The 56155-nt window shown below is 56.1% G+C and carries 64 protein-coding genes and 1 pseudogene (1 of these 65 cut by a window edge); 53 read left to right on the top strand and 12 right to left on the bottom strand.

Going from position 1 to position 56155, the window contains the following annotated elements; translation table 11 throughout:
* From secE to B142_RS0109535, 15 genes are all read left to right on the top strand, one after another.
* Positions 1–59 carry the 3' portion of a preprotein translocase subunit SecE gene (gene secE, locus B142_RS0109610; protein WP_018121336.1) on the top strand. Its footprint begins 274 nt before the window's first position, so the window shows 59 of its 333 coding nt (coding positions 275–333); the start codon falls outside the window, past its left edge; it ends in the stop codon at positions 57–59.
* A 120-nt stretch (positions 60–179) separates the two neighbouring features.
* Complete coding sequence (gene nusG, locus B142_RS0109605) at positions 180–1133, top strand: transcription termination/antitermination protein NusG (RefSeq protein WP_018121335.1); 954 nt, start codon at positions 180–182, stop codon at positions 1131–1133.
* 209 nt (positions 1134–1342) lie between these two features.
* Positions 1343–1792, top strand: coding sequence for a 50S ribosomal protein L11 (gene rplK, locus B142_RS0109600; protein ID WP_018121334.1), 450 nt, complete (start codon positions 1343–1345; stop codon positions 1790–1792).
* Positions 1793–1949: 157 nt separating this feature from the next.
* Entirely contained in the window at positions 1950–2660 is a 711-nt protein-coding gene (rplA, locus tag B142_RS0109595) for a 50S ribosomal protein L1 (protein ID WP_018121333.1), read from the top strand.
* Between the two features lie 164 nt (positions 2661–2824).
* The gene (locus B142_RS0109590; RefSeq protein ID WP_018121332.1) at positions 2825–3274 is read left to right on the top strand and encodes a YbaN family protein; all 450 of its coding nucleotides are present in this window, start codon (positions 2825–2827) and stop codon (positions 3272–3274) included.
* A 44-nt stretch (positions 3275–3318) separates the two neighbouring features.
* A complete protein-coding gene (locus tag B142_RS12490; RefSeq protein ID WP_018121331.1) occupies positions 3319–4860 on the top strand; it encodes a phytoene desaturase family protein in 1542 nt (513 codons plus the stop codon).
* 324 nt (positions 4861–5184) lie between these two features.
* On the top strand, positions 5185–5706 hold the full coding sequence (gene rplJ, locus B142_RS0109580; RefSeq protein WP_018121330.1) for a 50S ribosomal protein L10: 522 nt from the start codon (positions 5185–5187) through the stop codon (positions 5704–5706).
* Between the two features lie 149 nt (positions 5707–5855).
* The gene (gene rplL, locus B142_RS0109575; RefSeq protein ID WP_018121329.1) at positions 5856–6242 is read left to right on the top strand and encodes a 50S ribosomal protein L7/L12; all 387 of its coding nucleotides are present in this window, start codon (positions 5856–5858) and stop codon (positions 6240–6242) included.
* Positions 6243–6671: 429 nt separating this feature from the next.
* Entirely contained in the window at positions 6672–7286 is a 615-nt protein-coding gene (locus B142_RS0109565; RefSeq protein ID WP_236658189.1) for a flavodoxin, read from the top strand.
* A 94-nt stretch (positions 7287–7380) separates the two neighbouring features.
* Complete coding sequence (gene pgfA / locus B142_RS13020; protein WP_018121326.1) at positions 7381–8421, top strand: cell envelope lipid trafficking protein PgfA; 1041 nt, start codon at positions 7381–7383, stop codon at positions 8419–8421.
* 273 nt (positions 8422–8694) lie between these two features.
* Positions 8695–12189, top strand: coding sequence for a DNA-directed RNA polymerase subunit beta (gene rpoB / locus B142_RS0109555; protein ID WP_026168024.1), 3495 nt, complete (start codon positions 8695–8697; stop codon positions 12187–12189).
* Between the two features lie 82 nt (positions 12190–12271).
* Entirely contained in the window at positions 12272–16267 is a 3996-nt protein-coding gene (locus tag B142_RS0109550) for a DNA-directed RNA polymerase subunit beta' (RefSeq protein WP_018121324.1), read from the top strand.
* A gap of 324 nt (positions 16268–16591) precedes the next feature.
* A complete protein-coding gene (locus B142_RS0109545; protein ID WP_018121323.1) occupies positions 16592–17224 on the top strand; it encodes an ECF transporter S component in 633 nt (210 codons plus the stop codon).
* A gap of 40 nt (positions 17225–17264) precedes the next feature.
* Positions 17265–18677: an ABC transporter ATP-binding protein gene (locus B142_RS0109540; protein WP_018121322.1), complete on the top strand. Its 1413-nt coding sequence runs from the start codon at positions 17265–17267 to the stop codon at positions 18675–18677.
* Between the two features lies 1 nt (position 18678).
* Positions 18679–19464 (top strand): energy-coupling factor transporter transmembrane component T family protein, encoded by a 786-nt coding sequence (locus B142_RS0109535; RefSeq protein WP_018121321.1) that lies wholly within the window; start codon positions 18679–18681, stop codon positions 19462–19464.
* 96 nt (positions 19465–19560) lie between these two features.
* On the opposite strand, the gene B142_RS13015 is transcribed toward B142_RS0109535, so the two are convergent.
* Entirely contained in the window at positions 19561–21081 is a 1521-nt protein-coding gene (locus B142_RS13015; protein WP_018121320.1) for a polysaccharide deacetylase family protein, read from the bottom strand.
* A gap of 412 nt (positions 21082–21493) precedes the next feature.
* Between B142_RS13015 and rpsL the strand changes: the two genes are divergently transcribed.
* The 4 genes from rpsL to tuf all read left to right on the top strand — a co-directional run bounded on the left by rpsL (position 21494) and on the right by tuf (position 26346).
* On the top strand, positions 21494–21862 hold the full coding sequence (gene rpsL, locus B142_RS0109525) for a 30S ribosomal protein S12 (RefSeq protein ID WP_018121319.1): 369 nt from the start codon (positions 21494–21496) through the stop codon (positions 21860–21862).
* 6 nt (positions 21863–21868) lie between these two features.
* Entirely contained in the window at positions 21869–22336 is a 468-nt protein-coding gene (gene rpsG / locus B142_RS0109520; protein WP_018121318.1) for a 30S ribosomal protein S7, read from the top strand.
* Between the two features lie 235 nt (positions 22337–22571).
* Entirely contained in the window at positions 22572–24704 is a 2133-nt protein-coding gene (gene fusA / locus B142_RS0109515; RefSeq protein WP_018121317.1) for an elongation factor G, read from the top strand.
* Between the two features lie 451 nt (positions 24705–25155).
* On the top strand, positions 25156–26346 hold the full coding sequence (tuf, locus tag B142_RS0109510; RefSeq protein WP_018121316.1) for an elongation factor Tu: 1191 nt from the start codon (positions 25156–25158) through the stop codon (positions 26344–26346).
* A 373-nt stretch (positions 26347–26719) separates the two neighbouring features.
* Here tuf and B142_RS0109505 read toward each other — a convergent pair whose 3' ends face one another.
* The 6 genes from B142_RS0109505 to B142_RS0109475 all read right to left on the bottom strand — a co-directional run bounded on the left by B142_RS0109505 (position 26720) and on the right by B142_RS0109475 (position 31663).
* Positions 26720–27994, bottom strand: coding sequence for a cation:proton antiporter (locus tag B142_RS0109505; protein WP_018121315.1), 1275 nt, complete (start codon positions 27992–27994; stop codon positions 26720–26722).
* A 108-nt stretch (positions 27995–28102) separates the two neighbouring features.
* Complete coding sequence (amaP, locus tag B142_RS0109500; RefSeq protein WP_018121314.1) at positions 28103–28666, bottom strand: alkaline shock response membrane anchor protein AmaP; 564 nt, start codon at positions 28664–28666, stop codon at positions 28103–28105.
* Complete coding sequence (locus B142_RS0109495; protein ID WP_018121313.1) at positions 28663–29220, bottom strand: DUF6286 domain-containing protein; 558 nt, start codon at positions 29218–29220, stop codon at positions 28663–28665. The genes amaP and B142_RS0109495 overlap by 4 nt, the downstream gene beginning before the upstream one ends.
* A 1413-nt stretch (positions 29221–30633) precedes the next feature.
* Positions 30634–30822, bottom strand: a complete 189-nt coding sequence (locus tag B142_RS0109485) for a hypothetical protein (RefSeq protein WP_018121311.1) — start codon at positions 30820–30822, stop codon at positions 30634–30636.
* 23 nt (positions 30823–30845) lie between these two features.
* Positions 30846–31184, bottom strand: a complete 339-nt coding sequence (locus tag B142_RS0109480) for a hypothetical protein (RefSeq protein WP_018121310.1) — start codon at positions 31182–31184, stop codon at positions 30846–30848.
* 2 nt (positions 31185–31186) lie between these two features.
* Positions 31187–31663: an Asp23/Gls24 family envelope stress response protein gene (locus B142_RS0109475; RefSeq protein ID WP_018121309.1), complete on the bottom strand. Its 477-nt coding sequence runs from the start codon at positions 31661–31663 to the stop codon at positions 31187–31189.
* Positions 31664–32384: 721 nt separating this feature from the next.
* Here B142_RS0109475 and rpsJ point away from each other — a divergent pair.
* The 13 genes from rpsJ to B142_RS14070 all read left to right on the top strand — a co-directional run bounded on the left by rpsJ (position 32385) and on the right by B142_RS14070 (position 38735).
* Positions 32385–32690 carry a 30S ribosomal protein S10 gene (gene rpsJ / locus B142_RS0109470; protein ID WP_018121308.1) on the top strand — a complete coding sequence of 102 codons (306 nt, stop codon included), beginning with the start codon at positions 32385–32387 and terminating at the stop codon, positions 32688–32690.
* A gap of 62 nt (positions 32691–32752) precedes the next feature.
* Positions 32753–33403, top strand: a complete 651-nt coding sequence (gene rplC / locus B142_RS0109465) for a 50S ribosomal protein L3 (RefSeq protein WP_018121307.1) — start codon at positions 32753–32755, stop codon at positions 33401–33403.
* A 2-nt stretch (positions 33404–33405) separates the two neighbouring features.
* Positions 33406–34065 (top strand): 50S ribosomal protein L4, encoded by a 660-nt coding sequence (gene rplD / locus B142_RS0109460; protein ID WP_018121306.1) that lies wholly within the window; start codon positions 33406–33408, stop codon positions 34063–34065.
* Between the two features lies 1 nt (position 34066).
* Complete coding sequence (gene rplW / locus B142_RS0109455; protein WP_018121305.1) at positions 34067–34369, top strand: 50S ribosomal protein L23; 303 nt, start codon at positions 34067–34069, stop codon at positions 34367–34369.
* 24 nt (positions 34370–34393) lie between these two features.
* Entirely contained in the window at positions 34394–35230 is an 837-nt protein-coding gene (gene rplB, locus B142_RS0109450) for a 50S ribosomal protein L2 (RefSeq protein WP_018121304.1), read from the top strand.
* Between the two features lie 16 nt (positions 35231–35246).
* On the top strand, positions 35247–35522 hold the full coding sequence (gene rpsS, locus B142_RS0109445; RefSeq protein WP_018121303.1) for a 30S ribosomal protein S19: 276 nt from the start codon (positions 35247–35249) through the stop codon (positions 35520–35522).
* A 3-nt stretch (positions 35523–35525) separates the two neighbouring features.
* Positions 35526–35888, top strand: coding sequence for a 50S ribosomal protein L22 (gene rplV / locus B142_RS0109440; RefSeq protein WP_018121302.1), 363 nt, complete (start codon positions 35526–35528; stop codon positions 35886–35888).
* Positions 35889–36626, top strand: coding sequence for a 30S ribosomal protein S3 (gene rpsC, locus B142_RS0109435; protein ID WP_018121301.1), 738 nt, complete (start codon positions 35889–35891; stop codon positions 36624–36626).
* Between the two features lie 3 nt (positions 36627–36629).
* Positions 36630–37046, top strand: coding sequence for a 50S ribosomal protein L16 (rplP, locus tag B142_RS0109430; RefSeq protein ID WP_018121300.1), 417 nt, complete (start codon positions 36630–36632; stop codon positions 37044–37046).
* Positions 37046–37276, top strand: coding sequence for a 50S ribosomal protein L29 (gene rpmC / locus B142_RS0109425; protein ID WP_018121299.1), 231 nt, complete (start codon positions 37046–37048; stop codon positions 37274–37276). Before rplP ends, rpmC begins: the two co-directional genes overlap by 1 nt.
* Positions 37277–37278: 2 nt before the next feature.
* Positions 37279–37587 carry a 30S ribosomal protein S17 gene (gene rpsQ, locus B142_RS0109420; protein WP_018121298.1) on the top strand — a complete coding sequence of 103 codons (309 nt, stop codon included), beginning with the start codon at positions 37279–37281 and terminating at the stop codon, positions 37585–37587.
* A gap of 158 nt (positions 37588–37745) precedes the next feature.
* Positions 37746–38180, top strand: a complete 435-nt coding sequence (locus B142_RS14075; RefSeq protein WP_018121297.1) for a TroA family protein — start codon at positions 37746–37748, stop codon at positions 38178–38180.
* A gap of 15 nt (positions 38181–38195) precedes the next feature.
* Positions 38196–38735, top strand: coding sequence for an ABC transporter substrate-binding protein (locus tag B142_RS14070; protein ID WP_018121296.1), 540 nt, complete (start codon positions 38196–38198; stop codon positions 38733–38735).
* 116 nt (positions 38736–38851) lie between these two features.
* Here the strand turns inward: B142_RS14070 and B142_RS0109410 are convergent, their stop codons facing one another.
* From B142_RS0109410 to B142_RS0109400, 3 genes are all read right to left on the bottom strand, one after another.
* On the bottom strand, positions 38852–39658 hold the full coding sequence (locus tag B142_RS0109410) for an ABC transporter ATP-binding protein (protein ID WP_018121295.1): 807 nt from the start codon (positions 39656–39658) through the stop codon (positions 38852–38854).
* Between the two features lie 162 nt (positions 39659–39820).
* Complete coding sequence (locus B142_RS0109405; protein WP_018121294.1) at positions 39821–40939, bottom strand: FecCD family ABC transporter permease; 1119 nt, start codon at positions 40937–40939, stop codon at positions 39821–39823.
* Positions 40936–41958 carry a FecCD family ABC transporter permease gene (locus B142_RS0109400; RefSeq protein ID WP_018121293.1) on the bottom strand — a complete coding sequence of 341 codons (1023 nt, stop codon included), beginning with the start codon at positions 41956–41958 and terminating at the stop codon, positions 40936–40938. The genes B142_RS0109405 and B142_RS0109400 overlap by 4 nt, the downstream gene beginning before the upstream one ends.
* A gap of 339 nt (positions 41959–42297) precedes the next feature.
* Here B142_RS0109400 and B142_RS12470 point away from each other — a divergent pair, with 339 nt between their 5' ends.
* The 4 genes from B142_RS12470 (at position 42298) to rplE (ending at position 44418) form a co-directional block, all read left to right on the top strand.
* Positions 42298–42933, top strand: a complete 636-nt coding sequence (locus B142_RS12470; RefSeq protein WP_018121292.1) for a M20/M25/M40 family metallo-hydrolase — start codon at positions 42298–42300, stop codon at positions 42931–42933.
* A gap of 243 nt (positions 42934–43176) precedes the next feature.
* Entirely contained in the window at positions 43177–43548 is a 372-nt protein-coding gene (gene rplN, locus B142_RS0109390) for a 50S ribosomal protein L14 (RefSeq protein ID WP_018121291.1), read from the top strand.
* Positions 43549–43863 carry a 50S ribosomal protein L24 gene (rplX, locus tag B142_RS0109385; protein WP_018121290.1) on the top strand — a complete coding sequence of 105 codons (315 nt, stop codon included), beginning with the start codon at positions 43549–43551 and terminating at the stop codon, positions 43861–43863.
* A 3-nt stretch (positions 43864–43866) separates the two neighbouring features.
* Positions 43867–44418 carry a 50S ribosomal protein L5 gene (gene rplE / locus B142_RS0109380; protein WP_018121289.1) on the top strand — a complete coding sequence of 184 codons (552 nt, stop codon included), beginning with the start codon at positions 43867–43869 and terminating at the stop codon, positions 44416–44418.
* Positions 44419–44492: 74 nt separating this feature from the next.
* Here rplE and B142_RS0109375 read toward each other — a convergent pair whose 3' ends face one another.
* On the bottom strand, positions 44493–44693 hold the full coding sequence (locus B142_RS0109375; RefSeq protein WP_018121288.1) for a hypothetical protein: 201 nt from the start codon (positions 44691–44693) through the stop codon (positions 44493–44495).
* A gap of 157 nt (positions 44694–44850) precedes the next feature.
* On the opposite strand from B142_RS0109375, the gene B142_RS0109370 reads away from it, so the two are divergent.
* From B142_RS0109370 to B142_RS0109285, 17 genes are all read left to right on the top strand, one after another.
* On the top strand, positions 44851–45360 hold the full coding sequence (locus B142_RS0109370; RefSeq protein ID WP_018121287.1) for a hypothetical protein: 510 nt from the start codon (positions 44851–44853) through the stop codon (positions 45358–45360).
* Positions 45361–45724: 364 nt separating this feature from the next.
* Positions 45725–46120: a 30S ribosomal protein S8 gene (gene rpsH, locus B142_RS0109365; RefSeq protein ID WP_018121286.1), complete on the top strand. Its 396-nt coding sequence runs from the start codon at positions 45725–45727 to the stop codon at positions 46118–46120.
* Positions 46121–46137: 17 nt separating this feature from the next.
* Positions 46138–46674, top strand: a complete 537-nt coding sequence (rplF, locus tag B142_RS0109360) for a 50S ribosomal protein L6 (RefSeq protein ID WP_018121285.1) — start codon at positions 46138–46140, stop codon at positions 46672–46674.
* Between the two features lie 3 nt (positions 46675–46677).
* Complete coding sequence (gene rplR, locus B142_RS0109355; protein ID WP_018121284.1) at positions 46678–47073, top strand: 50S ribosomal protein L18; 396 nt, start codon at positions 46678–46680, stop codon at positions 47071–47073.
* Positions 47074–47113: 40 nt separating this feature from the next.
* Positions 47114–47728: a 30S ribosomal protein S5 gene (gene rpsE, locus B142_RS0109350; protein ID WP_018121283.1), complete on the top strand. Its 615-nt coding sequence runs from the start codon at positions 47114–47116 to the stop codon at positions 47726–47728.
* A 3-nt stretch (positions 47729–47731) separates the two neighbouring features.
* Complete coding sequence (gene rpmD / locus B142_RS0109345; protein ID WP_018121282.1) at positions 47732–47917, top strand: 50S ribosomal protein L30; 186 nt, start codon at positions 47732–47734, stop codon at positions 47915–47917.
* Between the two features lie 7 nt (positions 47918–47924).
* Positions 47925–48374 (top strand): 50S ribosomal protein L15, encoded by a 450-nt coding sequence (gene rplO, locus B142_RS0109340; protein WP_018121281.1) that lies wholly within the window; start codon positions 47925–47927, stop codon positions 48372–48374.
* A 368-nt stretch (positions 48375–48742) separates the two neighbouring features.
* Positions 48743–50068, top strand: coding sequence for a preprotein translocase subunit SecY (secY, locus tag B142_RS0109335; RefSeq protein WP_018121280.1), 1326 nt, complete (start codon positions 48743–48745; stop codon positions 50066–50068).
* Entirely contained in the window at positions 50068–50613 is a 546-nt protein-coding gene (locus B142_RS0109330) for an adenylate kinase (protein ID WP_018121279.1), read from the top strand. Before secY ends, B142_RS0109330 begins: the two co-directional genes overlap by 1 nt.
* Positions 50614–50689: 76 nt before the next feature.
* Entirely contained in the window at positions 50690–51436 is a 747-nt protein-coding gene (locus B142_RS0109325; protein ID WP_018121278.1) for a L,D-transpeptidase, read from the top strand.
* A gap of 348 nt (positions 51437–51784) precedes the next feature.
* Positions 51785–52003, top strand: coding sequence for a translation initiation factor IF-1 (gene infA, locus B142_RS0109320; protein ID WP_018121277.1), 219 nt, complete (start codon positions 51785–51787; stop codon positions 52001–52003).
* A gap of 216 nt (positions 52004–52219) precedes the next feature.
* Positions 52220–52588 (top strand): 30S ribosomal protein S13, encoded by a 369-nt coding sequence (gene rpsM, locus B142_RS0109315; RefSeq protein ID WP_018121276.1) that lies wholly within the window; start codon positions 52220–52222, stop codon positions 52586–52588.
* A 3-nt stretch (positions 52589–52591) separates the two neighbouring features.
* Entirely contained in the window at positions 52592–52993 is a 402-nt protein-coding gene (gene rpsK, locus B142_RS0109310; RefSeq protein ID WP_018121275.1) for a 30S ribosomal protein S11, read from the top strand.
* A gap of 21 nt (positions 52994–53014) precedes the next feature.
* Positions 53015–53620, top strand: coding sequence for a 30S ribosomal protein S4 (rpsD, locus tag B142_RS0109305; protein ID WP_018121274.1), 606 nt, complete (start codon positions 53015–53017; stop codon positions 53618–53620).
* Positions 53621–53701: 81 nt separating this feature from the next.
* Entirely contained in the window at positions 53702–54709 is a 1008-nt protein-coding gene (locus tag B142_RS0109300; protein ID WP_018121273.1) for a DNA-directed RNA polymerase subunit alpha, read from the top strand.
* Positions 54710–54853: 144 nt separating this feature from the next.
* Positions 54854–55354, top strand: a complete 501-nt coding sequence (gene rplQ, locus B142_RS0109295) for a 50S ribosomal protein L17 (protein WP_018121272.1) — start codon at positions 54854–54856, stop codon at positions 55352–55354.
* Between the two features lie 170 nt (positions 55355–55524).
* Positions 55525–55728, top strand: a complete 204-nt coding sequence (locus B142_RS0109285) for a YgaP family membrane protein (RefSeq protein ID WP_018121270.1) — start codon at positions 55525–55527, stop codon at positions 55726–55728.
* A 252-nt stretch (positions 55729–55980) separates the two neighbouring features.
* Here the strand turns inward: B142_RS0109285 and B142_RS14290 are convergent.
* Positions 55981–56155, bottom strand: a pseudogene (locus tag B142_RS14290) (transposase); the annotation flags it as partial.

Genomic DNA, 56155 nt, shown 5'->3' with positions numbered 1-56155 from the left:
TGGTATGGAGCATCGACACGGTTGCTACCATGGGAGTTGAAGCAGTTCTAACTCCTTAGGTATAATCGCTATATATCAGGTTGTGATCCCGCTTGTCCCTTATGGATAAGCGGGATAATTTTTGAGCATAACCAGTCCGAATCACCCGACAACCCTAGGCACAAGGGAGTAGCGCTAACGTGAGCGAAGAAACTCAGAACGACAATAATCACCACGACGATTACCACAACGAGAACGACGTTTTTGAAGAAGTAACTCCTGAGGTCGCAAAGGCCAGCGAAGCAGCAGAGCTGGCAGCCGAGGAAGATCGTGAGTCTCTTGGCGACGACTATGACGCAGATTCTGATGATTTTGCGAAAGACCATGAGGAAGCAGTCAAAGCTACCGAGGCTGCCGCGAAAGCTGCAGAAAGCGACAGCGCTGCCGCATCGAAGTCCACGAACGATTCCGCCGAATCTGCTGCCGCAGCTTCTGCTCAGGACGCCGATGAAGATGTCGCTTACCGAATGCGCTTGCGGGAGTTCACGAGGGAACTCAAGAAACAGCCAGGGCAGTGGTACATCATCCAGTGCTACTCGGGTTACGAAAACAAGGTGAAAACCAACCTGGATATGCGTATCCAGACTCTCGAGGTTGAGGACTCGATCTTCGACGTTGTGGTTCCGATCGAGAACGTCGTGGAGAAAAAGGACGGCAAGAAGAAGATCGTCAAGAAAAAGCTTCTGCCTGGCTATGTTCTGGTGCGCATGGAAATTAACGATCGTGCGTGGTCTGTTGTTCGCGACACCCCGGGTGTGACGTCGTTCGTGGGTAACGAAGGTAACGCCACCGTCGTCAAGACCCGTGAGGTTGCTAAATTCCTGCTGCCGAAGACTACCGAGGCGCGCGACGAGACCCCAGCACATGTAGATGAAGAGCAGGCCGTTGCTCCGCAAAAACCTGCAGCATCCGGCGTCAATCACGACTACCAGGTTGGCGAAGCTGTCACGATCCTGTCCGGCGCGTTGGCCTCCGTTTCGGCGACGATTTCTGAGATCGATCCAGAAACCGGCAAGATGCAGGCATTGGTATCCATCTTTGGCCGTGAGACTCCTGTTGAGCTCACCGCCGATCAGGTCGAACGCATTATGTAGTTTGGGAAGACCCCACACCGTGCAGTAGGCTAGTCCCTCGTGTGCGCCTGATTGGGGTGCCTGCGGTTAGATACCAGACGGCATGCTGAAAACGATTGTGCTGCACATCGGAAAATACACATCCCCGGTTGCCGGCGAAGGCCGGAATCCGGACAGTCCCCGTTATTCATCGTGGCGGGGTGCTGGTACCACGGAATTGAGGTAAAACGATGGCTCCAAAGAAGAAAAAGAAGCAAGCAGGCTTTATTAAGCTGCAGATCCAGGCTGGTCAGGCAAACCCTGCTCCGCCAGTCGGTCCTGCCCTGGGTGCCCACCAGGTCAACATCATGGAATTCTGCAAGGCTTACAACGCTGCTACCGAAGACAAGCGCGGCGAAGTTATCCCTGTAGAAATCACCGTCTACGAGGATCGCTCCTTCGACTTCAAGCTCAAGACCCCACCTGCTGCCAAGCTGCTTTTGAAGGCTGCTGGCGTGCAGAAGGGCTCCGGCGTTCCGCACACCCAGAAGGTCGGCACCGTGACCTGGGAACAGTGCAAGGAAATCGGCAAGACCAAGTTCGAAGACCTGAACGCTCGTGACGAGGAAAACGCTGCCCGCATCATCGCTGGTACCGCTCGCTCCATGGGCCTGAACGTTGACGGACACCCAGACGCTTAAATCTGGCACCAGTCTGGCCCCCGCAAGCGTTAAGGTCTGTCGTACCGCAGCCTTGATGTTTGCCCCACGGCCGCAGTCCGATGCGGCCGCATCCACCGTGGCAGAGCCAGCTTCGGCTCGCTGACCACGACAATCCCACAACAGAAGGAATTGAGAAATGAGCACTAAGTCCAAAGCTTTCAAAGAAGCCGCGACCAAAATCTCCCGCGACCACCTGTACCGCCCACTCGAGGCAGTAAAGCTGGCTAAGGACACTTCTTCGAAGAACTTCGACGCCACCATCGACGTTGCTATGCGTCTGGGCGTTGACCCACGCAAGGCTGACCAGTTGGTTCGTGGCACCGTGTCCCTGCCAAATGGCACCGGTAAAGACGTTCGCGTTGCTGTTTTCACAGCTGGCGAGAAGGCCACCGAAGCTGAGCAGGCTGGCGCCGACATCGTTGGTGTTGATGAGCTGATTTCCCAGGTGACTGAAGGCAAGATCGACTTCGACGTCGCAATTGCTACCCCTGATCAGATGGCCAAGATTGGTCGTATCGCTCGCGTGTTGGGTCCTCGTGGCCTGATGCCGAACCCTAAGACCGGTACCGTCACCAACGACGTCACCAAGGCGATCAAGGAAGTTAAGGGCGGTAAGATCTCTTTCCGCGTCGACAAGGCTTCCAACCTGCACGCCCTGATCGGTAAGGCATCGTTCAGCGAGCAGGCTCTGGCTGAGAACTACGGCGCATTGTTGGACGAAGTTCTGCGTCTGAAGCCATCGGCTGCTAAGGGTGTTTACCTGAAGAAGGTTACCGTTTCTTCCACTACTGGTCCTGGTGTTCCAGTTGATCCATCGGTGCAGAAGAACTACACCGTCGAGGCTTAAACCTCTCCAGGTTTAATCATCTCGAGGTTTCATACTCCAAGCCTTAAGTAGCTCAAGACTTAAGCTCCCGCCCACCTTCACTCCCGTTTATGGGGACAGTGAAGGTGGGTTTTGTCTATTATCTCTATTCACTCTGCTGAACTCGGGGTAATCTTGAAGATGCTATGCGGTATCTCTATCTGGCCCTTGGGCTGCTGTGTGTGGGGCTTGGTGCTTTCGGCGCGCTAGTGCCGTTGGTACCTGCAACTCCGTTTGTGCTGCTGGCGTTTTTCTTTTTCACGCGTAGTTCGCAGCGGCTGGAATATTATATTCTGCACCGTTCACCGCTGCGTAATTATCTCATCGATTTTTACTCTGGTTCCTTAAGCCGCAAGCGTCGGATTTACATCATTGCGACGGCGTGGGCCTCAATGATCTTGTCGACGGTTGTGGTGGGAAAATTGTGGTTCGCGGTCATGATGGCAGGCATCGCGATAATTGCCGCGACCGTGATCTGGCGCCGCGAGCCCAAACCAGAAAAGGTAGCTCGTTTTTGGCGCCGTTATGAAGAATCTGCTCGCCTCCAGGAATGCCGCCAAAAGGAACGCCGCCAACAAGAACGCCTCCAGAAATGACGCCAACATGGTCGCCGTAGAACGCAGACGCTTAGACTTAACCTATGAGTTCTGGTTTTGCTCGGCCTTCCTTTGCCCACCATGGCGCGGCCCGGGTCGCCGTCATTGGTGCCGGGCCGAACGGCCTTACTGCTGCAGCGGTTTTAGCGCAGGCTGGATGCCGGGTAGAAGTTTTTGAAGCCGCCGCCCACATCGGTGGATCCGCGCGCACCCACCCTGCGTTCGGGCCGGGGAGCGCAGTTGATTTCGGTGCGGCGGCTCATCCGTTTGGTGTCGTGAGCCCGGCGTTTCGCCAGTTAGGGCTCGAAAACTACGGGTTGGAGTGGCAGCATCCGCAGTACCCGATGGCGCACCCGCTTGCCGACGCACCCGCGGCTATTGTGCACCGCGACCTTGCAACCACCGCCGCACAGTTTTCCGACCACGACCGTCGCATGTGGAACCGCCTGCATAGACCGCTTGTCGACGGCGTCGGCAAGCTCGTCAACTCGGTGCTTCCGGTCCGCCCACGTCACCCGGTTGCTCTCGCGCGCTTGGGCTTGTGGGGTGTGTGGTCAGCGAGCAGCTTGAGCTCGCGACTGCTTGCCGACGAATCTGCCCGGGCATTACTGGTCGGCTCTGCTGTACACGCGATTCGCCCGCCGACCCAGCCCGGTACCGCAGCGTTTGGATTGTTGTTTAATGCACTCGGGATGTCCACGGGCTGGCCGGTGATTTTTGGCGGCACCGGACAGTTGACCAGGGCTTTAGCACGCGTGATTGAGCATTACGGCGGGACTATTGAAACTGGTGCTGAGATCCGGGATCTTTCTGGTTTTGCAACCTATGACGCTGTGGTAACCACCCAAACCCCGCGGCAGCTACTGGCCTTACAGGGGTTAGAGTTATCTAGGCTGCGTTCGCGGAGTCTACGCCGATGGAAGTACGGGACTGCGGTGTACAAAGTGGACTATCTGATGAATGGTCCGGTGAAGTGGAATGACCCTCGGGTGGCAGAGGCGGGCACGGTACATGTGGGTGGATCCGTGGCTGAGATGCAGTTAGCGGAAAGCCAGGCAGCAGCGGGAACGTTGCCGGAGCACCCATTCGTGATGGTCTGCCAACAACAGGCCGCGGACCCTACGCGCTTTTCCGGCAGTCGGTGGTCGGTGGGGACTGGACGGGCGGCGCAGGCACAACCAGATTCAGGAAAAGTTCTGGAGGGTTCACCGCAACCGCACATCCTCTGGGCCTATGCCCACGTGCCGCATGGTTACCAGGAGAAATTCCCGGGTGAAGTAGCAGGCCTGATAGAAACGCAGATTTCGCGATTTGCTTCCGGGTTTTCTGCGCAAATTATCGAACGCCACCAGGTTTCCCCAGCACAGTTGCAGGAAGCCAACGCGAATGTGATCGGCGGGGATATCGCAGGCGGGGCCATGAATTTGGCGCAGATGCCACGCCAGCGCCAGTACGTCGGCACGCTGACGATGAATCCGGAGGTCCCGGTGCTGCAGGCGAGTGGGGCGAGCCTGCCAGGCGCAGGTGTGCACGGCATGGCAGGGTGGCGAGCAGCGCAACGTGTACTGCGAAGATTGGCCGACTGATCGGTTAATTGAGATTTGGCGCTGCCAACACCCAATGGTAGAGTTCATTGTGAAGTTTGAACGGCTTTGATGCCGCGCTCAAGTTTCACCGAAGACCGTCGGTTATCCGCGTAGCGGATCGAAGGTTACCCCACGAGTTGCTCGTGGTGGCGACGACCCACGCAGGAGACACTTGTGTATCCCAACCAGAAGGTTGTGTGCGCCCTGTGCTCTTGCACGGGGCTTTTTTGTTGCCGGAATGCCAGTCTGAATGGGTGGTATTCCGGGGCAGGGGAGTCTCGTGGTGACACCACTAGGATGTATCGAAAGGAGGCGTGAGTAACCATGGCAAACCCGAAAAACATTGCGGAGCTGGCCAAGCTGAAGAACAAGCTGGCTGAGTCTGACTCGGTTGTTTTGACTGAATACCGTGGTCTGACTGTTCCGCAGATTTCCGAGCTGCGTGATCAGCTGGGTTTCGATGTTGAATACTCCGTCGCCAAGAACACCCTTCTGAAGATTGCCGCTAACGAAGCGGGAATCACTGACCTTGACGAATACTTCCAGGGCCCAACCGCTATCGCCTTCATTAAGGGCGAAGCTGTTGATGCTGCAAAGGTATTCAAGAAGTTCGGTTCTGAAAACGACGCTCTCGTCGTTAAGGCCGGCTACATGGATGGCAACGCACTGAATGCCGACCAAGTCAAGGCTTTGGCTGACCTGGACAGCCGCGAGGTAACCCTCGCGAAGCTGGCTGGCGCTATGAAGGGCAACTTGGCAAAGGCAGCAGCAGTGTTCAACGCACCTGCTACCAAGATGGCTCGCCTCGGCGCTGCTCTCGAAGAGAAGAAGCAGAACGAAGGCTAAAACCACACGGTGCTGGCCCTCGTGGTTGCACGGCCTGGCTGGAATATCCAGCGTGGCCCGCATGCCGACGATGTGCCGGAACCAACGACACATTGTGCACTGTGAAGCGCGAATGCGCAGAACACGCAACTATAGAAAGGAAGCCTGACATGGCTAAGCTCTCCAAGGACGAGCTCATTGAAGCGTTCAAGGAAATGACCCTGATCGAACTTTCCGATTTCGTTAAGGAATTCGAGGAAGTATTCGACGTTGAAGCTGCTGCTCCTGCAGCTGTAGCTGCTGCTCCAGCCGCTGGTGCTGGCGAAGGCGCTGCTGAAGAGAAGGACGAGTTCGACGTTGTCCTGACCGACGCTGGCGCTAAGAAGATCGGCGTTATTAAGGCTGTCCGCGAAATCGTTTCCGGCCTGGGCCTGAAGGAAGCCAAGGAACTCGTAGAGTCCGCTCCAAAGGCTATCATCGAGGGCGCCTCCAAGGACGACGCCGAGGCTGCAAAGACCAAGCTGGAAGAAGCTGGCGCTTCTGTCGAGCTGAAGTAGTCTTTACTACCTCAAGCATTCTTGCTACCGCCGCGAGTCGGTTATAACTCGTAACAATCGCTAACCCGCGGGTTCACCTCTTTAGGTGCCCGCGGGTTTTGTTATGGGGTTTGGCGCACGTTTCCCGTCGTTCAACCCCGAATAACCCTTTAACCCCTTATTGCCCCTTGACCCCTATTAACCCTGGTGCGGCTAGGGGTGTTGCCACAGCGATGTCACTGGAAGAACGAATATCGTGTGCCCATCGTCGCGGAATCGGAGCGCCTTGTCCCCGAGGTAGATAACGACGGTTGCCGCTACGCGTTGACCTAGCTGTGAGCCAATGGTTTTTCAGGTGTTTCCAGGCTAGCGGGCGCAACCACCTTTCACCGTTTACTCATACTTTCGGATGATTTTTCGGCTCCAGAAGGGGTAATCTAGACCCTAGTGATGCCACCACAATTGGCGGCATCGTCGGCATGCTGCCCGCGCAGGATGCCACCATTCGCGAAGAAAGGATTCCCCATGACCAACACCCCGAACACTCTTCTCGTTTTCTTTTCCCGCAGCGGTGAAAACCTCTGGGATGGTGGTCGCCGCACACTAGAAATCGGTAATACCAAGCGTGTCGCCGATATGATCGCCGAACGCATCGAGTGCGACACTTTCGAGATCACCGCCGCTGATCCTTATTCCGACGGCTTCGATTCCGTCGACCAGCGCTCGGCACAAGAACTGCGCGACAACGCCCGTCCGGCCATCGCTGGCGAACTGCCCGACGTCGGCAAGTATGAGCGCATCATCGTCGGCAGCCCGGTGTGGCACGCGGAGCTCCCCATGATTCTTCGTACTTTTTTTGATGAGACCGACGGTTTGGCAGGCAAGGATGTCTATCCGTTTGTGACGTTTACTGGCGGCGCGGGTGCTGCATTGTCGGAGGTGGATGCGGCATGTCCGAAGGCGACCGTGCACCAGGGACTTCCGGTTCGTGGTGAGGATGCAGAAGGTGCCGGGGAAGATGTTGACGCCTGGGTGGCAGTTGAGCTTCACGGTGAGGAGCTTTAAGTAGCCACCCTGTAGCGCGGTCATCTCATATGGTGTGACGGTACGCGGGGATCATCGAAGGTCCTCGGTCCCCGGGTGCGGTAAACTGCCACACATGCTGCCTGCCTCACGCGTTTTGTCTGCCATTGCGATCGGTATTGGCCTTGCCTTGGTGGTCGGCGCCGGCCTGGCTCCGCGCTTTGTGCACATTGACGCGCGATTGCCGCTTGATGTCCAGCACACCACCTTTCGGCTTGTCGACGACGCCACTGGTTACCAGCGTCAGTTGCATTGGGATCTGCTGGAGCCTGCTGATGCAGAATCCGTCGCCGTTCGTGTCGGTTCGACGCTTGTGCGACGCACCACGGATAGCCAAGCAGGCCAGCCCGACGAGCAGGCTGAGAATAGCCACGCGGACGATACCCCAGATGCAACCGAGCTTGTCGACGCCGACGTCTGGGCCTTCGACATGGACCGTCGGACGGGGGAAGCGCTGAGCACCGCGCAACTCAGCCACACGTTGGTGACACCGGCCGCGCACGTCGAGATCGCTGGCCAGTGGTTGAAATTCCCGGTTAACGCGGAAAAGACCAGCTATGACGTGTTTGACGAGACACTTCGTGAATCCCACCCGGCGGCATTTCAGGAGGAAGTCACGGTCGATGGGGTGGAGCTGTATCGCTACCGCCAGGTCATCGACCCGGTCAACGTCGCCTCGAAATACGCGGATGCGCGCAACACTAAGCAGGAGGAGCTTCCGGCTCCTGAAGGAGCTCCAGAAGAAAACGCAGAAGAACTTCCGGAAGAAGCCCTTGAGCAAACTCCGGCTCCCGCAATCGGCCAGCAGCTGTATTTGCATCATTCGGCGACGCGCGATTATTTCGTACATCCGCGCACCGGAATGATCGTCGATCTGCACGTAACTGTCGACGACTATTTTGCAACTTACACGGGAGAGCGCATCGAAAACGACGTCGCATACCAGGCGCAGCTTACCGACGCAGACGTCGACAAGCTTATTACCCAGGCGGAATCATTCCCTGACGATGACACAGTGCGTCTCATCCGCTACATTGTGTTGGGAATTGGTGCGGTCATTACGGTGCTGGCACTGATCGGTGTGTTTGGTGGCTTTCGACGGGCCCGACAGAATTAATCCTGAGCCACGGTTAATCCATTAACCCCATCTGTCACAGTTGCTGATCAGGACTTTACAAAATAAGCAAATTGCAATAAACTGCTACGTTGCGCTGGATCCTGGGGACAGGTGCGTGATTGAGCCTTGTTAATTTTCGTGAAAACGTTCACTTGACAAGGTGATTTTATGCTATCTGATCACGGGAATCCACAGCAATAAAAGATGCTAAAAAATACCAGCGGTTGTGGGGCAGTCACATGCCAGAGTGGCTGACACCCGCTTCCGCGTGAGGTGCTGGAAGGACCCATCTTGGCAGTCTCCCGCCAGACCAGTTCAGTGGCTAATATTCCTGGAGCCCCGCAACGGTACTCGTTCGCGAAGATCGACGAACCTATCGCCGTCCCGGGGCTTTTAGACCTACAACGAGACTCTTATGATTGGCTCATCGGTACGCCGGAATGGCGTGAGCGCGAGCAAGAACGCCGCGGTGCCGATGCGCAGATTACTTCAGGGCTCGAGGATATCCTGAATGAGCTTTCGCCTATTGAGGATTACTCAGGCAACATGTCTCTTTCGTTGTCCGAGCCACGTTTCGAGCCGGTGAAAAACACCGTCGACGAAGCGAAAGAAAAAGACATTAACTACTCCGCGCCACTGTATGTGACCGCGGAATTCATTAACTCCGATACCCAGGAGATTAAGTCCCAGACTGTCTTCATTGGCGATTTCCCAATGATGACTGAAAAAGGCACGTTCATCGTGAACGGTACCGAGCGCGTTATCGTATCGCAGTTGGTGCGTTCCCCGGGTGTTTATTTTGATCGCTCAATCGACAAGTCCACCGAGCGTCCGTTGCATGCCGTGAAGGTTATTCCTTCCCGCGGTGCTTGGCTGGAATTCGACGTCGACAAGCGCGATACCGTTGGCGTCCGTATTGACCGTAAGCGCCGCCAGCCGGTTACCGTCTTGCTGAAGGCCTTGGGCTGGACTGAAGAGAAGATCCGCGAGCGTTTTGGCTTCTCTGAGCTCATGATGTCCACGCTGGAAGCTGATGGCGTGGCTAATACCGATGAGGCTTTGCTGGAGATTTACCGCAAGCAGCGTCCGGGTGAGCAGCCTACCCGCGATCTGGCGCAGTCCTTGCTGGATAACTCCTTCTTTAACCCGAAGCGTTATGACTTGGCACGCGTTGGTCGTTACAAGATCAACCGCAAGTTGGGCTTGGGCGGCGATCACGATGGTTTGAGCACCCTGACTGAAGAAGACATCGCCACCACCCTGGAATACTTGGTGCGCCTGCACACCGGCGAGCGGGAGATGGAATCGCCGGATGGTCAGCACCTGATGTTGGACACCGACGACATCGACCACTTCGGTAACCGTCGTCTGCGTACCGTGGGCGAGTTGATTCAGAATCAAGTTCGCGTCGGCTTGTCCCGTATGGAGCGCGTTGTGCGTGAGCGCATGACCACCCAGGATGCGGAGTCGATCACGCCGACCTCGCTGATTAACGTGCGCCCGGTATCCGCATCGATTCGTGAATTCTTTGGTACCTCCCAGCTGTCCCAGTTCATGGACCAGAACAACTCGCTGTCGGGTCTGACCCACAAGCGCCGTCTGTCCGCGCTGGGCCCAGGTGGTCTGTCGCGTGAGCGCGCCGGCATTGAGGTCCGAGATGTGCACCCTTCGCACTACGGACGTATGTGTCCTATTGAGACACCCGAAGGTCCAAACATTGGTCTGATCGGATCGCTGGCTTCCTATGGCCGCGTGAACTCCTTCGGATTCATTGAGACTCCATACCGTAAGGTTGTGGACGGCAAAGTCACCAACGAGGTGGAATACCTGGCTGCGGATGCGGAAGACCGTTATTCCATTGCGCAGGCTGAGGTTCCAACCGCAGAAGACGGCACCATCCTCAGCGACCGTATCGAGGTCCGTCAGAAAGACGGCGATATTGCGGTGACCACTGCTGATGGTGTGGACTACGTTGACGTCTCCCCACGCCAAATGGTCTCTGTCGCTACCGCGATGATTCCGTTCCTGGAGCACGACGACGCTAACCGTGCACTGATGGGTGCCAACATGCAGCGTCAGGCAGTCCCGCTGGTTCGCTCCGAGGCACCATACGTCGGTACCGGCATGGAGCTGCGCGCCGCTTACGATGCTGGCGACGTCGTCATCACCCCGAAGGCAGGTGTCGTCGAAAACGTTTCGGCGGACCTGATCACCATCATGGATGATGACGGCATCCGTGACACCTACATGCTGCGTAAGTTCGAGCGCACCAACCAGGGAACCAACTACAACCAGACTCCACTGGTCAACATTGGGGACCGTGTCGAGGCAGGCCAGGTGCTTGCCGACGGTCCGGGTACTCACAACGGTGAAATGTCGCTGGGCCGCAACATGCTGGTGGCGTTCATGCCATGGGAAGGCCACAACTACGAGGACGCGATCATCTTGAATCAGTCCATCGTGGAAGATGACTCGTTGACCTCCGTGCACATTGAAGAGCACGAGATTGATGCCCGCGACACCAAGCTGGGTGCCGAAGAAATCACCCGCGAGATTCCGAATGTTTCGGAAGATGTCCTGCGTGATCTCGACGAGCGCGGCATCATCCGCATTGGTGCGGACGTCCGCCCAGGCGACATCCTCGTCGGTAAGGTCACCCCGAAGGGTGAAACGGAGCTGACCCCAGAAGAGCGCTTGCTGCGTGCCATCTTCGGCGAGAAGGCCCGCGAGGTTCGCGATACCTCGATGAAGGTTCCACACGGTGAAACCGGCAAGGTCATCGGTGTGGCTCGATTCTCCCGCGAAGACGATGATGATTTGTCGCCAGGCGTCAATGAGATGATCCGCGTCTACGTCGCCCAGAAGCGCAAGATCCAGGACGGCGATAAGCTTGCCGGACGCCACGGTAACAAGGGTGTCGTCGGCAAGATCCTGCCACCAGAAGATATGCCGTTTATGGAAGACGGAACCCCGGTTGATGTCATCCTGAACACCCACGGTGTTCCGCGTCGTATGAACATTGGTCAAGTCCTGGAGATTCACCTGGGTTGGCTGGCACACGCCGGTTGGAAGGTTGATCCCAACGATCCGCAGAACGAAGAGTTGATCAAGACCCTGCCAAAGGAACTGTATGACGTTCCAGCTAACTCGCTGACCGCAACCCCGGTTTTCGACGGCGCTTCCAACGAAGAAGTCTCTGGTCTGTTGGCTAACTCCCGTCCAAACCGTGACGGCAACGTCATGGTGGACCGCCACGGTAAGGCTCGTTTGTTCGACGGCCGCTCCGGTGAGCCATTCGAGCACCCGATCTCCGTCGGCTACATGTACATCCTGAAGCTGCACCACTTGATCGACGAGAAGATTCACGCTCGTTCCACTGGTCCTTATTCCATGATTACCCAGCAGCCACTGGGTGGTAAGGCACAGTTCGGTGGTCAGCGCTTCGGTGAGATGGAGGTGTGGGCAATGCAGGCATACGGTGCCGCCTACACCCTGCAGGAGCTTCTGACGATCAAGTCCGACGACGTGGTTGGACGTGTGAAGGTCTACGAGGCGATCGTGAAGGGCGACAATATCCCGGATCCGGGTATCCCAGAGTCCTTCAAGGTCTTGCTCAAGGAGCTGCAGTCGCTGTGTCTGAACGTTGAGGTTCTTTCTTCTGACGGAACCCCGATGGAGCTGTCTGGCTCTGACGAGGACGACGAAGCCGGACCATCGCTGGGCATTAACTTGTCCCGCGATGAGGGCGCCGCTGCAGACATCTCCTAAACGGCAACACCAACGCCGAAATACCAAAAGTCCTTAATAGTCATTGCAATCCCTCCTTCATCGGAGGGGAAAGGGCATTTACGTGTTTGACGTAAACCTCTTCGACGAACTCCGCATTGGTCTTGCCACTGCCGACGACATCCGCCGTTGGTCCAAGGGCGAGGTCAAGAAGCCGGAAACCATTAACTACCGCACCCTGAAGCCGGAACGCGACGGCTTGTTCTGTGAGCGCATCTTCGGACCAACCCGCGACTGGGAATGTGCCTGCGGCAAGTACAAGCGTGTCCGCTACAAAGGCATCATTTGTGAGCGCTGTGGCGTTGAGGTGACCAAGTCCAAGGTGCGCCGTGAGCGCATGGGCCACATCGAACTGGCCGCTCCAGTGACCCACATCTGGTACTTCAAGGGTGTTCCCTCCCGTTTGGGCTACCTGCTGGACTTGGCTCCAAAGGACCTGGAGCGCATCATCTACTTCGCGGCGAACATCATCACTTCGGTAGATGAGGAAGCCCGCCACAACGACTTGTCCACCCTGGAAGCAGAAATGCTTCTGGAAAAGAAGGACGTAGAAGACGACACAGAGTCCGAGATCGCCGAGCGCGCCCAAAAGCTGGAGCAGGACCTGGCGGAACTGGAAGAAGCCGGTGCGAAGGCCGACGCACGTCGTAAGGTGCAAAACGCTGCCGAGAAAGAAATGCAGCACATGCGCGAGCGCGGCGAGCGCGAAGTCGATCGCTTGGATGAAATCTGGAACCACTTCGTCAAGCTGGCTCCAAAGCAGATGATCATCGACGAGACCATCTACGAAGAGCTCGTCGATCGTTACGAGGATTATTTCACCGGTGGCATGGGCGCGGAAGCTATCCAGACCCTGATCCGGAACTTCGACCTGGAGGCCGAAGCTGAGGAGCTGCGCGGCATCATCAACGAAGGCAAGGGCCAGAAGAAGATGCGCGCGTTGAAGCGCCTGAAGGTCGTCGCTGCGTTCCTGAACTCCGGCAATGACCCTGCCGGTATGGTCCTGGATTCTATTCCAGTCATCCCGCCGGAGCTGCGTCCGATGGTGCAGCTGGACGGTGGCCGTTTCGCGACCTCAGACTTGAACGACCTTTACCGTCGTGTCATCAACCGCAACAACCGTTTGAAGCGCATGCTGGATCTTGGTGCTCCTGAGATCATTGTGAACAACGAAAAGCGCATGCTGCAAGAGTCGGTGGATGCACTGTTCGACAACGGCCGTCGTGGCCGTCCAGTCGCAGGCCCAGGCAACCGCCCGCTGAAGTCGCTGTCTGACTTGCTGAAGGGTAAGTCGGGTCGTTTCCGTCAGAACCTGCTGGGTAAGCGTGTGGACTACTCCGGCCGTTCGGTTATTATCGTCGGTCCGCAGCTGAAGCTGCACGAGTGTGGTCTGCCGAAGCTGATGGCGTTGGAGCTCTTCAAGCCGTTCGTCATGAAGCGTCTGGTGGAAAATGACTATGCGCAAAACATTAAGTCCGCGAAGCGCATGGTTGAGCGCCAGCGCCCAGAGGTCTGGGACGTGCTGGAAGAAGCAATTTCCGAGCACCCAGTTCTGCTGAACCGTGCACCAACCCTGCACCGTCTGGGTATCCAGGCATTCGAGCCGAAACTCGTCGAAGGTAAAGCTATTCAGCTGCACCCGCTGGCCTGTGAGGCCTTCAACGCCGACTTCGACGGTGACCAGATGGCAGTCCACTTACCACTGTCGGCCGAGGCCCAGGCCGAAGCCCGCGTGCTGATGCTGTCGTCGAACAACATTCTCTCGCCAGCATCCGGTAAGCCATTGGCGATGCCGCGTCTGGACATGGTCACCGGTTTGTACTTCTTGACCATGAACAAGCGTGCCGACGAGCAGGGCGGCGAGGGCCGTTACCAGCCAGGTGACGAAAACGGTCCAGCGCAGGGTGTTTATTCGTCCTACGCGGAAGCCATCATGGCGCGCGACCGCGGCGTCCTTGGTGTGCAGGCACCGATCAAGGTCCGCATCTCCCACTTGCGCCCACCGCGCGAGATTGAAGAAGCGCAGTTCCCAGAAGGTTGGCAGCGCGGCGACACCTGGTTGGCTGATACCACCCTGGGTCGCATCATGTTCAATGAACTCCTGCCTTGGGACTACCCTTATCTCGAGGGCGTCATGGTCCGTAAGGGCGGCGGCGACGAGAAGATCCTGCTTGGCGACGTCATCAATGACTTGGCCGTTAAGTACCCAATGATCTCCGTGGCACAGACTTTGGACAAGATGAAGGATGCCGGCTTCTACTGGGCAACCCGCTCCGGCGTGACCATCACCATGCACGACGTGTTGGTCCTGCCGAACAAGACCGAGATCCTGGAATCCTACGAGGCCGAGGCCGAGCGTATCGAGCGCAAATACTGGGAGCAGGGTGCGCTGACCGAGCGCGAGCGTTACGAGCGTCTCGTGGAACTTTGGAAGGATGCCACCGACAAGGTTGGTTCCTCCGTCGAGGACTTGTACCCAGATGACAACCCAATTCCGATGATCGTGAAGTCGGGTGCGGCCGGTAACATGCGCCAGATCTGGACGCTGGCCGGTATGAAGGGCATGGTCGTGAACTCGAAGGGTGATTACATCACCCGTCCGATCAAGACTTCCTTCCGCGAAGGCCTGTCGGTTCTCGAGTACTTCAACAACTCGCACGGTTCCCGTAAGGGCCTGGCCGATACCGCGCTGCGTACCGCAGACTCCGGTTACTTGACCCGCCGTCTGGTCGACGTCGCTCAGGACGTCATCGTCCGCGAAGAAGACTGTGCAACCCGTCAGGGCGTGCGTGTTCCGATCGGCGAGCAGATCACCGACGACACCTACGCGGTACACGAGCTGTGGGAGACCTCCGCTTCTGGCCGCGTGGTTGCCAGCGACGTCAAGGACGCGAATGGCGAAGTCCTGGTTGCTGGTGGCGACGACCTGACCGAAGAGAACACACAGAAGCTGGTCGACGCTGGCATCACCGAAATCAAGGTTCGTTCGGTTCTGACCTGCCAGACCCCAGCAGGTGTCTGTGCGAAGTGCTACGGCAAGTCCATGGCTTCCGGCAACCTGGTCGACATCGGCGAGGCCGTCGGTATCGTGGCTGCCCAGTCGATTGGTGAGCCTGGTACCCAGCTAACGATGCGTACCTTCCACCAGGGTGGTGTCGGTGGCGACATTACCGGTGGTCTGCCACGTGTGCAGGAGCTGTTTGAGGCCCGCAACCCGAAGAACCGCGCCCCAATCGCCTCCGTCGCCGGCGAGATCTCGCTGTCGGATGAAGGCAACTTCTGGACTCTGACCATCCACCCAGATGATGGTTCGGACAACGTCGTCTACGAGAAGCTGTCGAAGCGCCAGGGCTTGGCCCAGGTGCGTCGCCCAATGGAATCCAACCCGGATGCCATGATCGAGCGCGCTTTGCGCGACGGCGACCACGTCGAGGTCGGCGAGCGTCTGTTGCGCGGTGCGGCCGATCCACACGATGTTCTGGAAGTTCTGGGGCGTCGTGGCGTCGAAAAGCACCTGATCGACGAAGTGCAGGCCGTGTACCGCACCCAGGGTGTGGCTATCCACGACAAGCACATCGAGATCATCATCCGCCAGATGCTGCGTCGCGGTACCGTCATCGATTCCGGTACTACCTCGCTGCTGCCGGGCAACCTGATCGACCTCTCCGAGGCCAAGCAGGTCAATGCGGCACAGGTCGCCGAAGGTGGCCAGCCTGCCGAGATGCGTTCCGAGATCATGGGTATCACCAAGGCTTCCCTGGCTACCGAGTCGTGGCTGTCGGCTGCATCGTTCCAGGAGACCACCCGCGTTCTTACCGACGCCGCCATCAACAAGCGTTCCGACTCGTTGATCGGTCTGAAGGAGAACGTCATCATCGGTAAGCTCATCCCGGCTGGTACCGGCATCAACCGTTACCGCAACATCACCGTCAAGCCGACGGAGGCTGCCCGCAATGCGGCATACTCCATCCCGACCTACGGTGATTCCATTTACGGCGATGATGGTTACAGTGACTTCACTGGCGCTTCCGTCCCATTGGATGAGACCTTCGAGCTGTAAACCTGTAGACCGCGTGCTCTAAACTTTCGGCGGTGCAACCGGCCCTGGTCCGCTGGTTGTTTCTGCCGGAGTAGCACAAGCACTAGCCCTATCCCTTCCTGGGATAGGGCTTTTCGCATTCCCTATCACTTCACGGCCTCGTGCTCGCCCTACCGAAAAGCTTGCAAATGGCCCCACTAGTAACAAGCGAATGCCCGAGAACTTGACATAGATCCTGGCCCTAGCTAGGCGTGATTATCCCCATATTCCTTTGGTAAACCAGCAGGTTGGGTATAGCGTAAAGCAAGCTTAAGAAATCATAGGGATCCTTGAGAAAGGTTTAGGATGACTGAAAACGCGAGAACCGCCTCTGCGAACATGACCACGACCCCGCCGAAGCGAAAGCTCAACTGGCGTCCGGTAGACATCGTGATTATGGCCATTCTTGGTATCGCGACCGGTTTTATCTTCGTCGTCTGGAACAACATTGGCTACGCGTGGTTTACCGCGATGGATAGTCTGACGCCGGGGTTGGGTGGCCTCGCCGTGGGCATTTGGCTACTCGGCGGTGTGCTGGGTGGTTTGATCATTCGTAAACCGGGTGCGGCCATCCTCGTCGAGGTTATTGCGGCCAGTGTCTCGGCTGCACTGGGCTCACAGTGGGGCCCGGAAACACTGTATTCGGGCTTGGCACAAGGCCTCGGTGCAGAGCTCATCTTTTTCCTTTTTGCATATCGCCGCTTCAACCTGTTCGTTGCCACTCTGTCCGGTATTGGCGCTGGTGTAGGTGCGTGGACCCTAGAGCTGTTTTTGTCGCCAAATCTCGCTAAATCCTTAGAATTCAACATCATTTACTTGGTGTGCGTAGTAATTTCTGGTGCGATTTTGGCCGGTATGGTCGGCTTCTACCTGATGAAATCGCTCGCGAAAACCGGTGCTCTTGATCGGTTTTCCGCAGGCCGTGAACAACGCGCCTAATCCTTGTTAAAGCCAACTAGCTAACTTATAAATTTCAGTCATGCCAGCTACCGCCGTCGAGATCTCGAATTACACCTGGACGCACGCCGGACGTGTCCAGCCTGCCGTCGACAAGCTCAATCTGCGCATTCCTGCCGGGGAGCGGGTGCTGATTTGCGGCGATTCTGGATCCGGAAAATCCACCCTGGTGTCTGCCATCGCGGGCGTTCTCGGCGGAGATGAAGAAGGCGACCAAACCGGAAGCCTCAAGCTCAGTGATGATTCCGGAACCCGGGAGGCTGCGGACTCAATGATTCCAGTCGGGCTCGTGCTGCAAGACCCCGACTCGCAGGTGATTGCCTCCCGCGTGGGTGACGATGTGGCGTTCGGCTGTGAAAATTTAGGGCTGGAGCGCACCGAAATTTGGCGGCGTGTGCGCGAGGCATTGCCGTTGGTGGGTCTGGATCTTCCGCTAGACCACCCCACGGCGCAACTATCCGGGGGCCAAAAACAACGCTTGGCACTCGCTGGGGTTATCGCCATGCGCCCGGGAATCATCATCCTCGACGAACCCACGGCGAACCTGGATCCGCAGGGCGCTCATGATGTGGTTGCAGCGGTAGCGAACGTCGTTGAGCACACTGGTGCGACGCTGCTCGTTGTCGAGCATAACTACGAGGTGTGGGAGGATGTGCTGGAACGTGGATTGGAGTTTGCCTCCGGCAGGCTTGTCGACGACGCGCCGGCCCGCGAAATAATCGCCCGACGCCGCATAGCCGGACTACCGCATGCCCAGATAGAGTTGGCTAAGGATTCCGCGGCACTGACGGCGGATTCTGTGACGGCAACAGAACAACCAAAGCATCTGCCAGCGCGTAGCCTGGAATTACCGGCCCATGCTTCGACCGTGATTACCGGTGAAAATGGAGCGGGGAAAACCACGCTATTGATGACACTGGCGGGCCTGCGGCCGCTGGCGTCGGGAAGCATCGAATTTTCTGAGTCGATCCGAGATGGCCTGCGTGGGCCCGTCGCGAAGTGGAAGTCCCGGCAGTTAGCGCAGCGGATTGGTTATGTGTTTCAAAACCCGGAGCACCAGTTTGTTGCCCGAACAGTGCTGGAAGAACTCCACGTGGGCCCCAAGGTGATGGGAATCAAGGTGGGGAGCAAACGCACAGACGAACTATTAGAACGGCTGTCCCTGGCACACCTGGCGCAGGCCAATCCCTTCACTCTTTCTGGCGGGGAGAAACGACGCCTGTCGGTGGCCACCGCGTTGATCGCCGCACCACAGTTGTTGCTTTTCGACGAGCCTACTTTTGGTCAAGACCCACATACTTTCGGCGAATTGGTCTCGATTGTGCGCGGGCTGGTCGACGATGGCGTCACGGTGGTTTCGGTGACCCATGACAAGCACTACCGCGCAGCTCTAGGGGATAACCACGTGGAATTGTTACGTGCAGGGGGTCAGTGACATGTCTGCAGAAGTGAGTCCGTCTGGCATGTCCCGGATTAACCCGCTGACGCGGATCATCATCATGCTGATTATCACCACGCCGTTGCTGTTGAGCCTGGATTGGGTGAGTGCGACGATGTCGCTCAGCATTACTATCCTCGTGGCACTGCTGCTTGGGGTAGGGCCGAAACGGATTTTCGGTGTTTTGTGTCCGCTGCTACTGATCGCCCCGATTTCTGGTGCGTCGATGCTGCTGTATGGAGCCGAGGGTGGCGAGGTTTATTTTGAGTTTTGGTTAATGACCATTTCGGATAACTCGATTGAGCTGTCTATTGCCATCATGATCCGTATTCTGGCAGTGGCCAGCCCGGTGATCTTATTGGCAAGAAATATCGACCCGACCAGGCTGGGAGATGCTCTGGCGCAGATTCTGCACTTCCCGGAACGCTTTGTCATCGGTTCTGTTGCCGGGGTGCGCATGGCTGGCCTGTTCCACGACGATTGGGTGGCGATGCATCGAGCCCGTCGTGCTCGCGGGCTGGCTGACCGCGGCAGGATTGCACATTTTTTCACCATGGCTTTTGGCCTGTTGGTGTTGGCTTTGCGTCGTGGCGGAAAACTCGCCACCGCCATGGAGGCACGTGGTTTTGGTCGTGCCCCGCTGCATGGCGCTAAGCGCACATGGGCACGCCCATCGCGTTTGCACTCGGCCGATTGGCAAGCACTAGGTGCAGCTGCGGTGTGCGCTGCAATCCCGGTGGTAATTGCTGTGCTTGTCGGCAGTTGGCGTTGGTTCGGCCTGTAAACTGGCTCGCTCTGTCAGCTGGTACTGGTTTGGTGTAGGTTTGGGGCTGGTTTCGCGCTCGCTTGGTACTAGTTTGGCGCTGAGCAGACCGGCTGATTAACCGCCGTAGTAGTTCATACCGGGTTGTATGCCGCCGAAAATTTGGTCTGCGGTGACAAATTCATAGCCCTGGCTGCTGAGGGAATCCAGGATGCATGGCACTGCGTCGACGGTAGAGGCGTGTAAATCGTGCATCAAAATCACTGCGCCGTCGTAGGCATTGGTCACCGCGCGGTTACAGACGAGTGAAGAGTCTCGGTGCTCCCAGTCGCGGGTATCTACGGACCACATCATGTTCGCCAAGCCAAATTCAGCTGCGATATTATTGACCGTCTGGTTGGTGGAACCATAGGGCGGACGGAGCAAATTGGGGGTATAACCACCGGTGGCCGCCGCAATGGCTTGATTTCCGCGTTGTAGTTCGCTGCGAATTCCATCTGCGCCGAGTGTGGTCAGGTCCGGGTGATTGTAGGTGTGGTTGCCGACGGCGTGGCCCTCGTTGAGAGCTCGGGCTACCGGTGCCGGGTTGGCGTCGATGCTGGAGCCGACGGTGAAAAATGACGCTTTGGCGTCGTATTGCGCGAGAGTGTCCAGCAGGCGGTTGGTGTTGGCGGCCGGTCCATCGTCAAAGGTTAACGCAACTCGTGGAGCATCAGGATTCCGTGGGGCTTTCGCGAGGTGCCTATGGTTTGCTGTGTTTGCAGGTTCTACACCGGCCGCGTGCTCGTCTGAACTGGTGCGCTTCGCGTCGTCGTCGCCGTTCGTGCCTAATAGCCGCGTTGCCAATGCGGAATCTGGAGTATGAGCTAATTTCTGCGTATCTACCGCGACCGCAATTTTGCCGGTGGAGTATGCGCCTACGGTGCCTGCATCGAAATGGAGAACCAACGTGTGGCCGTCGTCGGCAAGCGTGAATCCGCCGAGGGCATCGGGGGTGAGATTATCTGGGAATACCGCGGCGGCGTCGTAGTTGGCGACTAATTCTTCGCGTGCAAGTGTGGAGAGCTCAGCGATTCCCGGGTGATCGGGAATAATTTCGCCATCTGCGGTGACGGCGCCGTCGTAAAGGTCAGCTACGGAGATGTGAGCGTCATTGGCGGTATCAAAGCTCAGCACCCGGTGGTTGCGTTCGGGGGCCGCGCCCTGGGTATCGAACAGCGTGTTGAGCGCCAACGTCAGCACGCCGTTGCCGCGGTAAAGAACCGTATAGCTTAGCCGTTCGCTGAATTTACCGTCGAACTGTGGCGTGGAAACTCGGGTCACTGAACGGAAATGCTCGCGGAGGTCTTTGATTTCGGCCTGAATAATTTTGTTGATTCCCGGGAAATCAGTCTCCGGGATTTCGACGTAAGATTCCACCGTCGCGGTCTCTTCCTTGCTGACAACGGATTTGATCCCCGCATAATCCGAATTCGCGAAATAAAAATTATCGTCGGTGGGTGCAGGTGACAAGCTTGCCGACGTCGTCGGTGCCTCCGATTCGGTGGTCGCCGCGTTGTTGCCTGCATTTTTCTCAGCGGTGGAGGCCTCGTCGGAAGCTTCAGCGCAGCTGGCAAGTAGCAGCGATAGGGAAGCCACGCTAGCCAGGGTTGCGTAGCGTGCTTTCGTGGCTGTTGACCCAAATATGTTTGAAGCTGTCATATCTTCACGGTAAGTAACGGCGGCGAGAACTGCAGGAAATTCGGTAAAAAGTGAGAAATGCGGCACGCATCGCTGTTGAGCGCTGCTGTTGAACACCCGGTGTGAATAACGGTATTGAGATCCAACTCAAAAACTGTTATACTTCAGTCTGGTTCGTCCCGCCTTTGTTGTGGGATGAAAGTCTGATCATCTTCACGGTGCACAAAATTGCTCATGGAGACGTTCTGGACACGCGGAAGGGCCCCGGAAAAGAGCCCCCATTTTTGCGTGTTTGGGTACGTTTGCCAGCAAGTAGCGTGCTTTACGTAGCAAGGTGTAAGAAAACTCAACCGACAAGAAAGACTGGTTTATGCCAACTATTCAACAGCTGGTCCGCAAGGGCCGCCACGATAAGAAGTCGAAGGTGGCAACCGCAGCGCTGAAGGGTTCCCCACAGCGTCGTGGCGTGTGCACCCGCGTGTACACCACCACCCCAAAGAAGCCGAACTCCGCGTTGCGTAAGCTCGCCCGTGTTCGCCTGACCTCCGGTGTTGAGGTTTCAGCCTATATCCCAGGTGAGGGCCACAACCTGCAGGAGCACTCCATGGTGTTGGTTCGCGGTGGTCGTGTAAAGGACCTTCCAGGTATTCGTTACAAGATCGTCCGTGGTGCTCTTGACACCCAGGGTGTTAAGGACCGTAAGCAGGCTCGTTCCCGTTACGGCGCAAAGAAGGGGTAATAAACAATGCGTAAGAATCAAGCTCCAAAGCGTCCAGTTGTCAAAGATCCGGTGTACCAGTCTGAGCAGGTCACTCAGCTGATCAACAAGGTTCTCCTCGACGGTAAGAAGGCTACCGCTGAGCGTATCGTTTACGGTGCGCTAGACAAGTGCAAGGAAAAGACCGGCACTGACCCATTGGGTACCCTGGAAAAGGCCCTGGGCAACATCCGTCCGGATCTCGAGGTCCGCTCTCGTCGTGTTGGTGGCGCTACCTACCAGGTTCCTATGGAAGTTCGTCCAAGCCGTGCGAACACTTTGGCTTTGCGTTGGTTGGTTACCTTTACTCGTAAGCGTCGCGAGAACACCATGATCGAGCGTCTGGCTAACGAAATCCTGGATGCCTCCAATGGTTTGGGTGCTTCCGTGAAGCGCCGTGAAGACACTCACAAGATGGCAGAAGCCAACCGCGCTTTCGCCCACTACCGCTGGTAATTCGCTGTATAGCCAGGCTGCGAAGCTTAACCATGTGAGGTGCTTCCCAGTGAGGAGCCGTTCGCGGCCTGGATATCACAGATTGACCCGGAATGCACCAGCACAACCTGGAGGCTTGCGGGTCTTTTGTTTAGCAGCGCATAGCTGCCAAATGAAACTTTTCGTGGCATTATCGCAAGTAACGCGAATTGCGCGCGGAAATTTACAGCAACAACTATTTTGATGGGGTAAAACTGTGGCACAAGAAGTGCTTAAGGATCTAAAAAAGGTTCGCAATATCGGCATCATGGCCCACATCGATGCTGGTAAAACCACCACTACCGAGCGTATCTTGTTCTACACCGGTATTAACCGCAAGGTTGGTGAAACCCACGACGGTGGTTCGACTACCGACTGGATGGAGCAAGAAAAAGAACGCGGCATCACCATTACGTCCGCAGCTGTTACCTGTTTCTGGGAAGGTAACCAGGTCAACATCATTGACACTCCAGGCCACGTTGACTTCACCGTTGAGGTGGAGCGTTCCCTGCGTGTTCTGGACGGCGCCGTAGCCGTTTTCGACGGCAAGGAAGGCGTTGAGCCACAGTCCGAGCAGGTGTGGCGTCAGGCTGCGAAGTATGACGTTCCACGTATTTGCTTCGTGAACAAGATGGACAAGCTGGGTGCGGACTTCTACTACACCGTGCAGACCATCATCGACCGCCTCGGTGCCAAGCCACTCGTTATGCAGCTGCCAATTGGTGTTGAAGATGACTTCGACGGCGTTGTCGACTTGCTGCAGATGAAGGCCTACCTGTGGCCTGGCAAAGTTGAGGTCGGTGCAGAACCTCAGCTGGTAGACATCCCTGAGGACATGAAGGACAAGGCTGAAGAATACCGTGAGAAGTTGGTCGAGGCTGTCGCTGAGACCGATGAAGCGCTCATGGAAAAATACTTCGGTGGCGAAGAAATCTCCATCGATGAACTGAAGGCCCAGATCCGTAAACTGGTCGTCAACTCTGAGATTTACCCTGTTTACTGCGGTACCGCTTACCGCAACAAGGGTGTCCAGCCACTGCTCGATGCTGTTATCGACTTCCTGCCGAACCCAATGGACGTCGGCGAAGTTATCGGTCACGAGATGGGCAACGAAGAAGTCGAGATGCGTCGTAAGCCATCGTCGGAAGAGCCATTCTCCGGCCTGGCATTCAAGATTGCTGCGCACCCATTCTTCGGTCAGTTGACCTTCGTTCGCGTGTACTCCGGCCGCGTGGAACCAGGCAACGAAGTCCTGAACTCGACCAAGAACAAGAAGCAGCGCATCGGTAAGATCTTCCAGATGCACGCCAACAAGGAAAACCCTGTTGACGAAGCACTGGCAGGTAATATTTACGCGATCATCGGTCTGAAAGACATCACCACCGGTGACACCATTTGCTCGAAGGAAGATCCAATCATCCTCGAGTCCATGGACTTCCCAGACCCAGTTATCCAGGTTGCCATCGAGCCTAAGACCAAGGCTGACCAGGAGAAGCTGTCCACCGCTATCCAGCGTCTTGCCGACGAAGACCCAACCTTCACCGTCAAGTTGGACGAAGAATCCGGCCAGACCGTTATCGGTGGTATGGGCGAGTTGCACTTGGACGTATTGGTTGACCGCATGAAGCGCGAGTTCAAGGTCGAAGCAAACATCGGTAACCCGCAGGTTGCTTACCGCGAGACCATCCGTAAATCTGTTGCTTCCCTGGATTACACCCACAAGAAGCAGACTGGTGGTTCGGGTCAGTTCGCTAAGGTTATCGTTTCCATCGAGCCTTACGCTCCTGACGAGAGCGAGCTGGAAGAAGGCGAGAGCCCACTGTACAAGTTCGAAAACGCGGTCACCGGTGGCCGTATTCCGAAGGAGTACATCCCTTCCGTCGATGCTGGTATCCAGGACGCAATGCAGTACGGCTACCTGGCCGGCTACCCATTGGTAAACATCAAGGCGACGCTGGAAGACGGCGCTTACCACGATGTTGACTCGTCGGAAATGGCCTTCAAACTGGCTGGTTCCCAGGTTCTGAAGGAAGCAGTCGCCAAGGCTAAACCAGTCCTCCTCGAGCCTCTGATGGCTGTCGAAGTTGTTACCCCTGAAGAATTCATGGGTGACGTCATCGGCGACATCAACGCTCGTCGTGGACAGGTCGAATCGATGGATGACCGTTCGGGCGCCAAGGTTGTCAAGGCTCGCGTTCCACTGTCTTCCATGTTCGGTTACGTCGGTGACTTGCGTTCCCGTACCCAGGGTCGTGCAAACTACACCATGGTCTTCGACTCCTATGGTGAAGTTCCGCAGTCTGTGGCTGAAGAAGTCATCGCTGCACGCACCGGCGGTTCGGCTAACTAGATCGAACACCCAGGGGAGTTAACATCCCCGTCCCGGGTCGCTTTCCGTTCGCGGTAGGATGGTGCTCCATTATCCATTAGCACCATCCCCGTGCGGAGAACTCGGGACCATCGGGTTGCGGCCGGGCTGAATTCATAGCGGATACGCTTCTAATGATTTCCTGACTGGGAATCTATGGCAGCGGGGGCTTCGAATAGCCCACTTGCGTGGATTGAGTCGGCCGTTACCCGAAGGCCCATGATCTTAATGCTATGGTGAGAAGAAAGCCGTTTATTAGTAACAACGGTTTGATATATCTGTGCCATAATTCTAGGATCAGGTAACGGGCATACCTGTAAGACGTTGCCTGCCACAAGCCTGTGGCGAAAACGCAGGTAACTTAGTAGGCAAAAGAGATAAACCCCGTGGCTGCGAAGGTCGTAGCCACCGATAAAGTCCAGGAGGACATACAGTGGCAAAGGAGAAGTTCGAGCGTACGAAGCCGCATGTGAACATCGGCACTATCGGACACGTCGACCACGGCAAGACCACCACCACCGCAGCTATCACCAAGGTTCTGTCGGACAAGTACCCTGATGAAAACCAGGCATTCGCGTTCGACATGATCGACAAGGCTCCTGAGGAGAAGGAGCGCGGTATTACCATCAACATCTCCCACGTGGAGTACTCCACTCCTAAGCGCCACTACGCGCACGTGGACGCCCCAGGTCACGCTGACTACATCAAGAACATGATCACCGGTGCCGCTCAGATGGACGGCGCTATCTTGGTTGTTGCAGCTACCGACGGCCCAATGCCACAGACTCGTGAGCACGTTCTGCTGGCCCGCCAGGTTGGCGTTCCTTACATCCTGGTCGCTCTGAACAAGTGCGACATGGTTGACGATGAGGAAATCCTCGAGCTCGTCGAGATGGAAATCCGTGAGCTCCTGGCTGACCAGGAATTCGACGAAGAAGCACCAATCGTTCACATCTCCGCTGTTGGCGCCTTGGAAGGCGAGGAGAAGTGGGTTCAGGCCATCGTTGACTTGATGGACGCCTGCGACGAGTCGATCCCAGATCCAGACCGCGCAACCGACAAACCATTCCTGATGCCTATCGAGGACATCTTCACCATCACCGGTCGCGGTACCGTTGTTACCGGTCGTGTTGAGCGTGGCTCCCTGAAGGTCAACGAAGAAGTCGAGATCATCGGCATCAAGGACAAGACCCAGAAGACCACCATCACCGGTATCGAGATGTTCCGCAAGATGCTGGACTACACCGAAGCTGGCGACAACGCTGGTCTGCTGCTTCGTGGTACCAAGCGCGAAGACGTCGAGCGTGGTCAGGTCATCGTTGCACCTGGTGCATACACCACCCACAAGAAGTTCGAGGGTTCCGTCTACGTTCTGTCCAAGGACGAAGGTGGCCGCCACACCCCATTCTTCGACAACTACCGTCCTCAGTTCTACTTCCGCACCACCGACGTTACCGGTGTTGTTTCCCTGCCTGAGGGCACCGAGATGGTCATGCCAGGCGACAACGTCGACATGTCCGTCGAACTGATTCAGCCAGTCGCTATGGACGAGGGCCTGCGCTTCGCTATCCGCGAAGGCTCCCGTACCGTTGGCGCCGGTGTCGTCAACAAGATCCTGGACTAATTCCGGATTTTGCTCGGCACAGCTATCTGCATCTACTGCAGTAGCTCGCTGACTCGCAAGCCGCTACCGAATTCTCGGTAGCGGCTTTTTGCTTTTATTTTCCTAGGCGAGGTTTCTACTGGTCCCGGAAACAACAGATCTGCGTGGGGCTAGCTAACTTCTAATTGGAATTTGGGCGTTGCTTGAGCGACGCGGTTTGCGTAACTAGTTCAGGGGCCGAATCCGGGCGCCCTGATGCACGGGATCTTCACGTAACGGGTCCCGGGTCTCGTCTTCATACATCGGTTTGGGTCGAAGGCATCCTGGATTCGATGGGGAAGTTACACGGAAATACCACTATGTCCGACAGCTCTTGCGTGTTACAACGCCTTCCTCATGCTTGGGGCGTGGGGGAGGACTTTTCCACGGTATCTACCTCGCAAGGCTTCTTACCGCCGATTATGCTGGCTAAGAAAGGGAACACGGCGACCGTCAACGCTCCACCAGCGACGAAGATCGAGGCGGTCTGTTGTTGCATGAGTTGGGAGTCTACTGCTAGCCCGGTGACTGCGACGATGATCGGAAGTCCCGTCGCCGAATATAACCCGACTTGCAGTTGCTCACGCGGCTTTATGATGCCTGAGCCGGTGTCGGTGAACACTTCCCGCAGGTATACGGGAAGCCCGCGAGTGACCAGAATCAGTGCAGGAATGCCCAATACTTTGCCCGGGTTATCGGCGATGGTCTGCCAATTAATTGCCATTCCCGACACCACGAAAAACACCGGGATCAACATAGAATAAAAAACCACGTCTAACCGGTGTTCAAGGGGCTTATGAAATTCATCTGGAATGATGCGGTTTAGGATAATTCCGGCGGCGAATGCACCCAATACAATATCGAGTTCGAACACTGCAGTAACGGCCATCAATGTCGCCAAGATTAAGATGATAAACCGCAAAATCGTCTGGTTTGTTGATCCTGCACCAGACACAAATGCGCGCCCCACGCCGGGGATCGCGTGGATAATTGCTGCGGGCGCGATGGCTACCAAAACGGCAACGCCGATAAACGCAACCATGACTAGAAAAGTCGTCCAGGTGTCATGAGTTCCCAGCAGGAGCGCCATCGCTGTAATGGGAGCGAGTTCACCGATTGCCCCGTGTATCAAGACCGAATTACCGACTTTCGTGTCGGTTACGTTGTCTTGCTTGAGCATTGGAGTTAGCGTGCCTAACGCCGTTGATGTGAGAGCCAGCGCAACGACGATCGCACCCGGGAAAGTATCAACTAGGAAGTATGCACCGATGCCGCAGGCGACCGCGCAAACTAGCCACGTTGATAAGCCGATCTTCGCCTGCTTTGAGCGCAGAGACTGCAGATTGATTTCGAAGCCTGCTAGTAAGAATAACGCGCCAACGCCCAGTTCCTTGAGCATGCCGATGCCTTCTTCTTCGGCAGCGAGATCGAGTACGGAAGGACCGATGACCATGCCAAATACCAGTAGCAGTGCAACGGCGGGAATTCTATTATTAAACAGATACGCTACTAATGGGGCAAGTAGTGCTGCAGCCATGATCCATGCAAAGGAAACCAGCGCATCAGTATATTCTGTTGCTCCAGCTGCGAGAATTATCGTGTCAGTTGCGTGTGCTCCGCTGCTGTCCATGATCTATAGATTACGCATAACCGCGAGCAAGACATAAGAAAACCGCGTGTGGGCAATAAGCTCCTTACACGCGGTTACGATCTAGCCTTTGCGACGCTGTGCTGCTAGCTAAACGGCAGGCTCGACTTTGTCCATATGCAACCGGTAAACAGTATCGATATCGACGTCCTCGATGGCATCCCGCAAGTCTGCTTCGCTGGTCTCGATCATGTCGTTGAGCTTGGTTAAATCCGCCTCGGGTCGAGCAGTAACAGTGAACTCAATGGTCGGACGTGCCCGGTCGATGGACACCTTGTGCTTCGCCGAGGTTATGTCGGAGTCGGTCTCTAGTTGAGCCGCGACCGCCTTGGCAATATGTCCAATGTGCATCGTAATCTCGCCAGCAGAATCCGATGCCGTGGAACCTACCTGCGAGAACGTACGGCGACGGAGGTTGATGATGATCAACCACAAACCGATAATGATCGATCCCGCCAGCACACCCCATAGCAGGTATTCGTACCAATCTTGCTCAGGTAGCGTTTTCCACGCTTCTGGGTCTCTCCAGAGCGCTAGGTCTTTGGCAAATTGCACGTCAAAGTGCACCAGGACTGGCCACAGCCCAAATACGATCAGGCCGATCGCGATGAGGAAGAAGATGAACCGATCGATGAAAGCGGTCAGTTTGCTCATGATACGCCCTCCTGGGAGTGTTCATTTTCGACGCTGACATCGATAACGGGTGGGTTCTGCAAAAAGGCAAGCTTTCTGCTGATAGCTTCCTCAGCGCGCTGTGGCAACGAAGAATCGTTGACGTCGCCTTCGATCACAACCTGAAGCTTCTTTTTCGATATCTTCGAGTGAGCCGATCGAGCACCTGGTAATTGTTGTGCCGTAGCCGAGCTGATGCGTGCAATGTCTACTGGGCGCATCCAGGCTGCAGCGGTGCTGTTTACCGCGCGGTGTGTGCGTGGCCGAGGTTTGAAAGCCACGATAAGCAGTAATAAGCCAACGACGATCGAACCCACGCCGACCCAGACGATCCATTCAGGAAGTTCATCTTGACCGAAGAAATCCGTGATTGGGGTGACCCAACTTTGCTGTGCGTCGTTCGGAAGTACGAGCCAGATTTCGCGGACTAATACTCCAGCTAACGCCAACAGCACAAGGCCGAGGAGAACGCTCAAAGCACGCGCGATCGGCGATGCCTTTGGTTCTTGTCCTTGGAACGAAGCCTCCTTAGCCACGTGAACCACCTCTAATCTCTCGGGCTACTTCGCGTGGATCTTTGAGATAGATCGCGCGCAACGGTTGCGGTTGGGGAACGGTGACTGAACGGAAAGGATGATCGGCAGGGGCGTACGGTTTCCGCAGTTGCTGCTTCATTGGTGTGCGCACCTTCCGCAGTTTCCGTGGCTTCGGTACCTCGGGTTTACGAGGGTGCCCCAAGTCGGCAACTTCTATGTCGCGCAACGGCACTGGTCGTGGAGCTTGTACCTTACGAAGTTTCTTCCGGCGCACATCAACCGCACGCGGTTTCCGCGGTTTTGGAGCAGTAACGCTGCGGACACGTGGTTTGTGCGAGACCACTTCACGCAGTTTTCGCTCGGGCGGTAGTGAGACTGAACGCGGTGCAAATGTGCGAGTGTTGACGTTCGTCAGCTCTTGTGGTTCCGGCACAGTAACTTCGCGTAGTGGTTGCTGCTTTGGCGTAGCAACCGATACTTCCGGAAGCTCACCGACAGAGATCTCCCGTAAGGCAGCTGGTGCTGACACGTTGACTTCCCGCAGCGGTTGTTGTTCCGGAGTGTGTACCGGGGCTAATTTTCGCTGCTTTGGTGTGGTCGGAGAGATGACCTTGCGCTCAGGCGGTGATTTTACGGTGCGGGTGGTCTCCAGTTCGGTGACCCGGATTTCGCGAAGTGGTGTTGGTTCCGGAGCCTCAACTGAGACCGGTTTCGTTGGCTCAGCGACGGCGATGACACCAAGCGGTTTNGGCCACGGGGTCTCCACCTTGTGGCGAACCGCCAACTCTCGAGTCTCGATCTCGGTCAGCTCATCGATGCGACGCGTCGTGGTGACTTCGCGGAGTGGTGCGGAATCTTCCACCGAAATCTCGCGCAGAGAATCCGTCTTGGAATCGATAACTGGTTGGATAACCTCGATTTCGCCGACGGTGATACTCCGCGGGGTCAATTGTTCGCGCGCGGCAACGTCCTCTCGGCCAATCCGCTGTGTGGATGGGATAGCTTCACCGATGGTGACGTTAACGCGCGTTGCCTCGTACCCCATGAAAATATCCAAGGCTTCGGCGATTGCAGTGCGCACTTCCGTTGCAACCCGTACTGCGGGGGAAGGCCACACCACAGCAATGACGACATCGACTGAGGCGACCTGGCGCTCTTGATCCAGGCGGATATCGAATCGCGGGTAATTGCGTGACAGCAGACCGCCGTCGACGTCCGTGGTGCCCGGAACGCTATAAATTGCACGCTCTACGACGTGTTCAGCGACCCGAGTCTTGTAACTGGTAGTACCTGCAGCCTGCGACAAGTCTGAATTGCGCTCAGCTTCCTGAGTGTGTTCAGTCTGGTCGACGGTGCTGGAAGAAGAGCTCGCAAATGATTCCGTGGTGGCCGCAGGTTTATCCTGCTTTTCCATTAGCCCCGACCTTTACCTGAAGAGAAAATCTGTGTCAGATCAATGCGACCATCGAAGTGTGCGCCGATGGCGGCACCAATCAGGCCGAACGGAATGGCCCAGAGGGCATACCAGCCGGTGATGTAGATCAGCAGCAAAAGACCAATGCCTACCAGTGCGCTAATCAGTGTGTAACTTATGTTGTTCATAAAACCCGTCCTCAAAAGTCTTACTACTGGTTAGATGTGGAGCTATCGGTGGCATCAGAAAAGATCACGTCCACGCGACCAATTTCGATGGAGCAGGCTTTCTGAGCAACATCGCGAATATCAGATGCGAGATCGTATAAATTGACACCTGCCGAAAAATCAGCGATGACATGAATCTCGATATGTAGTTCACCTGCACCAGATACCCGGCGTAGGCCAGAAACGCGTTCGCCGGGGTAAAGCAGAGCGACCTCACCAAATCGACCGTGATGGAGCGCTGCTACCCCGTGAACTTCTGCAACTTTGGATGCGATGGATCGCGCATCCGCCACCTCAAGCTGGGGTGCTTGAGTTGCGGCCATGTTTAGCGATCCTGGCCCGAAGAGATTGCGGTCTGCTCGTCGTCTTGCTCTTCTTCTTCGTCGCCAGGCAGCTTCACGTCGTGTACGTTGACGTCGACGCCAGAGACGTCCAGCCCGGTCATGCGCTCTACGGCGGAGATGACGTTGCGACGAATAGCGTCGGCAAGCTCGTGGATAGCTACGCCGTATTCGGCCGTGATTGCTACCTCAACGTGCGCGGTGCCTTCTTCTACCTCGACGGAGACACCCTGCTTGACGTCTTCGGAACCGAAGGTCTGACGGATAGAACCCATGACACGCTGGGACGTCGAACCCAGGGCAGCAACACCCGAAACTTCGCGGGTAGCCAGGCCAGCGATCTTGCCGACGACACCGTCATCGATGGTGGTAGTGCCGTGCTCGGTTTCCAGGTTGCTGTTCACCTTGCGAGCAGGGGTGTTGTCAGAAGACTGGTTCTGGTTCTGTTTTTGGTCGGCCATTGTGGCGCCTACCTTTCTGCTGTCTCATGGTTAAAAGATGAGACCCCGGAGGCTAACGAGCCGCATGGTGTGCCTGACGTTGAACGCTGGCACACCCGGGGTGTTTCTGTATTAGCCAAGCAGTATGGATCACACTTGGGTGTGTCCTAGGTCTGTTGGCTGACTTAATCTTACGGAAAAATTATCACGTGCGTTCAGTTTTCGTGATGAGGATCATACTTCGGGGGCAGTGCGCGGGGTGGGGTCGGAGGGGCTTGAATTATGGCTCGTGACGTGATTAAATAGCTAGGTTGCTTAGACAGGATGTATTCCGCCTACCCGTTGCCGGGTAGCCAGATGCATTGTGGCCAAGCAATCATGACACCTTCGCCGTGCATGGCTCCTAAAAAACTCTCAAAACATCAGGGGCCACAACATATGCACAGAAGGGCTGCCAATCGGGCAAGGTTCGTCGCCTTGAGACAGAACATCCCGAGCGGTAGTACCGGAGAAGGGGCATAGCAAGTAAACAGCGGCAGTACACAGTCAGGTTCCATCGGAATTTTTCTGGCAAAGCGCGCAGTGAATTGCGTGTCTGGCCGGATCCGGTGCGTGTCAATAAAGACCGAATACTGACGTTGTTTGCACTCAGCTAGCCCTGGATGCGGACAACGTTGCAGAGAAATCGAAGAGCGAGCTTTCGTCGCCCAGTGCACGAAAGCAAGCGAGGAAGAGGATAATCGTGGCGGGACAAAAAATCCGCATTAGGCTCAAGGCCTACGATCATGAGGCAATTGATGTCTCGGCAAAGAAAATTGTCGAGACAGTCACACGCACTGGCGCCCGTGTTGTTGGGCCTGTGCCACTGCCGACTGAAAAGAACGTCTATGCCGTTATCGGTTCTCCACACAAGTACACCGATTCGCGTGAACACTTCGAAATGCGCACTCACAAGCGCTTGATCGACATTCTCGACCCGACGCCAAAGACCGTTGACGCATTGATGCGCATCGATCTTCCGGCCAGCGTTGATGTCAACATTCAGTAATCGCGAAGCGAAAACTTAGTACACAACTACGACTGTCTAAAACTGTCAGTGGAGAACAAATAATGAGCGAAAAAGAGATCAAGGGCATTCTGGGCACCAAGCTCGGCATGACTCAGGTCTTCGACGAGAACAACCGGGTCGTTCCGGTCACTGTCGTCGAAGCTGGTCCTTGCGTGGTCACCCAGATCCGCACCAAAGAAAAGGACGGCTACACCGCCATCCAAATCGCCTACGGCGAGATCGACCCACGTAAAACTGCTAAGCCGCAGGCCGGCCACTTCAAGAAAGCCGGCGTTACCCCACGTCGCCACGTAGCGGAAATCCGCATGGATGATACCTCCGCGTACGAGGTGGGCCAGGAAGTCACCGTTGACATCTTCGAGGGCGTCAACCTCGTCGACGTCACGGGTATCACCAAGGGTAAAGGCTATGCCGGCGCCATGAAGCGCCACGGCTTTGCTGGACAGGGCGCTGCCCACGGTAACCAAGCTGCACACCGTCGCGTCGGTGGCATTGGTGGTGCCGCAACCCCAGGCCGTGTTTTCAAAGGTAAGCGCATGGCTGGCCGCATGGGTCGTGACCGCGTCACCACCCAAAATCTCAAGATTCAAAAGATCGACGCAGAATCCAACCTGTTGCTCATCAAGGGCGCTATCCCTGGTGTCAACAAGGGCGTCGTCACCGTTAAAACTGCTGTGAAGGGTGGTGCATAAGCATGAGTAACCTCACGCTAGATGTACAAACCGCTGAAGGCTCCACCAACGGCACCGTTGACCTGCCAGCAGAGATTTTCGACGTGCACACCTCGGTTGCCACCATGCACCAGGTTGTCACCGCTCAGCTCGCTGCCGGTCGTTCCGGTACCCACAAGGTAAAGACCCGCGGTGAAGTCCGTGGTGGTGGCCGTAAGCCATTCCGTCAGAAGGGCACCGGCCGTGCTCGTCAGGGCTCAATCCGTGCACCGCACTACACCGGCGGTGGCATCGTGCATGGTCCCGTCCCACGTGACTACGCACAGCGCACTCCTAAGAAAATGATCAAGGCTGCCTTGTTCGGTGCGTTGTCTGACCGCGCACGCAATGGTCGCATCCACGTCATCGACGAATTGGTACCAGGCCAGGAACCTTCCACCAAGAAGGCAAAGGCATTCCTGGAACGCGTTTCTTCGAACAAGAAGATCCTCCTGGTTATCAACCGTGAAGATCTGAATGCACAACGCAGCGCCAACAACCTGCCAAACGTCCACATTTTGGACTCCGGGCAGCTCAACACCTACGACGTTTTGAACTCCGATGACGTCGTATTTTCGGCTGCAGCCCTGCACACTTTCATTAACCGCGGCGCAGAAGCAGCCGTTGCAGGGGAGGAAAACTAACATGGCAAAAATCGTAAACCCACGCGATATCATCATCGCTCCGGTTGTTTCCGAGAAGTCCTATGGTCTGATGGAGCAGAACACCTACACGTTCACCGTCGCCAAGGACTCCAATAAGAACCAGATCAAACATGCCGTTGAAGAAATCTTCGGCGTGCAGGTCGCTTCCGTGAACACCCTGAACCGTGAAGGTAAGCGCAAGCGCACCCGCACCGGTTTTGGCCGTCGGAAGGCAACCAAGCGCGCTTACGTAACTCTTCGCGAGGGCAGCGACTCCATCGATATCTTTGGCGCTAACGCCTAAGACTTCGGAAGGTAAGGAAGAATTATGGCTATTCGTAAATACAAGCCGACAACTCCGGGTCGCCGCGCGAGCTCCGTTTCCGACTTTCAGGAAATTACCCGTTCCACCCCGGAAAAGTCGCTTTTGCGTCCACTGCACAAAACCGGTGGTCGTAACGTACACGGACACATCACCGCTCGGCACATTGGTGGCGGCCACAAGCGTCGTTACCGTCTGATCGATTTCCGTCGCAACGACAAAGATGGCGTTCAGGCCAAGGTTGCGCACATTGAATACGATCCAAACCGCACCGCAAACATTGCTTTGCTGCACTACACCGACGGTGAAAAGCGCTACATCATTGCTCCAAAGGGCTTGAAGCAGAACACCATCGTTGAATCCGGTCCAGACGCCGACATCAAGGTGGGTAACAACCTGCCGTTGCTCAATATTCCGACTGGTACGACCATCCACGCTGTTGAGTTGAAGCCAGGCGCAGGTGCCAAGCTGGCACGTTCCGCTGGTTCCTCTATCCAATTGTTGGGTAAAGAAGGCAAGTATGCCATTCTGCGTATGCCTTCTTCGGAAATTCGTCGAGTCGACATTCGTTGCCGCGCCACCGTCGGTGCCGTAGGTAACGCAGAACAGATGAACATCCGTTGGGGTAAGGCTGGTCGTATGCGCTGGAAAGGCGTTCGTCCAACCGTTCGTGGTGTCGTTATGAACCCGATCGACCACCCACACGGTGGTGGTGAAGGTAAGTCCTCCGGTGGTCGCCACCCAGTGTCCCCATGGGGCAAGAAGGAAGGCCGCACCCGGAACCCGAACCGTTATTCCAACAACATGATCGTGCGCCGTCGTCGCCCGAACAAGAAACGCTAAGAGGAGGTAAAACGATATGCCACGCAGCCTAAAGAAAGGCCCGTTCGTCGATGAGCACCTCCTCAACAAGGTGGACGCTCAGAACGAAAAGGGCACCAAGCAGGTAATCAAGACCTGGTCCCGCCGTTCCACCATTTTGCCGGACTTCATCGGGCACACCTTTGCGGTGCACGATGGCCGCAAGCACGTTCCCGTTTTCGTGGAAGATTCCATGGTCGGCCACAAGCTCGGCGAATTTGCACCTACCAAGACCTTCAAGGGTCACGTCAAAGAAGATAAGAAGAGGCGATAAGCGATGAGTGACGTTATCACCAGCGCATCCGCCACTGCTCGGTACGTGCGTGTAACCCCAATGAAGGCACGTCGCGTCATCGACCTGGTGCGCGGAAAGTCAGTATCTGAAGCTCTAGCTATTCTGAAGTACGCCCCGCAGGCTGCTGCAAAGCCAGTAGCCAAGGTGGTTGCTTCGGCTGCCGCTAACGCAGAAAATAACTTCGGCCTGAACCCAAGCACATTGGTTGTCTCCGAGGCTTATGCCAACGAAGGTCCAACCATGCGTCGTTTCCAACCGCGTGCTCAGGGTCGTGCGTTCATGATCCGCAAGCGCACCAGCCACATCACTGTGGTAGTCGAAAGCCAGGAAGAAGGTGCCAAGTAAATGGGTAACAAGATCCATCCACACGGCCTACGTTTGGGTATTACCGCTAACTGGAATACCCACTGGTTTGCTGAAAAAGACTACGCAGACTACGTGGCCGAAGACATCAAGATCCGTAATTTCTTGTCCAAGGGACTTGAGCGTGCCGGCATCGCAGACGTCGTAATCGAGCGCACTCGCGATCGCGTCCGCGTCGACATCCACACTGCTCGTCCGGGCATCGTTATCGGCCGTCGTGGTGCCGAAGCTGACCGCATCCGCCGTGAGCTGGAGAAGCTGACCGGCAAGATGGTCGCGTTGAACATCCTCGAGGTCAAGCAAGTCGACGCCAACGCCACCTTGGTTGCCCAGTCGATCGCTGAGCAGCTCGTGAACCGCGTTGCCTTCCGTCGCGCTATGCGCAAGGCAATCCAGTCCGCGATGCGTCAGCCACAGGTCAAGGGCATCAAGGTAATGTGCTCCGGTCGTCTGGCCGGCGCTGACATGTCCCGCGTTGAGCGTTACCACGAAGGTCGCGTCCCTCTGCACACCCTGCGTGCAGAAATTGACTACGGCACCGCCGAAGCCCACACCACCTTTGGCCGGATCGGCATCAAAGTGTGGATCTACAAGGGCGACGTCGTCGGCGGCGTACGGGAATCCGAACTGAACGCACCATCCGAGCGTCGTGGCCGGGGCGATCGTCGTCCTCGCCGTGGTGGCCAGCGCCGCCAGCGCGCTCAGCAGAAGAAGGACTAAAGCATGCTTATTCCTAAGCGCGTGAAATTCCGTCGCCAGCACCGCCCGAAGCGTAGCGGTGTCTCCAAAGGCGGAAACCGCATTAACTTCGGTGACTACGCAATCCAGGCCCTCGAGCCGGCGTACGTGACCAACCGTCAGATTGAGTCTGCACGTATTGCGATCAACCGCCACGTCAAGCGTGGAGGTAAAGTGTGGATCAACATCTTCCCGGACCGTCCACTGACGCAAAAGCCACTCGGTGTACGTATGGGTTCCGGTAAGGGACCTGTCGAAAAGTGGGTTGCCAACGTCAAACCTGGCCGCGTACTTTTCGAAATGTCGTACCCGAACGAAGCAGTCGCGGTTGAGGCTCTGCGTCGTGCCAGCCAAAAGCTGCCATGCAAGGTCCGCATCATCAAGAAGGAGGACCAGCTCTAATGGCAACAGGTACCCCTGCATCTGAGTTCCGTGAGCTCGACGATAACGAGCTCAAGCAGCGTCTGAGTGACGCCAAGGAAGAACTTTTCAACTTGCGTTTCCAACTGGCTACCGGTCAGCTGACCAACAACCGTCGCATCGGCGTCGTCAAGCGTGACATTGCCCGCGTCTACACCGTGCTTCGTGAGCGTGAGTTGGGTATGACCGAGACTCCAGGAGCTGAGGCATAACTATGAGTGAGGCAACTGTGACAGATTCCACCAAGCGCCCTACCCCGAAGAAAGACAAGGAAAAGGGCGCCCGCAAGGTACGGATCGGCTACGTCGTATCTGACAAAATGCAAAAGACCATTGTCGTCGAGCTCGAGGACCGTAAGCAGCACGCACTGTACGGTAAGATCATGCGCTCGAACAGCAAGGTCAAGGCACACGATGAAGACGAAATTGCCGGCATCGGTGACCGCGTCCGCATCGTCGAAACTCGTCCGCTGTCCAAGGACAAGCACTACCGTCTCGCCGAGATCGTCGAAAAGGCTAAGTAGTCTGCATCTAGTTTTCGAACTAGTCTGAAGTCCCGGGTACGTATAATTGGCCCCGGTTCGCAACCCCCGTTTCCAATCAAAGGAAATCGGGGGTTTCGTTTGTAGCTAGCCCTTCCGATGCTAGGCTAGCCTTTGGTAAGTAACAGCAGGGGAGCTTAATGAAAGAGCAAAATATGCGCCAGTATCTCGGGACCAAGACTAAAGTGACAACAAGTCTGACTGCATTGGCACTGCTTGCGGCTGGTTGTTCCAGTACGTCGGACTCAGCTTCGTCGACCCCGTCCGGTAGTGAAGAGACGAAAAACAGTGAGGCTGCTTCCGAAGAACGCATCGCTGCTGTCGGTCTTGGCGATGTCGACACCGTATTGGCATTAGGCGAAACTCCGGTTGCTCTTGCGCCATGGGCGGGAGCTACGGACGTGGTTGGGCCATGGGCCGAAGATTTGTTGGGGGATAAGAAGCCAACGGTTATTGAAGATACCTCGACGGGCTTCGATCAGCAGAAGATCGAAGCCATCGCTGCTACTGATCCGACAAAAATCATCGCTGTGAATCATGCGGTCGACGGTGAGACGAAGAAGAAGTTTGAATAGATTGCGCCAACCACAGTGCACTCGGAAGAAGACAAAGACTGGCAGATCCCTTGGGAAAAACAAGTGGAAACAATCGCCAAAGCTTTGGATAAAGAAGACGAAGGCCAAAAACTGATCGACGATACCAACGAAGCTTTCGAAGAATTCCGTAAGTCTCATCCAGAGCTGCAAGGCAAGACCGCCGCAATCGCACTGCCGTATGATAATCAGCTGAGTCTCTACACGTCGGGGGATGGTCGTGGTCAATTTATTGAGGACTTAGGTTTCGTCATCCCGGAAGAATTACAAGACGCCGACGGTGAGTTCTACCGTACGATTGCACCAGAGAACTTCAGCGAGTATAACCAGGCGGACTACCTGTTTATCCTCGACTGGGAGGGCTCTGCCGACAAGATCAAGTCCCAAGAGGCCTTCCAAAACATTGACGCTGTGAAAAACGGCAACGTGTATTATTTCGACGCACTCACTGGCACCGCCATGTCCTTGCCTAATCCGCTGACTATTCCGTACTCGATCAGTAAATTCGACGAAAAGCTGAAAGAATCGAATAAATAGTCACAAGCCAGAAGTTCCCATGCGCTAGCTGACGCCTGGGGTGCGGATGTTTTGTTAGCTTTGCGCACAACGCTGCGCGTAGCTTATTGGTCACGCGTTCGTTTTTGGTAAAAGGCCTACCGACTAGCCCGTGGATCGGTGGGGCATACCATCGGTGTGCCCGTGACAGGGTCGGGAACTACCTGTGCAGCGAGCCCAAAAACCTCTTCAATTAACTCGGAGTTCACCACGTCGTGTGGTGCTCCGGTGGTGACAACTGCACCGTCTTTTACGACGATGAGATGATCGGCGTAACGAGCTGCTTGGTTTAAATCATGCAGCACCGCGACGATGGTTTTTCCTTGTTCATGGAAATCCCGCAATAGTTCCAAGAGTTCGTACTGGTGCGCAATATCCAAAAATGTGGTGGGTTCATCCAACAGCATGATCGGCGTCTGCTGTGCCAACAGCATAGCAATCCACACTCGTTGGCGTTGCCCACCGGATAATTCCGAGACTAACTTGCCAGATATATCCGTGAGGCGAGTCGCGGATAAAGCATCGGCTACTGCCTGTTCATCGTCAGCGTCCCACTGCCGAAATAAACTCTGGTACGGTGCGCGTCCGCGCGCGACCAGATCGGCGACGCGAATCCCGTCCGGGGCAGTAGAAGATTGCGGCAATAACCCTAATTGCTGCGCCACGTGTTTGGCAGGAAGGTCGGTAATAGCCGTGCCGTCCAGCAAAACCCGGCCCTTTGAAGGAGTGAGCACCCGTGAACAAGCTCGCAGCAATGTTGATTTGCCGCAGCCATTCGGACCGATAATGGCGGTAAAAGACTGATGGGGGATATCGACGTTAATCCCACGCGAAATTGTTGCGGTTTCATAACCCACGGTGGCGTCAACGACGCGGAGCCGTGGTTCCGGTTGTGCGGTGTTCATAGTCTCGGTTCTCGCTTTTCGTTGCGGTTGGCGATGTAATGATTACGGGGTTGAGCGATTATGGGGTCTAGTGATTACTCGGTTTGGTGCGTCCAGCCTCCTCTGCAGCCGCTCTGCTACGCAGTCGTCCGGCCTGCCAGCCATCAAATGCCCAGCAAGGTTTTAGCTGGTTCCATAGCGGCGGGTGGACTCGCGCAGCAGCAGCCAGAGCATGTATAAGCCACCGATAACTACGGTGATAAGGCCGACGGGGATTTGCCGGTAGAACGTCGCAATGACCAGCGATAGTATGTGCGCTCCGGTGAGCAGGGTAGCCCCCATGGCGGCCGCACCCAGTAAGGAGACCCCGGCTGTGCGCATGATGCGCCGGGCGATTTGCGGTGCCACCAGCGCAATAAAAGAGATCGGCCCCGCGGCTGCCGTGACTAAGGCGGTGGTAGCAACGCCAATCACGATCAACCCCAGCCGCGCGCGGTTAACTGCAAATCCCTGGGTGGTTGCCGCGTCGTCGCCTAGCTCCAGATGCCGCAAAGCACGGGAGTAACCGGCGGCGGCAATGACGACGATGATGCCCAGGAGCATCGTCGGCACGAGCCCTTGCCACGTGACTTTCGTAATGGATCCGGCCGCCCAAAAACCAACTTGGATGCCTTCTTCCACATCGGCGCGGGTGATCAGATACGAATTGATCGATGTCAGCATTGCCGAAACACCAATGCCGACGATGATCAGCCGAAACCCCTGCACACCCTTGCGCCAGGCCAGTAGATAGACCACCAGGGCTGTGATGATTCCACCGACGATGGACGCACCCGCAATTGCCCAAAAATTACTCGTGCCGACGACGAGCATGGTGATCACCACGGCTGTATAAGCACCAGCATCGAAGCCGATGACATCCGGCGACCCTAGCGGGTTGCGGGTCAGCGATTGGAAAATTGCTCCACCAATGCCGAGCAATGCGCCGAAGGCGACTGCGGCCACGGCGATGGGCAGGCGCCATTCGCGCACGATCGTGGAATCGAAGCCACCGCCCCGGCTAAACAATGCACTGAATACCTCGCCAAGGCTTAAAGGGTATTCCCCGAGCGTGATAGCCGCGACGGCCCCAATGAGCGCGAGCAGCAGTAACCCCAGTGCGGTGACCAGGACGCGCGTCGGAAAGTGCAAGGAGACCCACTGATTGCGGATAACCAGCCGTCGGTAGCCATGCGTGAATTCCGGGTGCACCGTGCCGCTGTGGGGTGTGCCGTGTGTTGCTGGGGTGTTGTCTGCGCTCATAGTCCACTCGCTTTCCGACGCCGTACCAGCATGATCAGTACCGGTGCGCCCAGCACTGCGGTGACGATGCCTACTTCAATTTCGCTGGGGCGCGCGATAATGCGCCCGATGATGTCGGCCGCTAGTACCAACACTGGGGCTGCTAAGGCGGAGTACACCAGAATCCATCGTTGGTCTGGTCCGACGATCCAACGCACCACGTGTGGCACCATCAGTCCGACGAAGGCTAACCCACCGGTCAGTGCAGTGGCGCCACCGGCGAGCAAGGTGATTGCGATAATGCCAAGCACGCGGGTACGCACGATTTTGGTGCCGAGAGCAGAGGCGAGGTCGTCGCCAAGCGCAATGGAATTCAGCGATGGGGAAATCGCCAAAGCAACCACCAGACCGGCGGCAAGAAAGGGGGCGACCAGTGCGGTATTGGCAAGCTCTGCCCGGGCGACCGAGCCCAATCCCCAGCTGCGGATGGCTTGGAAGGTGTTGGGGTCGAGCAAAGTGAGAAACTGCGTGACGCCGGATAACACCGCGGCAAGGGCGACGCCGGCGAGCACCAGGGTGGCGGGGTTGGCTTTTCCGTTGGCGCCGAGTGCAGCTCCGGAACCGATGAAATACACCACCGCGGTGGTCACGGCGGCGCCGAGGAATGCGAACCAGATATAGCCGCTGATGCTGGTCAAGCCAAAAAATCCGACGCCAATGGTCACGGCAAAACCCGCACCGGCGTTGACACCGAGGATCCCGGGATCGGCGAGTGGATTGCGGGTTAAGGCTTGGATGAGGGCGCCCGCCACGCCGAATGCCGCGCCAGTAATGACTGCGACGACGGTGCGGGGGATGCGCAGTGTCCACACGATGATCGCGGCTTCGGAATTGTCATGGGCGAGCAGGCCGTCCCATACTTCGCGCACGGGTAACGGGTTGGCCCCGAGGGCGAGGCTGATGCACACCGTGGCAGCCATGGCGATAAGGATCAGCAGCATGCCCAGTGTGCGCCGTGCAAAAAGTGCAGGTGCCTGCATGGACCATCCTTCGTTGTGAGGAGTCACTAGTGAACCCGGTGAAACATTTCTTCCAAAAGGGGAGCCTACCCTTTAATTAGAGAATAAGCCATGCCTAGGCTATCGGGGCTGTCGGCAGCTACCGGTTTCTTTTCGGCTTCCCCGCAATCGTTCCTGTTCGGGGGTAGAAATGAGCACCTCATCACTTTGTTTGATGTAGTTCACTTCTGTGTGATGCGTGGCAACTCCAGCACATTGTCCAGATCCCTCGCGTGATCAGTTCAAGCTTAGGTTGGAAGAAGAATTCCAAATCGTTGATCGCATGAGACGCGCACTGGGTCGATTACCTCGTCGAATGGCATGTTGACCCTCCGCATTTCCGGTGATGGCGGGCATTCTGCACGCCCGCACATGACGCAGGATGTCATCCATGCGATGGCGGTGGTCATCACTGGTGTGAATGCTGCCTTGGACCGACGCTTGGATGCCCGAGATGCCACCGTGCTGACGTGGGGGCGTGTCGAAGGTGGGGTAGCGGGTAACGCGATTCCTGCGACCGTAGAATTGCAGGGCACCCTGCGGAGCGCCTCGGTAGAAGTCTGGGAACGTGCCGAGGAGCTAGTGCGCGAGATCATCGGTGGTTTGCTCGCTGCTTATGGCATCGACTGGGACCTGGAATGGATCCAAGGCGTACCACCGGTTGATAACGACGGGAAAACCAATACCGCGTTCAACCGGGCCGCGGCGGCATTGGATGGTGATCTTGAGATCGTTGGCACGCCGCAATCCAGTGGTGGAGAAGATTTTGCGTGGTATCTGCGCGACGTGCCCGGGGCGATGGCGCGTTTGGGTACCTGGGATGGCAAAGGCGATAAGCAGGATTTACACCAGCCAGATTTCAACCCGGATGAGCGGGCGCTGATATTGGGGACCAAGCTGTTTACTGCTGCCGCGTTGGATTGGCACCCAGAGAACCGGGACGACAGTCTGGCTTGAACAATCGCCACAGCTTGTGGTTGAATAGCAGGGTTGCCGATGCTGGTCGGCGTGTTTGTGGTGCGTTTCCGAATCACAACCGCCGAGACCCTTCGACCGCCACCGACACCAGTTAATTGCATGAATTTCAGTTAACCGCCGGTGGTGTGTTCGTCGACAAGCATCAGGTAGCTGCAAGAACAAGACCGAGTGCGATCAGGACGGAAATCTTTTCGCACATAAATCCAGGTCAGGAGACCAACTGTGATTCAACAAGAATCGCGCCTGAAGGTCGCCGACAACTCCGGTGCACGAGAAATCCTCGTCATCCGAGCTCTCGGCGGATCCGTGCGACGCTTCGCAGGCATTGGTGACATCGTTGTCGCTACTGTCAAAGAAGCAGTCCCAGGCGGAAACGTGAAAGAAGGTGACGTCGTTCGCGCCGTCATCGTTCGCGCAAAGAAGGAAACCCGTCGTCCAGACGGCTCCTATATTGCTTTCGACGAAAACGCTGCTGTCATTCTTCGTTCCAACGATAATGACCCACGCGGTACCCGTATCTTCGGGCCTGTCGCTCGTGAGCTGCGTGAGAAGAAGTTCATGAAGATTGTTTCTCTCGCACCGGAGGTGATCTAGGTGAAGGTACATAAGGGCGATATGGTCCAGGTCATTTCGGGCCCAGATAAGGGCGCGCAAGGCAAGGTCATTGAGGCATACCCAAAGACCAACAAGGTTTTGGTTGAGGGTGTCAACCGCATCAAGAAGCACGTTGCGAACTCCGCGCCGGAGCGTGGCGCTGAGTCTGGCGGAATCGTTACCCAGGAAGCACCGATCCACGTCTCGAACGTCGCGGTGCTCGATTCTGACGGTAACCCAACTCGCGTTGGCTACCGCTTTGACGAGAACGGCAAGAAAGTCCGCATTGCTCGTCGCAACGGGAAGGATATTTAAGGCATGAGCGACAACTACACTCCACGTCTGAAAACCCGTTACCGCGACGAAATCAAGAACAAGCTGAATGACGAATTCTCCTACGAGAACGTCATGGAGATCCCTGGTGTTGTCAAGGTTGTTGTCAACATGGGTGTTGGCGACGCTGCTCGCGACTCCAAGCTGATCAACGGTGCGGTTGAGGATCTGACTCTGATTACTGGTCAGAAGCCACAGCTGCGTCGCGCAAAGAAGTCCATCGCGAACTTCAAGTTGCGTGAAGGCATGCCAATCGGCGTACGCGTTACCATGCGCGGCGACCGTATGTGGGAGTTCCTGGATCGTCTGCTGACCATCGCGTTGCCACGTATTCGTGACTTCCGCGGCTTGTCCGATCAGCAGTTCGACGGCCACGGTAATTACACCTTCGGCCTGTCCGAGCAGACGATGTTCTACGAGATCGATATCGACAAGGTAGATCGTCCACGTGGTATGGACATCACCGTTGTCACCAGCGCTACCAACGACGATGAAGGTCGTGCGCTGCTTCGTGAACTGGGATTCCCGTTCAAGTAGTAGGTATGTAGGACTGAATAAGTCTGTTTGTTAAGTACTTTAACCCCTTCGGCATGAAACCGGAGGGGTTAAAGTCATTTTTTGGTGTCCTTGGTTTGTTTTCTTCTTGGGAAGAAATACCATGCAGCAAGAAAAGCGATGAGGCTGGGGATGACGGCGATGATTAATTCAGAAGAATCACGTATGAAGTACAACAACCATTGAAAAAGCCCGAACAGCAGCATGGCTGTAAAACGGATCCAATCATCGCGCCGCTTTTTATCTCTTGTCACCACAGTACGCGTACCTGCTTATCGTGCCAGTGCAACGGCAACCTGCTACGCAATGGATCTGGCGGTGTATTGTCAAATTAATCATCTGCGTGTTTTGCTAGAATGGCCCCAATTGCTATTTAGAGTGGTAATACACGAAACCTACAAGGAGCCAATAACTATGTCTACAATCCCAAGCATTCTTCTCCGCGCTATCCCAGGTGCACTTATCGCTGATTCGGGCATTTCCAAGTTAGGTATGGATGCAGAGTCATCGAAAGGTCTGCAGGACTTTGCTGCTACGGGCATCCCTCAGGTAAAGGAACTGCCATCCGATAAATTTGGCGCTATCATCGGTGCTTCCGAAGTTGCCGTCGGTGGTGCGCTGTTGGCTCCATTCGTTTCTAACCGCCTTGCCGGTCTCGCACTGACCACCTTTGGCGCCGGCTTGTTGAGCATTTACTTCCGTAACGACGACATGACCCGCGAGGATGGCATCCGCCCATCTCAGGATGGCATGTCTATCGCGAAGGACTCCATGATGGTGGCGATTGGCACCGGGCTGATCGCTCTGGACCAGCAGGATCGCATCTCGGGTGCACTGCAGGATCGGAAGATCGCCAAGGCAGAAAAGAAAGCTGCCAAGAAGGCGGCACGAAAGGCTAAGAAAGACGCCAAGAAGAACTCCTAAAATTAATTTCCCGGTGAAATTGGCATTTGGAATCGGTTAGCCGTTCTAGCGGTTGGCCGAATCGCCCCAATCCTGCTAGGGTTGGGGCGTCTTGTGCTTTTTGGGATACGTGTGCCTAAAACCACGATCCGAAAACAGATAGTGCGTCGATGTGATAGCTCCTTCTGGCGTTTATTCTGTGCGCACAGACTTGTAAGTTTTTCCTACGTTTGTTGTAGGCCCCTCGCCATCATGGCGACCGAGCTTCATCGAGGTAGCGAGCGATCATGCTATTGAGCATGGGAGCGCCGAGTTGCCCAAAACAGCCCGGTAACGCCCTAAGGTGAGTTTGGGAACCGCAACGAGAAAGGTTCAAGGTCACCGCATGACCATGACTGACCCGATTGCAGACATGCTCTCACGGGTGCGCAACGCTAACCATGCGCAGCACGACACCGTGTCCATGCCCGCATCCAAGATCAAGGCGAATATCGCTGGAATCCTGAAGCAAGAAGGCTACATCACTGACTTTTCCGTCGAAGGTGAGAAGGCTAAGAAGACCCTGTCTTTGGAGCTGAAGTACAACAACCGCGAGCGCGCCCTGTCCGGTTTGCGCCGCGTTTCCAAGCCTGGTCTGCGTGTCTACGCCAAGGCAACGGAACTTCCTAAGGTCCTGGGCGGACTGGGTGTGGCTATCATTTCCACCTCCCACGGCCTATTGACGGACCGCGAGGCTGAGCAGAAAGGCGTAGGCGGAGAAGTCATCGCCTACGTCTGGTAAGGGAAGGGTGATTATTAATGTCACGAGTTGGTTTGGCACCAATCGCCGTCCCTAGCGGCGTCGAGGTAAAAATCGATGGCCAGAACGTTTCCGTCAAGGGGCCAAAGGGCACCTTGCAGGTTGATGTTCCAGAGCCAATTTCCATCGTCCAAGAAGACGGCGAACTCCGTGTTTCTCGCCCGGATGACCACCGTAAAAACCGTTCTCTGCACGGTTTGGCACGTTCCTTGGTGAACAACTGCGTGGTCGGTGTAACCGAGGGCTACGAAATCAAGATGGAAATCCACGGTGTTGGTTACCGTGTCCAGCAAAAGGGCAAGGATCTCGAGTTCGCTTTGGGCTACTCGCACCCTGTGCCGGTGAAAGCTGATGAAGGCATCACCTTCGCTGTGGACGGCAACACCAAGTTCTCTATCTCTGGTATCGACAAGCAACAGGTTGGCCAAGTTGCGGCGAACATCCGTCGCCTGCGTAAGCACGATCCTTACAAGGGTAAGGGCATTCGCTACGTCGGCGAACAGGTACGTCGCAAGGTCGGAAAGACGGGTAAGTAAGCAATGTCTAATTCTGAAAACACCAAGCGCACCCCGGTCGGTAAGGATATTTCCTCCCGCCGTCGTGAAGCACGTGCCCGCCGTCATTTCCGTATTCGCAAGACGCTGCGTGGAACCCCACAGACCCCACGTTTGGTCGTTCACCGCACGGCGCGCCACCTGCACGCTCAGCTGATCGACGATCTCGCTGGTCACACCCTGGCTGCGGCCTCCACCATGGAGATCCGCGACGCCGAGGGTGACAAGAAGGCACGTGGTGCCGAGGTTGGCAAGCTGATCGCACAGCGTGCCCAAGAAGCAGGCATCGAAGCAGTTGTTTTTGACCGTGCCGGTTACAAATACCACGGCCGCGTTGCTGCTTTCGCTGATGCCGCACGTGAAGGTGGTCTGAAGTTCTAATGATCAACGCAGTTGCACACACCAACGGAAAGGACGCGTAATGTCGGATCGTGATCAGCGCGACGGCGGACGCTCCGCCGACAACAAGAAGAACGATCGCAACAATCGTCGTAACGATCGTCGCAACCAGGACAACGAGCGCGATAAATACATCGAGCGCGTCGTAGCCATCAACCGGGTTTCCAAGACCGTCAAGGGTGGCCGCAATATGAGCTTCACCGCTCTGGTCATCGTCGGTGACGGCGAAGGTATGGTCGGTGTTGGCTACGGCAAGGCCAAGGAAGTTCCAGCCGCAATCCAGAAGGGTGCAGAAGAAGCACGCAAGAACTTCTTCCGCGTCCCAATGATCGGTGGCACCATCACTCACCCAGTACAGGGTGAAGATGCAGCCGGTGTCGTTATGTTGAAGCCAGCTGCACCTGGTACCGGTGTCATCGCCGGTGGTGCCGCGCGTCCAGTTCTGGAGTGCGCCGGCGTCCAGGACATCCTGTCCAAGTCGCTGGGTTCGGATAACGCTCTGAACGTCGTCCGCGCCACCGTGGACGGCCTGAAACAGCTGGTGCGCCCAGAGGAAGTTGCTGCACGTCGTGGCAAGTCCGTTGAAGAGGTTACCCCAGCCCGTATGCTGCGCGCTCGCGCAGGACAGGAGGCATAAACCATGGCTCTGAAGATTACGCAAACACGTGGCCTGGTCGGCACCACGCCGAATCAGAAGGCCAACATGGAAGCACTGGGCCTTAAGCGCATTCGCCACTCTGTTGTCCAGAAGGACACCCCGGCGATCCGTGGCATCATTCAGAAGGTGCGCCACCTGGTCACCGTCGAAGAAGTGGCAGGGGAGTAGATATACCATGAGCGATATCATCAAGCTGCACGATTTGCGCCCGGAAAAGGGTGCAAACAAGGCAAAACGCCGCGTCGGTCGCGGTGAAGGCGGTAAGCGCGGTAAGACTGCCGGTCGCGGTACCAAGGGTACTAAGGCACGTAAGCAGGTAGCGGCAAACTTTGAGGGTGGCCAGATGCCAATCCAGATGCGTTTGCCGAAGCTGCGTGGCTTCAAGAACCCAAACAAGGTTGTCTTCCAGGTTGTCAATGTTTCTGACCTGGAAAAGACCTTCCCACAGGGCGGCGACATTACCGTCGCTGACCTTGTCAACAATGGTCTGGTTCGCAAGAACCAACCAGTCAAGGTGCTGGGCAACGGCGAGATCTCTGTAAAGATCAACGTCACTGCTCAGAAGTTCTCTAAGTCGGCTGTCGAGAAAATCGAAGCCGCTGGAGGCACCACCAACAAAGCTTAAGCGGTTGGTGCACGAGCACTCCGTGCTTTGATAGTCGTAGCCCCTGGTTCCTGCTGATGCAGGTGCCAGGGGTTTTCGCCTACCTAGGGCTGCATGGTTGGAAGGGAGATTATCGATGAACGTGTGCGGCCTACCCTTACAGCTGACTATTTTTCCTGTAAAACACTAAGGTTGTCCTATTGCACACGCCTGAAAGTGTTTTCAGTTGCTGATGACTGGTAGGCTACTAAGGTCACGCGTACATGTGCGCGCGCTGGCGCTTGAGCGTGGATGTTGAGAGGCCGCGCGCAGGCGCTCACTAATGAAGAAAATATCGGTTGCCTTTGCGTCACTTTCCACGGTGGCAGTAGTTGGGCTAGGAGGCTTTAGTGTCTGCCATCATTCAGGCTTTTAAGGATGCGGATCTTCGACGCAAGATTCTGTTTACGATTCTGCTGATCGTGATCTACCGCGTCGGTGCCCAGATCCCTTCGCCGGGTGTGGACTACCAGAATATTTCCGGACGGCTCCATGAGCTGACACAAGAAGATGACAGCCTATATTCCGTCATCAACCTGTTCTCTGGTGGTGCGTTGCTGCAGCTATCGATCTTTGCGATCGGCATCATGCCGTACATCACGGCGTCAATTATTTCTCAGCTTCTCACCGTGGTGATTCCTCACTTCGAGCAGTTGAAGAAGGAAGGCCAATCCGGCCAGGCGAAGATGACTCAGTACACCAGGTACATGACCCTGGCATTAGCACTTCTGCAGTCTGCTGGCATCGTGGCACTGGCTGATAGGAACCAACTTCTTGGGCAAGGCGTGGAAGTTTTGGATCCGGATCGCACCGTATTCGACCTGATCCTTCTGGTTACGGTAATGACGACCGGCGCGATCCTTGTTATGTGGCTCGGCGAGCTCATCACGGAAAAGGGCATCGGTAACGGTATGTCCTTGCTCATTTTTGCTGGTATTGCGACGCGTTTGCCGTCCGACGGTTACCGCATTTTGCAGGACAACGGTGGAGTCGTTTTCGCTGTGGTCTGCGCGGCTGTTGTCGCCTTGGTCGTTGGCATTACGTTTATGGAGCAAGGTCAGCGACGCATCCCTGTGCAGTACGCAAAGCGCATGGTTGGTCGGCGCCAATACGGCGGATCGTCGACGTATTTGCCTCTGAAGGTTAACCAGGCTGGTGTTATTCCAGTGATCTTCGCATCGTCGCTAATTTACATGCCGGTGTTGATCACGGAAATCGTGAACTCTTCGAATCCGACACCTCCAGATAACTGGTGGATGCGCAACGTCATCGCCAACCTACAATCGCCGTCATCGTACGTCTACATCCTGGTATATGTGACGCTCATTATCTTCTTCTCGTACTTCTATACCTCGATTCAATACGATCCGCACGAGCAAGCTGAGAACATGAAGAAATACGGCGGCTTCATTCCTGGAATCCGCCCGGGACGGCCAACAGCGATGTATCTCAGCTTCGTGATGAACCGCTTGTTGTTTGTCGGTTCCATCTATCTGGCATTTATTGCCATCCTGCCAAACCTCGCGCTTGACATGGGGGTCGGTTCACAGGATTCCGCCGGTATGACTGCATTCGGCGGTACTGCTATCCTGATTATGGTATCCGTGGCGTTGACCACAGTGAAGCAAATTGAATCCCAACTCTTGCAATCCAACTACGAAGGGCTGCTCAAATAATGCGATTGGTACTCCTTGGCCCAGCCGGAGCCGGAAAAGGCACTCAGGCTGAAATTCTCAGTGAGAAGCTGAATATCCCACACATCTCTACTGGCGACTTGTTCCGTGCCAATATTTCGGAGGGAACCCCTTTGGGCGTCGAGGCCAAGGAATACATTGACGCGGGCAAGTTGGTGCCTACCGACGTCACTGCCCGGATGGTGGAATCCCGCCTGGAAGAACCGGATGCCGATGAGGGCTTTCTTCTCGACGGTTTCCCTCGCACTGTCGAACAGGCCGAAATTTTGGAAGACCTGCTGGCGAAGAAGAATCTGCGGCTTGATCATGTCATCAACTTTGAAGTCTCCGAAGAAGAAGTAATCGAGCGGATGAAAGCTCGTGGCCGCTCCGATGACACGGAAGACGTGATTCGTACTCGGCTTCAGGTCTATCGCGACGAAGTGATCCCCCTGATTAAGCACTACGGCGATGATGTCATCAACGTGCAAGCCGAAGGCGAAATTGACGAGATTAACCAGCGCACCATGTCCGCGTTGGGGAAATAAGTAGCTCAGCGCATATTTTTCCGTAAGGCGCCGCATACACGCGGTACCGATTTTTCACAAAAGGACGCACTTTCCCATGAGCTCCCGTAAATTGCTCGCCGGCATCGTCGGCAGCGTCGCGATGTTGGCTTCGGCTCTCTTCCCGACAGCATCCGCTCACGCACAAGGTCTCCCCGGATCTTCGGAGATCGCGAACAACTTCCAGGCCCCGGCCCTCCCAGATTTTAACCAGTTGGTTCAACAATTTGACCAGCGCAACCGTGATGGAGCCTGGGAGCTTCGCAATCAATTGGTACACCAGGCGAACACGTTGAATCCACAGTTTGGTGGGGGAGTTGCGCACTCCATTGACCAAGCACTCGACGTTGTTTTCCCTGGCTTGGTAGCGCAAAAGCAAGAAGCAGCCCGCGCTGCCCAAGGCCCAGTCGAACCCATGACTCCTGCTCCGGCGCGCGGACCACACATCGATACTGGAGCATGTCCCGCCGACGCTCGGGTCTGTGTGGACATCGATGGTCGTCGTACTTGGTTGCAAGACGGGCATGGCAACGTGACGCACGTGGCGTCGGCCATGGCGCCTGGTAAACCAGGCCAAGACACCCCACGCGGCACATTTAACGTGAACCGTAAGGTGAAAGACGAGATCTCGTACGAGTTCAACAACGCTCCAATGCCGTACGCGATCTATTTCACCAATAATGGTCACGCGTTCCACGAGGGCTCTCCGGCATATGATTCCGCCGGCTGTGTTCGTTTGCCGAACCAGGATGCGATCGCTTTTTGGAACCACCTGAACATCGGCGACAAGGTGTTCATTTACTAGTATTTAGCTGCTAGTCTCTACCTGCCTTCGGTATTCCCAGCATTTGCTAGCATCGCGGCAGATTCGAACTAATCCCGATTTCTGGCAGATCCCAAGTTCCACATTTCCTCCCTCGTTATCGCGTCCGCTAGCAAAAGTTTGTTTTTGCTGCTAGCGCTCTGTATAGTTGGGATTCGGTCTGTCAAAGCTTTACCGTGACGCTGTTTACGCAGCTAACGGGCACTGACACCGGCCATGGCCGGTGTTTTGTCATTTGCACAGCAGTGCAGATTTTCCGAGTAAAACAGGCCAAAGAAGCAATAGACAAGCAATCGGCGCAGCCGTGGCTGTGCCAGGAAGCCGGAGGATATGGCTAAGGAAGGCGCAATTGAGGTAGAAGGACGGGTAACCGAGCCTTTGCCAAACGCAATGTTCAAAGTCGAGCTAGACAACGGACATGAGGTGCTTGCTCATATTTCGGGTAAGATGCGCCAGCACTATATCCGTATCCTCCCAGAGGATCGGGTCGTTGTGGAACTGTCCCCATATGACCTGAACCGTGGCCGCATCGTCTATCGCTACAAGTAAAGACTGTAAGCCTCCCTACTCAAAACAATTCGCCCGCAGGTAATGCCGCGGGCATATTGTTCGTTCACCTCAGGCCGCGGTGGCCAGAGCCTGACATGTCGTGCAAAGCACCATGCTGATAGAAGAAATTTGCGACCGGCACAAAAGTTTTGTCACAACCTGAATCAGGGCGGGTAGGGAGAAAACCACCGCAAATACCCCGAAAGGACTCGCCTTATGGCACGTCTCGCTGGTGTGGATCTCCCACGCAATAAGCGTATGGAGATCGCTCTCACCTACATCTACGGCATCGGTCCAACCCGTGCCGCCGAGCTGCTGGAAGCTACCGGCATCTCTCCTGACTTACGCACCGACGCTCTCACCGATGACCAGGTGTCGTCGCTGCGTGACCAGATCGAGGCTCAGTACACCGTCGAAGGTGACCTCCGACGTGAGGTACAGGCCAACATCCGTCGCAAGATTGAGATTGGAAGCTACCAGGGTCTGCGCCACCGTCGTGGCCTGCCTGTCCGTGGTCAGCGCACCAAGACCAATGCACGTACCCGTAAGGGTCCAAAGAAGACGATCGCAGGAAAGAAGAAGTAGTTTATGCCTCCAAAGACTCGCTCTGGCGCACGTCGTGGCCGTCGCGTCGTAAAGAAGAACGTGGCCCACGGCCACGCCTACATCAAGTCGACCTTCAACAACACCATCGTGTCGATTACCGACCCAGCCGGTGCCGTTATCGCATGGGCTTCGTCCGGACACGTCGGTTTCAAGGGCTCCCGTAAGTCCACTCCATTCGCCGCACAGATGGCCGCGGAAAACGCTGCCCGCAAGGCAATGGATCACAACATGAAAAAGGTCGATGTTTTCGTTAAGGGTCCGGGCTCTGGCCGTGAGACCGCTATTCGTTCCCTGCAGGCAGCAGGCCTTGAGGTCAACTCCATCACCGATGGCACTCCGCACCCATTCAATGGCTGCCGCCCACCGAAAAAGCGTAAGTTCTAGGGGAAGGAAGAGGTTTAAGAAATGGCTCGTTATATTGGCCCCGCAACCCGCGTATCTCGCCGTCTGCGCGTCGACCTAGTCGGCGGAGACTTGGCATTCGAGCGTCGTCCTTACCCACCAGGACACGCTGGACGCAACCGCATCAAAGAATCTGAATACCTGCTGCAGCTGCAGGAAAAGCAGAAGGCAAAGTACACCTACGGTGTTCTGGAGCGTCAGTTCCGTCGCTACTACACCGAGGCGAACCGCCTGAACGGCAAGACTGGTGACAACCTCGTCATCTTGCTGGAGTCCCGTCTGGACAACGTCGTCTACCGCGCAGGTCTGGCAAAGACTCGCCGTCAGGCACGTCAGCTGGTTTCCCACGGACACTTCACCGTGAACGGCAAGAACATCGACATCCCGTCCTACTCGGTTACCCAGTACGACATCATCGACGTTCGCCCACGTTCGCAGAAGATGCAGTGGTTCGAAGAAGCCCAGGACGCCCTGGCCGACGCCGTCGTTCCGGCTTGGCTGCAGGTTGTTCCTGACACCTTGCGCATCCTCGTGCACCAGCTGCCCGAGCGCGCTCAGATCGACGTTCCGCTGCAAGAACAGCTCATCGTCGAGCTTTACTCGAAGTAATCCAGCTTCATATCCTCAGCTTTTCTTTCCTTATTGTTGTCCTAACCGGCGTCAAATAGCGGGCGCCAAAGGAGAAAATTCATGCTTATTTCACAGCGTCCCCAGCTGACCGAAGAATTCATTGATTCTTCGCGCTCCAAGTTCGTCATCGAGCCACTGGAGCCGGGTTTCGGTTACACCCTGGGTAACTCGCTGCGTCGTACGCTGCTGTCCTCGATCCCTGGGGCTGCGGTTACTTCCGTGAAGATCGACGGTGTCCTGCACGAGTTCACTACCATCAACGGCGTAAAGGAAGACGTTTCGGAGATCATCCTAAACGTCAAGGACCTGGTCCTTTCGTCGGATTCCGATGAGCCTGTCGTTATGTACGTCTCCCAGCAGGGCGCCGGCAACATCACTGCCGGAGATATCCAGCCACCAGCTGGCGTGGAGATTCACAACCCGGATTTGCACATCGCATCGCTGAACGACGACGCCCGTTTCGAAATGGAACTCGTTGTTGAGCGCGGACGTGGCTACGTTCCGGCTGCCCCAACTTCCGGAGACATCGGACGCATCCCGGTAGACCAGATCTACTCGCCGGTGCTGAAGGTGTCCTACAAGGTTGAGGCAACTCGTGTTGAGCAGCGTACCGACTTCGATAAGCTGATCATCGACGTCGAGACCAAGAACTCGATTACTGCCCGCGACGCCCTGGCTTCGGCCGGCGGCACCCTGGTAGAGCTGTTCGGCTTGGCCCGTGAGCTCAACACCCAGGCAGAAGGCATCGAAATCGGACCATCCCCACAGGAGTCCGAATACATCGCAGCTTACGGTATGCCGATCGAGGATCTGAACTTCTCCGTTCGCTCGTACAACTGCCTGAAGCGCCAGGAAATCCACACCGTTGGTGAGCTCGCAGAGTGCACCGAATCGGATTTGCTGGATATCCGCAACTTCGGCCAGAAGTCGATCAACGAGGTCAAGATTAAGCTGGCGAACCTGAATCTGACTCTGAAGGATGCCCCAGAAGACTTCGACCCAACTGTGTTGGAAGGTTACGACGCAGAAACGGGCGACTTCAAGGATCCCGCAGAAGATTCCGAGTAAAGCGCATATGTTCTGGCGAGATTAGGTTCCAGCGCTTGAGCAATATCGTCGCCTCTGTTGGCTCAACGGTTTCCGACGATGGCCCAAGCCTGTACAGCCGAAATCTCGCACCGCGCTCATTGAAAATTAACGAGGAGAAACACTATGCCTACTCCAAAACGAGGCGCCCGAATTGGAGGCTCGGCTCGCAACCAGCGTCACATTCTGTCGAATCTGGCCGCTGCTTTGTTCGAGCACGACTCCATCAAAACCACCGACGCCAAGGCTAAGCTGCTGCGTCCATACGCAGAGAAGCTAATCACCAAGGCTCGTTCCGGCACCCTGGCTGACCGTCGCGAAGTACTCGCACAGGTTCCACAGAAGGATGCCGTAGCCCGTCTGTTCAACGAACTGGCTCCGAAGTTCGAAAAGCGCGACGGTGGCTACACCCGTCTGGTGAAGCTCGAGAACCGCACCGGTGACAACGCTCCAATGACCCAGATCTCTCTGGTGCTGGAAGAGACCGTTACCGCTTCCGCAGAGCGCACCACGAAGGCTGCTGCTGCGAATGTCGACACCGACTCCGCTGATCCATCCGACGAGTCCACCATGGACTCCGAGGGTGCAGGCACCGTTGATGCCGGCCAGGATTCCGACGAGAAGTAATCTCGCGGCTTTCTAGCGATGGGGCAGTGGTTGGGCCTTATATCGGCGCAACCACTAGCTCGCCAGCTTCTTCCTGCAGCCGGCGAAAGATGCCTTGCTGTAGCAAAGATCACTAAGCTCTATTTTCTCGATGAAGAGGAAATAGAGCTTTTGTGCATTAAAGTGAAATCATGAAACGCAACGAATCGAACCAAGACCGTGGAATCCGTGCCGTACTCGGCATTATTGCTTTGCTCGTTGGGCTGTTTGCTGCCGGCGGTTTCCTCCGCGCACTGTTGATCATCGTCGGCCTCGTTCTGGTCATCACCGCAGGAGTGGGCTTCTGCCCGCTGTACCGTCTGTTGGGAATCAACACCTGCAAAGTGCGGCGTTAACACATACCGGCGGTAACAACGTACAGCGTTAATAACGCACGGTATTAAGATAGTTTGGCGTTAACAACGTAAAACGCTCACCTAGAGCCGGTCCCGACTCCCGCATCCGCCGGCCTAGCCTAGGCGTGTTATGTCCATGAGGTTTTTGGACTTGGAGTCCAGCTACTTTTTGGACGCGGAGTCTAGGGACTTTGTGGACGCGGAGTCTCCCCGCTTTTTGGACGGGGAGTCCACGGAGTTTTTGTACTGGTGCTAACTTGGCTTCTTCCGGCGGCTTGGCCGTGGCCCAGAGAGGTTGGGTTTTAGCTCTGGGGGTTGTCGGTGCCACATGCCGACAACGTGGTTTATGTTGATTTGACCGCCGGGTGGACGCTGATTCAGTTGGATCGGCAGCGGAAATGACAACAGTTTCTCACCGTCGTGATCA

The sequence above is a fragment of the Corynebacterium propinquum DSM 44285 genome (assembly GCF_000375525.1).
GTDB lineage: Bacteria > Actinomycetota > Actinomycetes > Mycobacteriales > Mycobacteriaceae > Corynebacterium > Corynebacterium propinquum.
Note: the sequence above shows the minus strand (reverse complement) of the source record. Positions and strands in the feature narration are given on the sequence as shown.

Coding starts and splice junctions, on each gene's coding strand:
- rplK (WP_018121334.1), top strand. CDS start 1,343: ATGGCTCCAAAGAAGAAAAAGAAGCAAGCAGGCTTTATTAAGCTGCAG.
- rplA (WP_018121333.1), top strand. CDS start 1,950: ATGAGCACTAAGTCCAAAGCTTTCAAAGAAGCCGCGACCAAAATCTCC.
- B142_RS0109590 (WP_018121332.1), top strand. CDS start 2,825: ATGCGGTATCTCTATCTGGCCCTTGGGCTGCTGTGTGTGGGGCTTGGT.
- B142_RS12490 (WP_018121331.1), top strand. CDS start 3,319: ATGAGTTCTGGTTTTGCTCGGCCTTCCTTTGCCCACCATGGCGCGGCC.
- rplJ (WP_018121330.1), top strand. CDS start 5,185: ATGGCAAACCCGAAAAACATTGCGGAGCTGGCCAAGCTGAAGAACAAG.
- rplL (WP_018121329.1), top strand. CDS start 5,856: ATGGCTAAGCTCTCCAAGGACGAGCTCATTGAAGCGTTCAAGGAAATG.
- B142_RS0109565 (WP_236658189.1), top strand. CDS start 6,672: ATGCCACCACAATTGGCGGCATCGTCGGCATGCTGCCCGCGCAGGATG.
- pgfA (WP_018121326.1), top strand. CDS start 7,381: ATGCTGCCTGCCTCACGCGTTTTGTCTGCCATTGCGATCGGTATTGGC.
- B142_RS0109545 (WP_018121323.1), top strand. CDS start 16,592: ATGACTGAAAACGCGAGAACCGCCTCTGCGAACATGACCACGACCCCG.
- B142_RS0109540 (WP_018121322.1), top strand. CDS start 17,265: ATGCCAGCTACCGCCGTCGAGATCTCGAATTACACCTGGACGCACGCC.
- B142_RS0109535 (WP_018121321.1), top strand. CDS start 18,679: ATGTCTGCAGAAGTGAGTCCGTCTGGCATGTCCCGGATTAACCCGCTG.
- rpsL (WP_018121319.1), top strand. CDS start 21,494: ATGCCAACTATTCAACAGCTGGTCCGCAAGGGCCGCCACGATAAGAAG.
- rpsG (WP_018121318.1), top strand. CDS start 21,869: ATGCGTAAGAATCAAGCTCCAAAGCGTCCAGTTGTCAAAGATCCGGTG.
- B142_RS0109505 (WP_018121315.1), bottom strand. CDS start 27,994: ATGGACAGCAGCGGAGCACACGCAACTGACACGATAATTCTCGCAGCT.
- amaP (WP_018121314.1), bottom strand. CDS start 28,666: ATGAGCAAACTGACCGCTTTCATCGATCGGTTCATCTTCTTCCTCATC.
- B142_RS0109485 (WP_018121311.1), bottom strand. CDS start 30,822: ATGAACAACATAAGTTACACACTGATTAGCGCACTGGTAGGCATTGGT.
- B142_RS0109480 (WP_018121310.1), bottom strand. CDS start 31,184: ATGGCCGCAACTCAAGCACCCCAGCTTGAGGTGGCGGATGCGCGATCC.
- B142_RS0109475 (WP_018121309.1), bottom strand. CDS start 31,663: ATGGCCGACCAAAAACAGAACCAGAACCAGTCTTCTGACAACACCCCT.
- rplC (WP_018121307.1), top strand. CDS start 32,753: ATGAGCGAAAAAGAGATCAAGGGCATTCTGGGCACCAAGCTCGGCATG.
- rplD (WP_018121306.1), top strand. CDS start 33,406: ATGAGTAACCTCACGCTAGATGTACAAACCGCTGAAGGCTCCACCAAC.
- rplW (WP_018121305.1), top strand. CDS start 34,067: ATGGCAAAAATCGTAAACCCACGCGATATCATCATCGCTCCGGTTGTT.
- rplB (WP_018121304.1), top strand. CDS start 34,394: ATGGCTATTCGTAAATACAAGCCGACAACTCCGGGTCGCCGCGCGAGC.
- rpsS (WP_018121303.1), top strand. CDS start 35,247: ATGCCACGCAGCCTAAAGAAAGGCCCGTTCGTCGATGAGCACCTCCTC.
- rplV (WP_018121302.1), top strand. CDS start 35,526: ATGAGTGACGTTATCACCAGCGCATCCGCCACTGCTCGGTACGTGCGT.
- rpsC (WP_018121301.1), top strand. CDS start 35,889: ATGGGTAACAAGATCCATCCACACGGCCTACGTTTGGGTATTACCGCT.
- rplP (WP_018121300.1), top strand. CDS start 36,630: ATGCTTATTCCTAAGCGCGTGAAATTCCGTCGCCAGCACCGCCCGAAG.
- rpmC (WP_018121299.1), top strand. CDS start 37,046: ATGGCAACAGGTACCCCTGCATCTGAGTTCCGTGAGCTCGACGATAAC.
- rpsQ (WP_018121298.1), top strand. CDS start 37,279: ATGAGTGAGGCAACTGTGACAGATTCCACCAAGCGCCCTACCCCGAAG.
- B142_RS14075 (WP_018121297.1), top strand. CDS start 37,746: ATGAAAGAGCAAAATATGCGCCAGTATCTCGGGACCAAGACTAAAGTG.
- B142_RS0109410 (WP_018121295.1), bottom strand. CDS start 39,658: ATGAACACCGCACAACCGGAACCACGGCTCCGCGTCGTTGACGCCACC.
- B142_RS0109405 (WP_018121294.1), bottom strand. CDS start 40,939: ATGAGCGCAGACAACACCCCAGCAACACACGGCACACCCCACAGCGGC.
- B142_RS0109400 (WP_018121293.1), bottom strand. CDS start 41,958: ATGCAGGCACCTGCACTTTTTGCACGGCGCACACTGGGCATGCTGCTG.
- B142_RS12470 (WP_018121292.1), top strand. CDS start 42,298: ATGTTGACCCTCCGCATTTCCGGTGATGGCGGGCATTCTGCACGCCCG.
- rplE (WP_018121289.1), top strand. CDS start 43,867: ATGAGCGACAACTACACTCCACGTCTGAAAACCCGTTACCGCGACGAA.
- B142_RS0109370 (WP_018121287.1), top strand. CDS start 44,851: ATGTCTACAATCCCAAGCATTCTTCTCCGCGCTATCCCAGGTGCACTT.
- rpsH (WP_018121286.1), top strand. CDS start 45,725: ATGACCATGACTGACCCGATTGCAGACATGCTCTCACGGGTGCGCAAC.
- rplF (WP_018121285.1), top strand. CDS start 46,138: ATGTCACGAGTTGGTTTGGCACCAATCGCCGTCCCTAGCGGCGTCGAG.
- rplR (WP_018121284.1), top strand. CDS start 46,678: ATGTCTAATTCTGAAAACACCAAGCGCACCCCGGTCGGTAAGGATATT.
- rpsE (WP_018121283.1), top strand. CDS start 47,114: ATGTCGGATCGTGATCAGCGCGACGGCGGACGCTCCGCCGACAACAAG.
- rpmD (WP_018121282.1), top strand. CDS start 47,732: ATGGCTCTGAAGATTACGCAAACACGTGGCCTGGTCGGCACCACGCCG.
- rplO (WP_018121281.1), top strand. CDS start 47,925: ATGAGCGATATCATCAAGCTGCACGATTTGCGCCCGGAAAAGGGTGCA.
- B142_RS0109330 (WP_018121279.1), top strand. CDS start 50,068: ATGCGATTGGTACTCCTTGGCCCAGCCGGAGCCGGAAAAGGCACTCAG.
- B142_RS0109325 (WP_018121278.1), top strand. CDS start 50,690: ATGAGCTCCCGTAAATTGCTCGCCGGCATCGTCGGCAGCGTCGCGATG.
- infA (WP_018121277.1), top strand. CDS start 51,785: ATGGCTAAGGAAGGCGCAATTGAGGTAGAAGGACGGGTAACCGAGCCT.
- rpsM (WP_018121276.1), top strand. CDS start 52,220: ATGGCACGTCTCGCTGGTGTGGATCTCCCACGCAATAAGCGTATGGAG.
- rpsK (WP_018121275.1), top strand. CDS start 52,592: ATGCCTCCAAAGACTCGCTCTGGCGCACGTCGTGGCCGTCGCGTCGTA.
- rpsD (WP_018121274.1), top strand. CDS start 53,015: ATGGCTCGTTATATTGGCCCCGCAACCCGCGTATCTCGCCGTCTGCGC.
- B142_RS0109300 (WP_018121273.1), top strand. CDS start 53,702: ATGCTTATTTCACAGCGTCCCCAGCTGACCGAAGAATTCATTGATTCT.
- rplQ (WP_018121272.1), top strand. CDS start 54,854: ATGCCTACTCCAAAACGAGGCGCCCGAATTGGAGGCTCGGCTCGCAAC.
- B142_RS0109285 (WP_018121270.1), top strand. CDS start 55,525: ATGAAACGCAACGAATCGAACCAAGACCGTGGAATCCGTGCCGTACTC.